This is a genomic window from Methanosarcina sp. UBA5 (assembly GCF_002505485.1).
GTDB lineage: Archaea > Halobacteriota > Methanosarcinia > Methanosarcinales > Methanosarcinaceae > Methanosarcina.
Genome location: NZ_DAVG01000121.1, coordinates 1 through 57,671, shown reverse-complemented (window position 1 = coordinate 57,671; position 57,671 = coordinate 1). Strand labels below are relative to the sequence as shown.

The 57,671-nt window shown below is 41.7% G+C and carries 56 protein-coding genes and 1 riboswitch (1 of these 57 running past the window's edge); of the genes, 30 read left to right on the top strand and 26 right to left on the bottom strand.

Annotated features, from left to right (window positions below; genetic code table 11):
- From BP621_RS15320 to BP621_RS15310, 3 genes are all read left to right on the top strand, one after another.
- A protein-coding gene (locus BP621_RS15320) for a hypothetical protein (RefSeq protein WP_292391452.1) crosses the window boundary here: on the top strand, positions 1–228 show its 3' portion. The gene continues 429 nt to the left of window position 1, outside the view; 228 of the gene's 657 nt are visible here — the last part of the coding sequence; the start codon falls outside the window, past its left edge; its stop codon occupies positions 226–228.
- Positions 229–336: 108 nt separating this feature from the next.
- A complete protein-coding gene (locus tag BP621_RS15315; RefSeq protein WP_292391450.1) occupies positions 337–819 on the top strand; it encodes a hydrolase in 483 nt (160 codons plus the stop codon).
- A gap of 290 nt (positions 820–1,109) precedes the next feature.
- A complete protein-coding gene (locus BP621_RS15310) occupies positions 1,110–2,150 on the top strand; it encodes a class I SAM-dependent methyltransferase (RefSeq protein WP_292391448.1) in 1,041 nt (346 codons plus the stop codon).
- Positions 2,151–2,340: 190 nt separating this feature from the next.
- Here the strand turns inward: BP621_RS15310 and alaS are convergent, their stop codons facing one another.
- Both alaS and BP621_RS15300 read right to left on the bottom strand, forming a co-directional pair.
- Positions 2,341–5,124, bottom strand: a complete 2,784-nt coding sequence (gene alaS, locus BP621_RS15305; RefSeq protein ID WP_292391446.1) for an alanine--tRNA ligase — start codon at positions 5,122–5,124, stop codon at positions 2,341–2,343.
- A 469-nt stretch (positions 5,125–5,593) separates the two neighbouring features.
- A complete protein-coding gene (locus BP621_RS15300; RefSeq protein ID WP_292391445.1) occupies positions 5,594–5,854 on the bottom strand; it encodes a YhbY family RNA-binding protein in 261 nt (86 codons plus the stop codon).
- 690 nt (positions 5,855–6,544) lie between these two features.
- On the opposite strand from BP621_RS15300, the gene BP621_RS15295 reads away from it, so the two are divergent.
- On the top strand, positions 6,545–7,333 hold the full coding sequence (locus BP621_RS15295; RefSeq protein ID WP_292391443.1) for a helix-turn-helix transcriptional regulator: 789 nt from the start codon (positions 6,545–6,547) through the stop codon (positions 7,331–7,333).
- A gap of 315 nt (positions 7,334–7,648) precedes the next feature.
- Here BP621_RS15295 and BP621_RS15290 read toward each other — a convergent pair whose 3' ends face one another.
- The gene (locus BP621_RS15290) at positions 7,649–8,188 is read right to left on the bottom strand and encodes a cupin domain-containing protein (protein ID WP_292391442.1); all 540 of its coding nucleotides are present in this window, start codon (positions 8,186–8,188) and stop codon (positions 7,649–7,651) included.
- A 667-nt stretch (positions 8,189–8,855) separates the two neighbouring features.
- Here BP621_RS15290 and feoB point away from each other — a divergent pair.
- Genes feoB through BP621_RS15275 form a run of 3 tightly spaced genes read left to right on the top strand, consistent with a single transcriptional unit; the run spans position 8,856 to position 11,478 of the window.
- Entirely contained in the window at positions 8,856–11,069 is a 2,214-nt protein-coding gene (gene feoB / locus BP621_RS15285) for a ferrous iron transport protein B (protein ID WP_292391441.1), read from the top strand.
- A complete protein-coding gene (locus BP621_RS15280; protein WP_292391440.1) occupies positions 11,066–11,233 on the top strand; it encodes a hypothetical protein in 168 nt (55 codons plus the stop codon). Before feoB ends, BP621_RS15280 begins: the two co-directional genes overlap by 4 nt.
- Entirely contained in the window at positions 11,227–11,478 is a 252-nt protein-coding gene (locus tag BP621_RS15275) for a FeoA family protein (RefSeq protein ID WP_292391439.1), read from the top strand. The genes BP621_RS15280 and BP621_RS15275 overlap by 7 nt, the downstream gene beginning before the upstream one ends.
- Before the next feature lie 97 nt (positions 11,479–11,575).
- Here the strand turns inward: BP621_RS15275 and BP621_RS15270 are convergent, their stop codons facing one another.
- Both BP621_RS15270 and BP621_RS15265 read right to left on the bottom strand, forming a co-directional pair.
- The gene (locus tag BP621_RS15270; RefSeq protein ID WP_292391438.1) at positions 11,576–12,130 is read right to left on the bottom strand and encodes a DUF3795 domain-containing protein; all 555 of its coding nucleotides are present in this window, start codon (positions 12,128–12,130) and stop codon (positions 11,576–11,578) included.
- Positions 12,131–12,132: 2 nt separating this feature from the next.
- The gene (locus BP621_RS15265) at positions 12,133–12,672 is read right to left on the bottom strand and encodes a MogA/MoaB family molybdenum cofactor biosynthesis protein (protein WP_292391502.1); all 540 of its coding nucleotides are present in this window, start codon (positions 12,670–12,672) and stop codon (positions 12,133–12,135) included.
- A gap of 127 nt (positions 12,673–12,799) precedes the next feature.
- On the opposite strand from BP621_RS15265, the gene BP621_RS15260 reads away from it, so the two are divergent.
- The 9 genes from BP621_RS15260 to BP621_RS15220 all read left to right on the top strand — a co-directional run bounded on the left by BP621_RS15260 (position 12,800) and on the right by BP621_RS15220 (position 23,142).
- Positions 12,800–13,921 carry a DUF1786 domain-containing protein gene (locus BP621_RS15260; protein WP_292391437.1) on the top strand — a complete coding sequence of 374 codons (1,122 nt, stop codon included), beginning with the start codon at positions 12,800–12,802 and terminating at the stop codon, positions 13,919–13,921.
- A 427-nt stretch (positions 13,922–14,348) separates the two neighbouring features.
- Positions 14,349–14,870: a 50S ribosomal protein L16 gene (locus BP621_RS15255; protein WP_292391436.1), complete on the top strand. Its 522-nt coding sequence runs from the start codon at positions 14,349–14,351 to the stop codon at positions 14,868–14,870.
- 34 nt (positions 14,871–14,904) lie between these two features.
- Complete coding sequence (locus BP621_RS15250) at positions 14,905–15,516, top strand: translation initiation factor IF-2 subunit beta (protein WP_292391435.1); 612 nt, start codon at positions 14,905–14,907, stop codon at positions 15,514–15,516.
- 342 nt (positions 15,517–15,858) lie between these two features.
- The gene (locus BP621_RS15245) at positions 15,859–17,085 is read left to right on the top strand and encodes a radical SAM protein (RefSeq protein WP_292391434.1); all 1,227 of its coding nucleotides are present in this window, start codon (positions 15,859–15,861) and stop codon (positions 17,083–17,085) included.
- Positions 17,086–17,391: 306 nt separating this feature from the next.
- Positions 17,392–18,867: a tryptophan--tRNA ligase gene (locus BP621_RS15240; RefSeq protein WP_292391433.1), complete on the top strand. Its 1,476-nt coding sequence runs from the start codon at positions 17,392–17,394 to the stop codon at positions 18,865–18,867.
- A 95-nt stretch (positions 18,868–18,962) separates the two neighbouring features.
- The gene (locus BP621_RS15235; protein ID WP_292391432.1) at positions 18,963–20,441 is read left to right on the top strand and encodes a phenylalanine--tRNA ligase subunit alpha; all 1,479 of its coding nucleotides are present in this window, start codon (positions 18,963–18,965) and stop codon (positions 20,439–20,441) included.
- 235 nt (positions 20,442–20,676) lie between these two features.
- The gene (locus BP621_RS15230; RefSeq protein WP_292391431.1) at positions 20,677–21,018 is read left to right on the top strand and encodes a hypothetical protein; all 342 of its coding nucleotides are present in this window, start codon (positions 20,677–20,679) and stop codon (positions 21,016–21,018) included.
- 338 nt (positions 21,019–21,356) lie between these two features.
- Positions 21,357–21,707 (top strand): hypothetical protein, encoded by a 351-nt coding sequence (locus BP621_RS15225; RefSeq protein ID WP_292391430.1) that lies wholly within the window; start codon positions 21,357–21,359, stop codon positions 21,705–21,707.
- 94 nt (positions 21,708–21,801) lie between these two features.
- Entirely contained in the window at positions 21,802–23,142 is a 1,341-nt protein-coding gene (locus tag BP621_RS15220) for an MFS transporter (protein ID WP_292391429.1), read from the top strand.
- 372 nt (positions 23,143–23,514) lie between these two features.
- On the opposite strand, the gene BP621_RS15215 is transcribed toward BP621_RS15220, so the two are convergent.
- Positions 23,515–25,812, bottom strand: coding sequence for a heavy metal translocating P-type ATPase (locus tag BP621_RS15215; RefSeq protein WP_292391428.1), 2,298 nt, complete (start codon positions 25,810–25,812; stop codon positions 23,515–23,517).
- Between the two features lie 357 nt (positions 25,813–26,169).
- Between BP621_RS15215 and BP621_RS15210 the strand changes: the two genes are divergently transcribed.
- Positions 26,170–26,355, top strand: coding sequence for a hypothetical protein (locus BP621_RS15210; RefSeq protein ID WP_292391427.1), 186 nt, complete (start codon positions 26,170–26,172; stop codon positions 26,353–26,355).
- A 298-nt stretch (positions 26,356–26,653) separates the two neighbouring features.
- On the opposite strand, the gene BP621_RS15205 is transcribed toward BP621_RS15210, so the two are convergent.
- Both BP621_RS15205 and crcB read right to left on the bottom strand, forming a co-directional pair.
- Positions 26,654–27,034, bottom strand: coding sequence for a DUF190 domain-containing protein (locus BP621_RS15205; protein ID WP_292391425.1), 381 nt, complete (start codon positions 27,032–27,034; stop codon positions 26,654–26,656).
- Positions 27,035–27,039: 5 nt separating this feature from the next.
- The gene (crcB, locus tag BP621_RS15200; protein WP_292391424.1) at positions 27,040–27,429 is read right to left on the bottom strand and encodes a fluoride efflux transporter CrcB; all 390 of its coding nucleotides are present in this window, start codon (positions 27,427–27,429) and stop codon (positions 27,040–27,042) included.
- 15 nt (positions 27,430–27,444) lie between these two features.
- Positions 27,445–27,516: riboswitch (Fluoride riboswitch) on the bottom strand.
- A 128-nt stretch (positions 27,517–27,644) separates the two neighbouring features.
- Here crcB and BP621_RS15195 point away from each other — a divergent pair.
- A complete protein-coding gene (locus tag BP621_RS15195) occupies positions 27,645–28,361 on the top strand; it encodes a sulfite exporter TauE/SafE family protein (RefSeq protein WP_292391423.1) in 717 nt (238 codons plus the stop codon).
- Between the two features lie 1,093 nt (positions 28,362–29,454).
- On the opposite strand, the gene BP621_RS15190 is transcribed toward BP621_RS15195, so the two are convergent.
- Positions 29,455–29,589 (bottom strand): hypothetical protein, encoded by a 135-nt coding sequence (locus BP621_RS15190; protein WP_292391421.1) that lies wholly within the window; start codon positions 29,587–29,589, stop codon positions 29,455–29,457.
- 163 nt (positions 29,590–29,752) lie between these two features.
- Here BP621_RS15190 and BP621_RS15185 point away from each other — a divergent pair, with 163 nt between their 5' ends.
- A complete protein-coding gene (locus BP621_RS15185; protein ID WP_292391420.1) occupies positions 29,753–30,895 on the top strand; it encodes a B12-binding domain-containing radical SAM protein in 1,143 nt (380 codons plus the stop codon).
- A 101-nt stretch (positions 30,896–30,996) separates the two neighbouring features.
- Here BP621_RS15185 and BP621_RS15180 read toward each other — a convergent pair whose 3' ends face one another.
- The 3 genes from BP621_RS15180 to BP621_RS15170 are packed head-to-tail and all read right to left on the bottom strand — an operon-like array spanning position 30,997 to position 31,643.
- Positions 30,997–31,068 carry a hypothetical protein gene (locus tag BP621_RS15180; protein WP_292391501.1) on the bottom strand — a complete coding sequence of 24 codons (72 nt, stop codon included), beginning with the start codon at positions 31,066–31,068 and terminating at the stop codon, positions 30,997–30,999.
- Positions 31,053–31,268, bottom strand: a complete 216-nt coding sequence (locus BP621_RS15175) for a hypothetical protein (RefSeq protein WP_292391504.1) — start codon at positions 31,266–31,268, stop codon at positions 31,053–31,055. The genes BP621_RS15180 and BP621_RS15175 overlap by 16 nt, the downstream gene beginning before the upstream one ends.
- A 42-nt stretch (positions 31,269–31,310) precedes the next feature.
- Positions 31,311–31,643, bottom strand: coding sequence for a hypothetical protein (locus BP621_RS15170; RefSeq protein WP_292391419.1), 333 nt, complete (start codon positions 31,641–31,643; stop codon positions 31,311–31,313).
- Positions 31,644–32,041: 398 nt separating this feature from the next.
- Here BP621_RS15170 and BP621_RS15165 point away from each other — a divergent pair, with 398 nt between their 5' ends.
- Positions 32,042–33,661 (top strand): PQQ-binding-like beta-propeller repeat protein, encoded by a 1,620-nt coding sequence (locus BP621_RS15165; protein WP_292391418.1) that lies wholly within the window; start codon positions 32,042–32,044, stop codon positions 33,659–33,661.
- 1,089 nt (positions 33,662–34,750) lie between these two features.
- Complete coding sequence (locus BP621_RS15160; protein ID WP_292391416.1) at positions 34,751–35,548, top strand: AIM24 family protein; 798 nt, start codon at positions 34,751–34,753, stop codon at positions 35,546–35,548.
- A 104-nt stretch (positions 35,549–35,652) separates the two neighbouring features.
- Here BP621_RS15160 and BP621_RS15155 read toward each other — a convergent pair whose 3' ends face one another.
- Positions 35,653–35,931 (bottom strand): YgaP family membrane protein, encoded by a 279-nt coding sequence (locus BP621_RS15155; protein WP_292391414.1) that lies wholly within the window; start codon positions 35,929–35,931, stop codon positions 35,653–35,655.
- A gap of 289 nt (positions 35,932–36,220) precedes the next feature.
- Between BP621_RS15155 and BP621_RS15150 the strand changes: the two genes are divergently transcribed.
- Positions 36,221–37,495, top strand: coding sequence for a YcaO-related McrA-glycine thioamidation protein (locus BP621_RS15150; protein WP_292391413.1), 1,275 nt, complete (start codon positions 36,221–36,223; stop codon positions 37,493–37,495).
- Positions 37,492–38,151, top strand: a complete 660-nt coding sequence (locus BP621_RS15145) for a TfuA-related McrA-glycine thioamidation protein (RefSeq protein ID WP_394339318.1) — start codon at positions 37,492–37,494, stop codon at positions 38,149–38,151. The genes BP621_RS15150 and BP621_RS15145 overlap by 4 nt, the downstream gene beginning before the upstream one ends.
- An 89-nt stretch (positions 38,152–38,240) precedes the next feature.
- Here BP621_RS15145 and BP621_RS15140 read toward each other — a convergent pair whose 3' ends face one another.
- Positions 38,241–38,498, bottom strand: a complete 258-nt coding sequence (locus BP621_RS15140) for a hypothetical protein (RefSeq protein ID WP_292391410.1) — start codon at positions 38,496–38,498, stop codon at positions 38,241–38,243.
- Positions 38,495–39,478, bottom strand: coding sequence for a DUF7490 domain-containing protein (locus tag BP621_RS15135; RefSeq protein WP_292391409.1), 984 nt, complete (start codon positions 39,476–39,478; stop codon positions 38,495–38,497). The genes BP621_RS15140 and BP621_RS15135 overlap by 4 nt, the downstream gene beginning before the upstream one ends.
- Positions 39,479–39,705: 227 nt before the next feature.
- On the opposite strand from BP621_RS15135, the gene BP621_RS15130 reads away from it, so the two are divergent.
- The 5 genes from BP621_RS15130 (at position 39,706) to BP621_RS15110 (ending at position 43,338) form a co-directional block, all read left to right on the top strand.
- Complete coding sequence (locus tag BP621_RS15130; RefSeq protein WP_292391407.1) at positions 39,706–40,287, top strand: universal stress protein; 582 nt, start codon at positions 39,706–39,708, stop codon at positions 40,285–40,287.
- A gap of 135 nt (positions 40,288–40,422) precedes the next feature.
- Positions 40,423–40,875 (top strand): universal stress protein, encoded by a 453-nt coding sequence (locus BP621_RS15125; protein WP_292391406.1) that lies wholly within the window; start codon positions 40,423–40,425, stop codon positions 40,873–40,875.
- 375 nt (positions 40,876–41,250) lie between these two features.
- Complete coding sequence (locus BP621_RS15120; RefSeq protein ID WP_292391405.1) at positions 41,251–41,793, top strand: universal stress protein; 543 nt, start codon at positions 41,251–41,253, stop codon at positions 41,791–41,793.
- A gap of 180 nt (positions 41,794–41,973) precedes the next feature.
- Positions 41,974–42,465, top strand: coding sequence for a ferritin (locus BP621_RS15115; protein WP_292391404.1), 492 nt, complete (start codon positions 41,974–41,976; stop codon positions 42,463–42,465).
- Between the two features lie 153 nt (positions 42,466–42,618).
- Positions 42,619–43,338 (top strand): prenyltransferase/squalene oxidase repeat-containing protein, encoded by a 720-nt coding sequence (locus BP621_RS15110; RefSeq protein ID WP_292391403.1) that lies wholly within the window; start codon positions 42,619–42,621, stop codon positions 43,336–43,338.
- Between the two features lie 85 nt (positions 43,339–43,423).
- Here BP621_RS15110 and BP621_RS15105 read toward each other — a convergent pair whose 3' ends face one another.
- The 10 genes from BP621_RS15105 to BP621_RS15060 all read right to left on the bottom strand — a co-directional run bounded on the left by BP621_RS15105 (position 43,424) and on the right by BP621_RS15060 (position 54,482).
- Positions 43,424–44,323 carry a DUF1638 domain-containing protein gene (locus BP621_RS15105; RefSeq protein ID WP_292391402.1) on the bottom strand — a complete coding sequence of 300 codons (900 nt, stop codon included), beginning with the start codon at positions 44,321–44,323 and terminating at the stop codon, positions 43,424–43,426.
- A gap of 37 nt (positions 44,324–44,360) precedes the next feature.
- Positions 44,361–45,158 carry a DUF1638 domain-containing protein gene (locus BP621_RS15100; RefSeq protein WP_292391401.1) on the bottom strand — a complete coding sequence of 266 codons (798 nt, stop codon included), beginning with the start codon at positions 45,156–45,158 and terminating at the stop codon, positions 44,361–44,363.
- Between the two features lie 128 nt (positions 45,159–45,286).
- Positions 45,287–45,913, bottom strand: a complete 627-nt coding sequence (locus BP621_RS15095) for a TetR/AcrR family transcriptional regulator (protein WP_292391399.1) — start codon at positions 45,911–45,913, stop codon at positions 45,287–45,289.
- A 385-nt stretch (positions 45,914–46,298) separates the two neighbouring features.
- Positions 46,299–47,090: a 3-methylornithyl-N6-L-lysine dehydrogenase PylD gene (gene pylD, locus BP621_RS15090; protein ID WP_292391397.1), complete on the bottom strand. Its 792-nt coding sequence runs from the start codon at positions 47,088–47,090 to the stop codon at positions 46,299–46,301.
- A gap of 186 nt (positions 47,091–47,276) precedes the next feature.
- Positions 47,277–47,633 carry a hypothetical protein gene (locus BP621_RS15085; protein ID WP_292391396.1) on the bottom strand — a complete coding sequence of 119 codons (357 nt, stop codon included), beginning with the start codon at positions 47,631–47,633 and terminating at the stop codon, positions 47,277–47,279.
- 81 nt (positions 47,634–47,714) lie between these two features.
- Entirely contained in the window at positions 47,715–48,806 is a 1,092-nt protein-coding gene (pylC, locus tag BP621_RS15080) for a 3-methylornithine--L-lysine ligase PylC (protein WP_292391395.1), read from the bottom strand.
- 1 nt (position 48,807) lies between these two features.
- On the bottom strand, positions 48,808–49,860 hold the full coding sequence (gene pylB / locus BP621_RS15075) for a methylornithine synthase PylB (RefSeq protein WP_292391394.1): 1,053 nt from the start codon (positions 49,858–49,860) through the stop codon (positions 48,808–48,810).
- A 334-nt stretch (positions 49,861–50,194) separates the two neighbouring features.
- A complete protein-coding gene (gene pylS / locus BP621_RS15070; RefSeq protein WP_292391393.1) occupies positions 50,195–51,454 on the bottom strand; it encodes a pyrrolysine--tRNA(Pyl) ligase in 1,260 nt (419 codons plus the stop codon).
- Positions 51,455–52,015: 561 nt separating this feature from the next.
- Positions 52,016–53,638, bottom strand: coding sequence for a methylamine methyltransferase corrinoid protein reductive activase (locus BP621_RS15065; RefSeq protein WP_292391392.1), 1,623 nt, complete (start codon positions 53,636–53,638; stop codon positions 52,016–52,018).
- A 301-nt stretch (positions 53,639–53,939) separates the two neighbouring features.
- Positions 53,940–54,482 carry a class I SAM-dependent methyltransferase gene (locus tag BP621_RS15060; protein ID WP_422656676.1) on the bottom strand — a complete coding sequence of 181 codons (543 nt, stop codon included), beginning with the start codon at positions 54,480–54,482 and terminating at the stop codon, positions 53,940–53,942.
- A 522-nt stretch (positions 54,483–55,004) separates the two neighbouring features.
- Here BP621_RS15060 and BP621_RS17275 point away from each other — a divergent pair.
- A complete protein-coding gene (locus tag BP621_RS17275) occupies positions 55,005–55,121 on the top strand; it encodes a hypothetical protein (RefSeq protein WP_394339317.1) in 117 nt (38 codons plus the stop codon).
- A gap of 85 nt (positions 55,122–55,206) precedes the next feature.
- On the opposite strand, the gene BP621_RS15055 is transcribed toward BP621_RS17275, so the two are convergent.
- Positions 55,207–55,425: a hypothetical protein gene (locus BP621_RS15055; protein WP_292391389.1), complete on the bottom strand. Its 219-nt coding sequence runs from the start codon at positions 55,423–55,425 to the stop codon at positions 55,207–55,209.
- Positions 55,426–55,601: 176 nt separating this feature from the next.
- Between BP621_RS15055 and mtbA the strand changes: the two genes are divergently transcribed.
- A complete protein-coding gene (mtbA, locus tag BP621_RS15050) occupies positions 55,602–56,621 on the top strand; it encodes a methylcobamide:CoM methyltransferase MtbA (protein ID WP_292391388.1) in 1,020 nt (339 codons plus the stop codon).
- Positions 56,622–57,671: the final 1,050 nt, after the last annotated feature.

Below are 57,671 nucleotides of genomic sequence, written 5' to 3'. Positions count from 1 at the left end.
GAAAACGACCAGCTCTGCTGGAAAGAACAACAAATGCTGTATAGAGACATGCCAGCGGACAACGATAGATATCGTCCGGTTGCTTTTGATGCAAAAGTAAGGTTTTATCTCGAAAATGGCAAATTGCGGTTTGAGTACATCCCCGAGTATTATGATTTCGAGCCTGACAAGCTTGAAAAAACCCTTTCCAAAGATTATTATCCTCCTTTTGTAACAAAAGAGCAATAAAATTGTGCATTTTCTTATTTGTTATCGAGAAGCAGCTTCCACAGAAAAAGATTAAAATCGCAACCCTCAAATAATAAATAAAGTCATTATTTAACAGGGTGAAAAATTATGACCAGCAACTTCGAAATTCAAGAATGTTGTCCTCGATTTGACCCCGCCCCCTGGGACGGAAAAGTGTTTGAATGGAACAATAAAAGGTTCATCAAAGATTCGGTTACCACGCAGTTTTACATGCCTCTGAATTTTGGAGAGGTAATAATGCGGATGAACGAGAAAGTCGCCAGGGTAGGCGCAGAAATGCCGGACTGGCTCTGTTTATCGGACCATACCTCAGAAAGCAACATGGATCTTTACCTGGCTGTTGATAAAGAAGTGGACGGCGCCGAAAATGTGACACTGAGCGGAAAATTTTTGAGCAAAGTCTATGAGGGAAACTTCGAAAATACAGCAGAATGGTGCCAGGATTTTGAAGCCTGCGCAAAAAGCCAGGGCCTGGAAATTAAGAAATGGTATATGTGGTATACTACCTGTCCAGCCTGTGCCGAAAAATACGGGAAAAACTACGTCGTGATTATTTCCGAAGTGGAATAAAAGTAAGATAATGATACCAGCGCTTGTTAGCCAGCCCTATCTTAATACGCAAACTTTTTCACAAGCTTTTTTAAAAAGGCCTGATCGAAAACGACGTAATGGCGTGATCACAACCCTTTTTAAAAAAGGTTTGACCGAAAATGGTGCAATGAAAACCTTACCCCGAGAAGCGGCGTGATTAAACGGCGCAACCTTTGTGATCAAGCAAGCGAGCGCTTGCAGTGAAATTCAACTATCCTCCCTTTCAGTTGCCTTTAAATCCCATAAACTATTTACTACTCCTGATCGACGTGGCACGGAGAAAACAATTTGAGAAGCCCCTGCATGGGGACAAGGAAAGCCTGCGCTTTGCGACCCCTGAGCCCATTGCCCGCTATAGGGCGCAGCGTTTGAGATGTAAGGTTCTGGCTGACATTAGCTGCGGAATAGGGGGGCAGACCGTCTTTTTTGCACAGCAATGTGAGTTCGTGTATGCAGTGGAAATCGACCCCAAAAAAATCGAGTATGCAAAACAGAACTGCGCGATGTACGGGCTTGACAACGTGAGATTCATTTGCGGAGATGCCCTTGACCCGAAAGTTATAGAACAGATCCCGGCCGTTGATGTGATATTTTCGGATCCATTCCGCCCGGCCGAAGAAAATGAGAGAAAGGTCTCAAGCCTTGAGCCGGGAATTCCGAATGTGCTGGCTGCTTACGGCGAAAAGACCAGAAATTTTGCTTTTGAAGCTCCTCCCCAGATGCCGCCTGAAAGGATTCCTTTTGATTGCGAAAAAGAATACATCTCACTGGACGGACAGCTCAACCGCCTTACCCTTTACGTCGGAGGGCTGAAGCAGCATGACCGCATGGCTGTGGCTCTGCCTGCAGGCGAAGGACTAGTTTCACAACATGGGCTGCTCCCTCAGATAAGGGAAACTGAGAAAATGAAACTCTGCGCTTATGAGCCTGAGCCATCGGTGGTTGCAGCCGGGCTGCTGCCTGAACTTGTGGAATCCATGATGCAGATGGCAGGACCTCTTATGGGAGGTTTCGAGCTTTTCAGAGTTGACAAAAAAAGGCTTTTGTTGACTTCGGATGCTTTGATAAAGCAGTCCATGATCAAAAATCATTATCTGGTGCTGAAAGTCTGCCCTTTTGAACCAAAAGAGATCAATAAATTCTTGAAAGACCAGAATATCGGAAGCGTTGTGCTCAGGGCAGGCGTGAAGCCCGAAGAATACTGGGAAGTCAGAAACGAGGTTGAAAAAGGCCTAGAAGGAAATAAAACCGTGCATCTCTTTGTAAAAGACGGGACTGCAATCCTTTGCGAAATTATATTTAACGATTAAAGGGGGCAGTGACTGGAAAAGTTTGAAAGAAACATAGATCTGGTCAAAAGTTTGAAAAGATCAAAAAGGACAAATAAAAGAGAAAAGAGAAAAATAAAAACGAAATGCTGGGCATTAAATACCCAGTGCCTTCAGACTTACCTGTAGACTTCCTTTTTCCAGGCTTACTGTAGTCTTCCTTTTTTCAGACTCACTTGCATACTTCTTTGCAGGCTTCTTTTACGAGTTCAAGCCCACGAGCAAGAGCATCCTGAATCCTTGAAGGGTTAGTTCCACCACCCATAGCAAGGGCAGGCTTTCCACCTCCGCCTCCGCTTACAAGCTTCGACATCTCGCGGACAAGGCTGCCGGCGTTGATTCCACAGCTTAAGGCTTTTTGCCCGGCAGATGCCACGAGCTTAACTCCTTCGGCATCGCTTGCGAGAAGAGTTACCACGTCTTCACGTTTCAGGAATTCGGTAGCGATTTTTTGAAGTTCAAGAGAATCAGCCCCCGGAACGAATTCAGCAATAACCTTGAGGCCTGCAACCTCAGAAGCCTCACCCAGCAGCCTGTAAACCCTGGCTCGGGCAAGCTCTTCCTTGAGTTTTTCGTTTTCTTTTTTGAGGTCTTTCCATTCCCCGAAGAAACGCTCAGCACTTGCCGGAAGCTGTTCTGGAGGCACACTAAGAGTCTTTGCGGAATCTGCCAAGAGCGAATCGATCTTTTGCATAGCGCGTACAGCTGCAACTCCTGCTGCAAACTCAACTCTCTCCACTCCATCCTGAATCCTCTCTGTCCTCAGGATTTTGATCGGGCCGATAACTCCTGTACTGACACAGTGCGTACCTGCACAGGCCTCAACATCGTCTCCGACCTTTACAATCCGGATTTTTTCTCCTGGAGGCACTCCACCCTGATAGAGCCCAAAGCCGTATTCCTGTTCGGCTTCAGTTCTTGGCATCCATTCCGTAATCACACGTTTGTTTTCCATAACCGTGCGGTTTGCCAGAAGCTCTATCTGCTTCAGTTCATCAGGGGAGATATGCTTATAATGTGAGAGGTCAAGCCTTGAATGGTCTTCAAACTTCTGGGCACCAGCTTGCCAGATGTGTTTCCCAAGAACTTTCCTTGCTGCATCATTTACTATATGGGTTGCCGTGTGGTGCCTGGCAAGGGTCATTCTGCGAGTTTCATCCACTTTACCATTGACAATGTCACCCTTGCGGATATCAAGAGTCCCATCAGGATTCTCTACAGTGTGTACTATTACTCCGTTGTAGATCTGGACGTCCACTACTCTGTATACCACGTACCCGGTAGTGATTGTTCCCAGATCTGCAGGCTGCCCTCCACCTTCAGCATAGAAAAAGGTGTTATCCAGCACTATGTTGTTGTCAAAGATATCCAGTACAACAGCCTCAAATTCCAGACGTGTGGGCTCGTCGTAGAAGCTGCGCTTCGTCTTCGGGAGGTGTTTAAGCCGGTCTGCAAACGGAACTACTTCTTCTTCCTTTTCCTCAGCCTTGTTATGTAGTTCACCAATAATGGAATAGAAGTTGTCAGGGAACTCTACGTCTACTCCGATTTCGGCTGCTACTTCTTTTGCCATCTCGGGAGGGATTCCGTGGGAATCATAAAGTTCAGTTAACTGGGATAAAGGAATCTTTTCCCCAGTTTTCTTGAAATGAGATGCCGATTTCTGAATGATCCTTCGGCCTCTCTCCATTGTACTGCGGAACTTTTCTTCTTCAGATTCCAAGATATCCTGTATGACCGGGAAGTTTTCCCTGAACTCGGGATACTCCGGCATATCTTTTATATGCATATCCATAATCTCGGAAAGCGGGGTGCGGATGTCAAGGTCACCCATCATGCGTAAAGTCCGCCTGATGACAAGCCTTGCAAGATACCCTGCCTTGACATTCGAGGGAATAATCCCGTCTCCAAGCATGAAAGTCAGACAGCGCGTATGGTCAGTAATTGCATAGACCTTTTCTACGGGTTCCATTATAGCCGAGAGTTTATCCACGGTCATTCCAATGCTTGAAGCAACCTTTTTCCTGAGTTCCAGAAGGTTTGCCTGTTCACTGACATCCATAAACCCTGCAAGCCGCGCATTCTGGGCCAGGATATTTGCATACTCAGAGTTATCCAGCTCATGCTCAAGCCCTGCAAGCCCCATGAGTTCGTTTACTATGCCAGGGAAAAGTGCGTCATAGATTGTAGGGGAACCCTTCGACGCCCAGACAAAACGTTCGAGCCCATACCCTGTATCTACGATGTAGTTATCCATCTTCGAATAGGTCTCACCTTTGATGAGAATGTCACCTTTTTTATCGGCTTTCAGATCCATGAAGACAAGGGTAGCAAGCTCGAGCCCGTTCACAAGAACCTCGACACAGGGCCCGGCATTTCCTCCGCCTGCCCAGGGTTCTTCCTTATAACTTACAGCAAGGGGATCTAAATTAAGTGAATTAAGGAGTTCATCACAGAGTTCCAGGGTGTGTTCCTTCCAGTAGATTTCGTGATCCCTTTTATTGAAGGCGTGATGTGCCATCATCTCAAAGGTTGTAAGATGGCGTCCGCTCCTGCCCACAGAGTCCAGGTCGTTCAGGCGAATGCAGGGTTGGGAAATCGTGAGGGGATTTGCAGGTGGGGGAACCTGCCCTGAGGTTACGAAAGGCTGGAAGTCTGCAATGGATGCAATGGTAAGATAAAGGTCATCCCTCCAGCGGGCAACTACAGGATAACGATTGACCCTTGTATGTCCCCTCTCTTCAAAGAAGGAGAGATAATACTCACGCATCTGGGAGATATCAAATTCCCTGGAAAAGACCGGGTTACCTATAAAGGTATAAGGATCGCAGGGCGCATCTCCGCATGTCTTTCGATCAAGGTCACGTGTCCAGAAGAACTTGCCACATGACTGGCACTGCTTCCGGACGAACCCGTTATTTTTGAAAAATTCAAGTTGATATTCATCTTCAAGCATAACAATCTCTCCGGAGGGTTGGGTTTTGCCCTAGTTTATCTGAGAACAAAAGAAGGAATACCCCAACTCAACCGTTTCAAGGAACTTCCAGGCACTTCAAGTGCACATACTATGGAATTTTGAATTTCTATACAGTAATTCAATTTATTCATCCGTTAACTTTTATATAAATTATAGGGGGACTAATCTGAAATAATGAAACATCCGTAAATCATGTGCGAATAATTTGCAACTCGATGTTGCTTTTGCAGAATAAATAACTTACCAACATAACGAAGTAGATAATAAGTTTATATTAAAGCAACTGCGTACTCAAAGACTTTAGCCTATTACAGAGATTCTACAGAAAAACCTTATTCTTCATTTTAAAAGGCAGGAAGTTATTCTAATTAAAATAAAAGGCAGTCTTTGTATTCGAAGACTTGCCAAAACTCTGAATCAAGAAAGGATAATTCCTGCACCTTAATTCTTACCTGTACAGAACCACGGTCCTTCCACGTACCTCTATCACAGTGGATCTCGTAGCGGTAGCAATTTCTTCCGCGATATCCTTCAAGTCTTTTCCTTCTTCAGCGCTTTTGAGTACCCTTACCTTCACAAGCCTGTTAGCTTTTATCTGCTTATTGAGTTCCTCAACAAGAGTGTCCGTTACCCCGTTCTTTCCGACATTAAGAATAGGGGAAAGCTGATTTGCTTCAGCTTTTAACCTGTATAACTTTTCTTTCTCCATTGACCTTCCTCACATTAATTGTAAAACTCATTCTGCCAATTATGAAACATTCATCTCAGTATAATTTATATATTATTATAATTTATACGAAAAATTATACAATCAATAAAAAGATTATTTACTTCTGAAAACTGTTTGTCACTTACTCGGAGCTGTTTGCTACTTACTCGTAACTATTTACCATTCATCCAGGTTTCTCTCTTTTCTCATCAGCTTATATATCAACGTTTCCTAGCAAACTGAAAAGCAGTCAGGTGAACTTCCAGATTTATAGTAGGAATGGATCAAGCTTCTGAGTCTAACACTGGCAGTAAGTTAAGTTTCAGATCGGTGTCGACAATAAGTTAAGTTTCAGACAGACCTAGAAGTAGGTTAAACTTTAGACATATAAGCAATAAGTTAAGTTTGTTCATTCTGCGTTTGTTTTTTCACTTAATTGAGCTTATCGGTTTATTCTGGACTCACATGAAGTAGATAAAAAGAAAATAAGGATTGTGAGAGAATCTTTGTCCGTAAATTCGCTAAATTATGGCTATTTTCCCAATATGGTAAGAAACAGGGCGAAGTTTTCAAATAATTTCGACACCTTTATTAGCAGTTTGGCACTCATTAGGGATTTGAAAAACGAACCATAAAGACGAAACCGGCGAACAAAACCTTTTTTCATAAGTTCAGGATGGAGACTATAAAATGACTCTCGGCTTGCTTGATCTTATCCTGTTTTCAGAGAAAAGAAAAGATTTTCTTCTGCTCCTGAAAGAAGGCCCTAAGGATATTGAAGAGACCCTTGAGAAGCTTCAAGTACCCAGGACAGCCCTTCTTCCGCAAATAAAGAAGCTGAGAGAAGAGGATCTGGTAATCCGTGAAGAAGGTATGTACCGGCTCAGCACGATAGGGGAAATTGTTGTAGAAAAAATGCAGCCCCTGCTTGATACTCTGTCGGTGTTTGAAAAAAATGAAGAATTTTGGGCCAATAGAAAGCTTGCTCCTATTCCGCCCCACCTTATAAGAAGGATTAGTGAGCTTGGAGACTATCGCCTTATAGAACCGGACCTCAGTCATACTTTTGATTTAAACCAGGAATTTGTAAGAAATCTTTATAACTCGACCCGTATTCAAATGTTTTATTCTTATTTTCATCCTCAATTTCCGGCTCTTTTTCTTGACCTCGCAAGGAAAGGCATTGAACTTTCTCTTGTTTTGAGTGAAGCCGTATACTTGCGGCTTGTAGAAGATTTCAAAGAAAAGGGAAAAGAATTCCTCAAGATGGAAAACTCAAGCCTTTATATTCTGGAAAAAGAAGTGGAAATCCCTGCACTTGTTGCTACCTCTAACAGGATAATGAGTCTGGGATTATTTAATGAAAGTGGGAGGTTTGACCGCCAGTATGTGATAAGTTTCGAACCGCAAGCAATAAAATGGGGAGAGGATCTGTTTAAATACTACAGGGGCATGAGCAGGGAAGTAAGAATCAAATAAGCAGCAACGTATGATCCGCAGGTCACTGAGTCATAGGATTGAACCTGAATTATTGAATCGTAGATATAAAGCCTATCTAAAAAATAAAAATTTGACTTTTGAATCTCTTGTACAAATTCTCTAAAAAATAGATCAAATCATTGGAATAAAAAACTGACCGCAACCATTACTGTTGCGAACGAGCGATTTTAAAGGAATTCCTACCTTTATTTCAAAATATAAAGAGAAAAACGCTTTGTTTTCACAAAGCGTTAATTCCTACTTTTTATGTCTCCTACTTTTTATGTCTCCTACTTTTTATGTCTTATCCTTATTTCATTCCGTAGTCACGCCGTTAAACTCCGCAGGATTAGCTTCGGCTTCTGCCTTCGTGGCGCGCACGATTTGATCCTTGTGAACAGGCGGCGAATAGATCGTATAAAGTTTCAAAGAACCTGTTTTCAAGGTGTTGATGATATTGTGCTGAGCTCCAGCTGGTACTATTACCGCAGATCCTTTGCCGACTTTATATTCGTTACCGTTAATTATGCACTTTCCCTGTCCTTCTTCAAAGCGGAAAAACTGGTCGTCATTCTCGTGCACTTCCATTCCGATATCTTCTCCGGGCTTGAGGCTCATAAGCACCAGTTGGCTATGCTTTGCAGTATAGAGTACCTTGCGGAAATAATTATTTTCCAAAGTGGCTTTTTCGATGTTGATTGAAAATCCTTTCACTTTATTTTTTGTTTTTTCTACTGTCTTATGTGTCTCCTTTCCAGCCATACTGGGCAGTTCTTTAGCACTTACTGCCGCTGCTGTAAATGACAGTAAAAAACAAACTGCCAGCAAAATACCCAGTGTCTTTTTTAGACTCATTTTGTTGACTCCCCTAATCTGTTTCAACTTAATGAATTTTGCAAATGTTAGTTTTTCAATTCACCCACGTTGGCAGAAGTGTTCATTTTCAATAAATCGTTCAGTGTATTTTGATGTGGATACTAACAATGTAAATTCTACTCCCCATTTTATGTCATGTGATTTGCCAACAAAGACGATTTAAAATACGTGCAATATATCAATGGTATTTCTAAATTATAATATTAGTAGAAATATAAATATTGGATAGATTAAAATAAAAATCACAAACTTGGCGTTATTAAGTTATAATTATATAAAAAAGTCTAAATAATTATATATTTTAGGATTTTTTTCATAAAATGTATCTAGTTTTCATTGGGTCGCTAAGTTTGGAACCTAAGCTCATGTATATTTGTTAACCGAGAAAAATCGAGTTTCTGATCCTCAAAAATAATCTTGAAAATCTGAATGAGGGAGACTGAAAATTGGGTTTGGGATAAGCTCACAAATTGAAATTTAAATTGGAGATTCAGGTTAAGGTTTTTTGATTTAAAACTTTTTAAATCCTATTTTTGGACAATAAATTTGGGAGAATTTTGCCACTTGCAGTAACCTTAAATATTAGGTATGCCTAAATGCGGATAAAATTAAAAATTAGGTTTGCCTAAAAAATAAGAGTAAAAGTATGAAATTGCCAGTTATCTGTCCTGAAAAAGAGTGTTGCTGCGGAAAAAAGGGATGCACTCCAGGAGAAGGGCTTCCTAAAATAATACTTATAGGAAATCCTAACGTGGGAAAAAGCAGTCTTTTTAATGCACTCTCCGGAAGTTATACCCTGGTTTCCAATTATCCGGGAACTTCAGTTGAAATCGCCCATGGAAAAGCAAGGATTGGAGAAAGGGAATATGAAATCATTGACACGCCCGGAATGTATTCCCTACTCCCTGTGAGTGAGGAAGAAAGGGTATCTCAGCTTCTGCTTTTTGAGGAAAAGCCTTTAGTTTACCTCCATGTAGTAGATGCCCGAAACCTCAGGCGCATGCTTTCTTTTACCTTGCAGCTCCTTGAAGCCGGGCTTCCCCTCATTCTTGTGCTGAATATGATGGACGAGGCTGAAGAAAGGAGAATTGAAATCGATATATCTGAACTCAGCCAGTCCCTGGGAATCCCGGTTGTTGGAACAGTTTCAAGCGAAGAAAAAGGGATAGATGAACTTAAAGCTGCAATTTCGGAGTATACCTCTCGAAACAATACGCAAAAATTCAGGCAAAAACTCGACTACGGCACAGAAATTGAGCCATACATTGAAACAATTGAAAGTCTGCTAGGTCCTGCAAAAGAAGTTGGAATTTCAAAAAGAGCGATCTCACTCCTGCTGCTCCAGGAAGATCAGACTGCCCTTGAATACCTGTGCAAAGCTGAAAAAAAACCAGAATGTGGGAGAGAAGACCTGGAAAAAAGTTCCGAAGAAATCCGGAAACTTGCAGAAGCCGCCTCAAAGAAATCTGAAGTTCCTCTTTCCTACCTGCTCACCCTGAAACGCCAGGAGTGCGTAAATGGAATAGTGGGACAGGTAATGACGATGCCTGAGGGAACCGAGAAAAACAGTGGGAAAGCCGGGAAAATAGGAACAGAAGCAGAGAAAGGCACAGAAAAGGAAGAAAACTATACCTGCGCTGCGCAGGAGAAAACGAAATCTGGCCCAGCAAAAAACCGAGCAGGGAAAATAGAAGAGAGAAAAAAGCAAAAGGGAAATATTGATCTTTCCGAAAAAATAGACAATATTCTCATTCATCCTGTGCTTGGAATACCTGTGTTATTTCTAGTCCTGTATTTCGGACTTTATCTGTTCGTAGGCGTGTTTGCAGCTGGGACAGTTGTTGATTTTCTGGAAAATACAGTCTTTGGAGGATATGTAAATCCCCTTGTAACTGCAAAGTTCATGTCGCTTGTACCCTACCCGGCTTTGCAGGACCTTTTCGTGGGAGAATACGGGATTTTTACTCAGGCCGTAACATACGCAATTGCCCTTATCCTTCCAATAGTGGGAGCCTTTTTCCTTGTGTTTTCAATTATTGAAGATACTGGATATCTTCCAAGGCTGAGTCTGCTCCTAGATGGCATGTTCAAGAAAATAGGGCTCAGCGGAAGGGCAGTTATTCCAATGGTACTCGGGTTTGGCTGCTCTACAATGGCTACAGTTGTTACTAGAACCCTTGAAACAAAGCGGGAAAGGATTATTGCAAATATCCTGCTGGCTCTTGCAATTCCTTGCTCGGCACAGTTGGGCATTATTCTTTCAATTCTCTCGGGAAACCCTGAGAGCCTGCTTATCTGGTCTATAGTAATAATACTGGAATTTATCCTGATAGGTTTCCTGGCTTCCAGAGTCCTGCCAGGAGAAGCTCCTACCTTCATACTTGAAATGCCCCCTCTCAGGAAACCGAAACTTTCGAACATACTGGTGAAAACTTACTCCAGAATGCACTGGTATTTCCTTGAAGTACTTCCTCTATTCGTACTGGCAAGTGTTTTGATCTGGATAGGCAAGCTAACAGGCCTTTTTGCCCTTGCCCTGAAAATCATAGAATACCCAACAGTCTGGATAGGCCTGCCTCCTGATGCAGCTGATGTCTTCCTTTTTGGCTTCTTCAGGAGAGATTTCGGGGCAGCTGGACTTTATGGAATGCATGATTCCGGATTACTGACAGGTGTGCAACTCTTAGTTGCAGCCATTACTCTTACTCTTTTCATGCCCTGTATAGCTCAGTTCATGATGACGATAAAAGAAAGAGGTTTTAAAACAGCACTTGCAATTTCGGGCTTTATTTTCCCGTTTGCATTCTTTACGGGCTTTATCGTAAATAACCTGTTAAAACTGCTGGGGGTTAATTTGTGAAATGCCCACTCTGCGGAAACGAATTTGAGAAAGCTGACGAAACGAAATGTACAGGCTGCGGGAAACTCCATAGCTGTAATAAGCAGTGCTGCCCGAACTGCGGTTATGAACTTGTACAAGAAGCAAAGATAATTCAATCCATAAGGAGGTTTTTCAAATGGTAAATAAAAACTCACGTCTTGCCCTGAAAACTATAACTCTCTGCGCAATGGAACCCAAAAAAACTGGAAAAATTGACCACCTTGAGACCAAAAATCCGGGAATTCTACAGAAGTTAATAGCTATGGGTATCCTCCCAGGAATGCCTATTACTCTGCTTAGACGGTCCCCTTCATATCTTTTTGAGGTTGACCAGACTAGGTATGCTGTTGATAGGGAAATAGCAAATCATATTTATGTTAGCTATTGATTCACCTGTGACGGAAAGGCGAGAAACAAATTATAGGAGAACTAAAGATCTTAAATACCCAAAATTATTTTTGGATACCACAAGATACAGCACATATTTATTTTCTTAATTTTAAGTAATATTTTTTCTTTAAAGCGATGCTGTCTAAAATCGAATGAAGAATCTTTGATTTCTCTTTGATATTAAGTCCATCAGATTCTTTTTTTGCTTGATTCAGCGCTCTCTTAAGTTCTTCAAGTTCCAAAACAGTTGCAGCAATGCAATAATAGCTTTTTGAACGACCTTCGTTAAAGTCTTTTAACATCTCTTTAAGTAAATACTCTCTTTGTTTTTGTATTTTTTCAAATTCATCAACACCATTCTTACATATAAATGAAATATCCTCTTCAAGAGTTTGATAACATTTGAAGGAATCAAATTTTTTACCGACTTCTCTATGTTTCTTCCATTTCTCACAAGTGTTGCTTTCTTCACACTCCCAGCAAAATTCAATTCCTTTTCTTTTTAATGCACAGGTGATAAATGGGCAACCAACAGCCATTCTGGTAGGACTCTTGCATCCTAAGCATTTGCTCTTTGCTTCAGTATTATACATAGGGCAAAGCCTGCAAGAAAGTCCACAGACTCCTATTTCAAGATAGTTGATATGCATACTTATTCCCTTACATGCCTGACAATATGCCCGGCTTCAGGAATTATAATCTCCGAAAGCGCCAGTTTCACAGCATTTGGCGAACCCGGAAGGCAAAATACCGCTTTTCCTTTAATTACGCCTGCCGCAGCTCTGGTAAGGATTACCGATGTTCCTATGTCTTCAAGGCTTTTGTACCTGAAAAGTTCCCCAAAGCCTGAGATTTCCTTTTCAAAAAGTGGAGTTACAGACTCGATTGTAATGTCTTTTGGTGCAAGCCCTGTGCCTCCACTTGTAATAATAATATCTGCGGAGCTGTCAAGTGCATCAAGAACTGCATCGGTAATTGAAGTTTTTTCGTCGGAAACAAGCCTGTAAAAGGAAATTTTATGGCCAGCCGCTTCGAGAAGATCCTTCATGGCTTTTCCTGAAAGGTCTTCAGCTTCCTCAGGCGAAGCGGAATTTCCGTATTTTTCATACCTTGAGCTAGAAATTGTGATTAAGGCAAAAGAAAAGGATTTTTTTGCTTCTTTTTTGTGAATTTCCGGTGTGGACTCTTTCATGAAAGTCACATCCTCCATTTTGTATTCATTTGATTCAAATTTCATTCTCGAAATTCCTGTTATCCAGTTTCTGTTCACTTTTATTTGCTTGCCTATGTTTTAATATTTTATTAACCAATGCACAGGTATGCTGATACTTGCAGTGGATGTAGGAACGGGTACACAGGACATTCTGCTCTTCAATTCGGAAAAAGAGGTGGAAAACAGCTTGCTGATGGTCATGCCTGCTCCTACCCAGATAATTGCGAAAAAGGTACGGAAAGCAACCAAAAAGGGAAAGACAATAGTGTTTACCGGAAATATAATGGGAGGAGGCCCTTTAACGTTTGCTATCAGGGCTCATCTAAAGGCAGGTCTTCCAGTGTATGCTACTGAACAGGCTGCTTTGACTATCAATGATAACATTGAAAAAGTAAAGGCTTTCGGGATTCAAATCGTCTCCGAAGCAGAAGCAAAAAAACTTGCATCTGAAGAGAATGCACAGGAAATTGTTATGCGGGATTTCGATCCTGAATCAACCTCAGCTGCACTTTCGGCCTTTGAGGTTCAGATGCCTACAAATTATGCCGTGGCAGTACAGGACCACGGAAATGCCCCTGATAAGAGCAACAGGATTTACCGCTTTGAACTTCTTCGAGAACTCATTGAAAAGGGAGGAGAACTTGAAAACTTCGTCTACAGACCCGAGGAAATTCCTGAGGCTTTTACCCGAATGAAGGCCCAGGCAGATTCCCTTCTCAAAGCTGCAGGGAACCGGAAAACTAGAGCAATTTTCATGGATACCGGGCCTGCTGCTATCTTTGGAGCGCTTACTGATCCTGCGGCGGTACAGCCGTCTGTTGTGGTTAATATTGGAAATGGGCATACTCTGGGAGCGCTTGTGAATGAAAACAGGATCACGGCGGTTTTTGAGCACCACACTTCCCTCATGAATCCTGAAAAACTCCAGGACTATATAATAAGACTTGCCGACGGAAAGCTTGGTTTTGAAGAGGTTTTCGAAGACGGGGGGCACGGTGCATACATAAAGGAAGCTTTAGAATTTGAGCAGGTTAGATCTATATTAGTTACGGGTCCAAAAAGAGAAATGCTTGAAAAGCTTTTGGAGTCCGAAATCAGGAAGGAGATATCAAATAAACTGCATTTTGCCGCGCCTTTCGGGAGCATGATGCTTTCAGGCTGTTTTGGGCTTCTTGCAGGGTTTCTGGAGAAGTACCCTGAACCAGCAATAAACCTTATAAACCACTAAGTAGTAGGGAGTAAGTCGCTTAAGCCCAGAATATACAAATTTTCAGGGGTTACAAAATTCAATTCCGAATCCCCATCAGGGAACCGGAAAAATGCAGGAGCTGCCTGCGGAAGTCCACCAGGGCAGGTTTACAGATAAATGTAAATACAGGCAGGTATCTCTATATGCACATATCTCATACTGAATCGTTTGCTAGATGGTTTTTTACGAACTTACTGCAAACATTTATATGCGGAAAGGAACCGGAAAGGAGTCCGTTACAACAAATTTTAGCAAAATTAAATTAAGCTAATCAGGCTAAATTAAGTGATACTAAGCTAATTAAGTTAAATTAAGCTGAGCTAAGTTAAGCTAAGTTAAGTAAAGCTAAATTAAACTAAGCTAAGAAGTTAAGTTAAACTCATTATCTTTCAGGAGAATCAAGCTTATGGTACGAAAGCCAGGAAGTATGTATAGAAACGTGAGGCAGCGCTCATTTACCAGAAGAAAATACATGGGCGGTGTTCCAGGCAGCCAGATTATTCATTATGACATGGGAGACAAAGCAAACACCTCTTTCCCGATTAAAATCTCTCTGCTTGTAGAAGAAAAATGCCAGATAAGGCACACTGCTCTTGAAGCAGCCCGTATTACAGCAAACAGGCACCTAACTGAAGATACAGGGAAGATGGGCTATTACATGAAGCTCCGTGTCTATCCCCACGAAGTCCTCAGGGAAAACAAGCAGGCAACTGGTGCGGGTGCTGACCGTGTATCCAGTGGAATGCGCAGGGCTTTTGGGAAGAATGTAGGTACTGCAGCCAGGGTAAACCCATTACAGAAGATCTTCACAGTGGCTGTTGAAAAGCAGAACTTTGCAGCCGCAAAGAAAGCTCTCTGGCATGCAGGACAGAAACTGCCAACTCCCTGTAGAGTCGTTATCGATGAAGGAGCAGAACTGGTACGGTAATCAGTTAAGCTGTTAACATCAAAAGGAGCATAACATGTACGATTACGAAGAGCTTTTGAACCGTGCAATGGCAAAAATGCCTGACACCGAGACTACGGATGCTCGATTCGTAATCCCTGAGCCCAGAATATTTTCCGAAGGCAAGACTACAATTCTTGAGAACTTCGGAAATATTGCAGATATCCTTAACCGAGATCCTGACCACCTGATGAAATATCTCACAAGGGAACTGGGGACTGCAGGGAAAATAGAAGGCACACGTGCAGTCTTCCAGGGAAGGTTTACGAGAGCCCAGATCTCTGATAACATTCAGGCTTATGTGGACGAATACGTTATGTGTTCGGAATGCGGACGCCCGGACACCCAGCTTGTTCGAGTGGACAGGGTACTTATCCTGAGATGTTCTGCTTGCGGAGCTCACAGACCTGTCAAAAAGAGAAAGGTAAGCAATGTGGTTGTCAGGGATGCTATCGAAGAAGGCGGAACTTACGAACTCCGGATCGATGCAGTAGGATCCAAAGGTGATGGGATAGCAAAGATAGACAAGTATACGGTTTTCGTGCCCGGCGCCGGAAAAGGCGACGTGGTCAAAGTAAAGATAAAGAAAATCAGCGGAAACCTCGCCTTCTCAGAGAGAGCAGCCTGAGATTTAAGCTTTCATATAAATATTTTAAGGTGGCTCAGGTCGATTACTTCATTTTTCGCGCCCGAGCAGCTTAAAAATTCAACCGTTAAGCTGCAAGCGTTACGTCGCTTGACCACGCCGGATAGAGTTTGGGAATAAGGCCCTCAAACTCAAACATTGTCATGTTCTCGGTCAAAGCCTATTTTGAAAGGCTTCGCTGCTTAGGGCCTTTGGTCAAGCTTTCCACCGGAAAGGCTTTGATCAAAACTTTTCTCAAAAGGCTTGCGCCATTTTCTGTTTTTGGTCAAATTTTTTAAAAGTTCTTGGTCAAGCCTTTTTTAAAAAGCATGTTGTGAGGAAAAAATGACTTCTGAAAAAAAGGATACACCGGAAGTTTCATTGAGAAAGATCCCAGCGAAGGAACAAAATATAGAAGTCCTCTCAATACCTGGGCTGTCAGTAAATCTTCGGCAGGCAGGAGATATCCTAGAGCTTACAGCAAACGGAGCCCTTAGAGCAGCCTGCAACCCTATATTGAAAATGATTAACTCCCGCTTAAGGGAGGAAAAGCTAGCCCTCGTAGAGGAGAATAGGGTAATTGCGTCGGCCTGGCTCCCGCCGATACCTAGCCCTGCTTTCAAACGCCTTATTTTTGCGGAAATACAGATAGCTCTCGGAAAATACATTCCTGAAACCGTATCCATTGAACTTACCCGCCAAAGCAATTCGAGGTGCCAACCTGGGACGGTTGCAGATGAGCTGGATACCAGTACTGTAAAAAGAATTATTGACGAAGCCCTTGAATTTGGTACTTTAATTATCTCATTTACTGAAAATGATCCTCTACTGAGAGAAGAGGTTTTTGAACTAATCAAGTATGTGGACAAGAAGCGCGCTATAGTAAACTGTTCCACATGGGGAACGGATTTTTCAAGAGAAACTGCTTCCCGTTTAAAAGAAGCGGGGCTTCACTCCCTGATGATAGGAATTTATTCAACTGATCCTGGAAAACATGATGCTGTCCGAAAGTCCGAGGGAGCATATGAACGAGCTGTTTCTGCCATAAAACTGGCACTTGAAGCCGGGCTCATGGTTGTAATGACAACACATGCATCCCCCTCAAATATACATGAACTGCCTGCACTCTATAACCTTGCATCAGAACTTGGAGTCCATGAATTTTCAGTCTGGGAAGCAATGCCCAAAACCAGAAATGAGCCTGTGCTCACTGGTAAAAATAGGAGAGACATCCTTGAAATGTACCACAGGATAAATGCCAGCCCGGACGGCCCACGGATGTTTGCAAATACTTATTTTGAAGGTCAGATGCTTGGCGCAATGGAAGGTAGGCGCTGGATGCATATTACGGCCGACGGAGATGTAAAAGCCGGGCCTTATCCGCCTTTCAGTTTTGGGAACATAAAAGAGGAATCCTTAAAAGACGCTTGGCAAAAAATCAGGAGCTATACTTACTTCAAGAAGCAGAAAAGCCTGGCCCCTATGCACGATCCGGAGTTTATGGAGTTTGTAGACAGAATTCCAGTAGGAGCAAAGCTGCCTTATCCTTTTGAAAAGGTTTGTGACAAGTAAAAAGGAATAAGTTATAAAGTATCCTTTTACAGTATTTCCCTCTAGCGTTTTTTCTGGCACATTTAAATTCCTTTTAACCTGCTTTTAGTCGGGATATGGCAAGTCAGGAGAGTTAAAAGCCGCATACCTCTGGAAAGCCAGTGTGAGCCTGAAACTCCCTGCCCGAAGATAAACATTTACATATTAGCACGTATTTTTAAAGAGAGATTTGGCTGGAACTGCGTTCATATCTTTAATTATTTTCAGCAAGAAAAAGCTGTCTTCCTGAGGCATTCCCTCAGAAAACAGGCAGCAATGAGGGATTTAATGACTAATAAACTTGACCCGTGGAGTTCAAGCGAGATTAATGACTATTCTAAGTTATTCGAAGAATTTGGGATTTCTCCATTTGACAATGTGCTTCCTGAAATTCCCTCCCCACATATGTATATGCGGAGAAGAGTTATCTTCGGGCACCGTGATTACGAACAGATTGCAGAAGCCATGAGGACAGGTGCCCCTTTTTCGGTTATGGACGGTTTTATGCCTTCAGGGAAGGTTCACCTCGGGCACAAGATGGTTATGGACCAGATAATCTGGCACCAGCAAATGGGAGCGTCAGCTTTTGTCGGGATTGCAGACAGGGAGGCTTTCTCGGTACGCGGTTTTTCCTGGCAAAAATGCAGGGAAATCGGGGTAGAAGAATACATATTAAGCCTTATCGCTCTCGGTTTTAAGCCCGACGGCCTTATTTACTTCCAGTCAGGCTGTGAAAGCGTTAAAGACCTGGCATTTGAACTCGGGGTCAAGGTTAATTTCTCGGAACTGAGTGCGATTTATGGTTTTTCAGGAGAGACAAACCTTTCTCATATGATTAGTGTGGCAACCCAGGCTGCTGATATCCTCCAGCCACAGCTTGAAGAGTTTGAAGGCCCAAAACCAGTTGTGGTGCCTGTAGGGCCTGACCAGGACCCCCATCTTCGGCTGACGCGAGGGCTTGCAGGCAAGATGAGCATGTTCAGGGTAGAAGAGAGAGAAAACGCAAATGGAGAGAAATACCTGAGCGTGCGCGGCAAGGGAGCCCCGAAAGAAGCCTTACAGGAGCTTAAAAAACGCATTCCAGCGAAGGTGAAACTCTATGAGGAACACATTGATGTGCTCCAGACTCCTGACTATGCATTCCTTGAAAGGATTGGTTTACAGATAAGCCAGCCTGAGAAAAGGGAGTACTTCATGACCCAGATCCAGGAAATCGCTAAATTTGCTAATGAGGCTAAGCCACCTGAATTTTTAGAGTATGAAAAATACTTCGTTTTCAGAAGAATCTGGAAAACCACAAGGAAAATCCTTGAAGAAGTCGTGGCCGAAGTGGCCGCTGAATTCGAAGGCTATGCTTTCATTCCTCCTGCATCTACTTATCATCGTTTTATGAGCGGGCTCCAGGGAGGAAAGATGTCAAGTAGCGTCCCTGACAGTTATATTGCTCTTACTGACAACCCGAAAGAAGGCGCAAAAAAAGTAAAGAGAGCAAAGACCGGCGGCTGTGTGACCATGGAAGAACAGAAAAAACTGGGTGGAAAACCCGATGAATGTTCAGTCTTCGAACTGATGCTCTTCCACCTGCTTGGAGACGATGAGGAATTACTGGAAATCAGGCAGGAATGTGTCTCAGGAACCAGGATGTGCGGGTCATGCAAACAGCTTGCGGCCGAGAAAATGTACGAGTTCCTCAAAGACCATCAGGAGAAGCGGGAGCTTGCAAGGGAACACCTTGACGAATATAATATAATTTATAAGAAGTAACTTAAGAAATTAAGTTATGAATTAAACTTTAAAAAAATAGATCCATTATAATAACGAATTCATAATATTTTCAGGAATTTCAGGACTGATCGTGTATGAGTATTCAGGACAATCTTACAATCAACGAGAAAAAGGTCTTGCTTGCCCTCGAGGAAATAGGATCTGCTGCTCCCGAAAGGCTGGAGGAGAAATCAGGGCTGCAGGTGGATGCGGCAATGCAGGCAGCCTTCATGCTTGAGGAAAAAGGGCTGGTTTCAGTCTCCGAAAAGATGCTCGAACGTTATTCCCTTACAAAGGAAGGGAAAGAGTACACAAAAAACGGGCTTCCGGAGCGCCAGATTATTGACTTCCTGAAAAAACCTACCTCGCTTGAAGAACTAAGGAGCCATTTTTCTCCGCAAATGGTAGGGATTGCAACCGGCTGGCTCGTAAAAAAAGGATGGGCAAAAGTTGAAAACGGGGTAATGGTGCCGTCGGGAAAAGTCTATGCAGGAAAAGACGAAGAAACCCTTGCGGCTTTCACAGGCAAAGCAAAGACCCTTGAAGAGATCGGGTCCGACCAGGGAACAATAAAAGACCTGCTCAAACGTAAACTTATCATAAAACACGAAGAAAAATTCAGAACAGTATCCATAACTGATGCAGGAAATGCGCTTGCAGCCCAGGGGCTTGTTCTTGAAGAAGAAATTGCTCAGCTCACACCCGATTTACTGAAGAGCAGGGCCTGGAAGGGGAAAAAATTCAGGCCTTACCGTCTTGATATTACTCCCAAACCCCTTTACGGAGCCAAGATCCATCCTTACAGGCGCCTTATAGAGCAGATGCGCCAGATTTTCCTGGAAATGGGTTTTACCGAGATTAAAGGCGGGATCATCCAGAGTTCTTTCTGGAATTTCGATGCCCTTTTCCAGCCCCAGGACCACCCTGCAAGGGATATGCAAGATACCTTCCACCTGGACAGCACCTGCAAGCTTCCGGCTGAATACTTTGAAAAAGTTGCTGCAATGCACGAGCACGGAGGAGAAATTGATTCATGCGGCTGGGGCGGAACCTGGGATAAGGAACTTGCAAGACGCAATGTGCTGAGGACCCATACAACATCCGTTACTGTCAAGTATTTGGCTGACCACCCCAAATCGCCTGTAAAAGCTTTCTGCATTGACAGAGCTTACCGCAGGGAAACCATTGACCCTACCCACACCCCAGAATTCGAGCAGCTTGAAGGGGTTGTAATGGACAAAGATATGTCTTTTGCAGACCTGCTTGGCTTACTGGCAGAATTCTATCACAGGATGGGATTCGAAGAAGTCCGCTTCCGTCCCGGATATTTCCCATACACCGAACCAAGCGTGGAACCTGAGGTTTATGTGGACGGCCTGGGCTGGGTTGAACTTGGAGGTGCAGGCGTGTTCAGAAGAGAAGTTAGTGAACCCTTAGGTATTAAAGACCCTGTTCTTGCCTGGGGGCTCGGAGTCAGCCGACTTGCCATGCTGAAGCTCGGGCTTAAAGACCTCAGGCTCCTCTACCAGTCTGATATTGACTGGCTCAGAAAGAGTGAAGTTTGCAGGACCTGAAATCTGAATTGAGGGTTCATAACCTGAAACTCTCAGGTTAAAATTTTTATTTTTAACTTCAAATAAAAAGCTGCGGCCGGCAAGGCCATGAGAATTGGGGAGAGGGAAATATACCTTACGGGATTTTAGTTTCTAAGCATATTTTCTTTAGTAAATATATAATTACATAGTATACTAAATGGTGAAATCAGGCACGAATATATTGCATTAGCAAGTAAACTAAAAGGGGTAAATAATGACAGATATCCCATCAAAGACAGATATCCCATCAGAATCTGTGACTGCCCCTAAAGAATTGCCAAGTGCCCCGGAAGATAAGAAGGCAGTCGAATCACGTGGAGCAGCTACGAAAACTGGCATAGCAATCCAATACTGGCTTGAACTGATACCCTATCCTGCAGGCAGCGCAAGAAGTTTATGGCTCTTTGTTAACGATAATTGGAGACATCTGGACAACCCCGATCTTGGCACTCAGGTTTCTGTGCAGGATGCCTTTTGCAGGTGTTCGGAACGCCTGGAGGTTCTGGTCTGGTACTCCGAAGATGCAATTAAAGGACTTATAGTAAAAACAAAATAAATGAAAAGAAACGAATGAACGAAAAGAATGAAAAGAAATAACTGGGCTTTATCAGAATTTCTTTACTTTTTTGCTGAACAGGCAGTTCAATAAACGGGCTTTCAGGACTAATCTCAACTCGAATCCTTATACTTCAGGTCGCAGGCAACTTTCCTCCTTTTCTAACTTTTACCGTCTCATACCAAATTTTTTAAGGTATTTTACGGCTTAAAAAGATTTTTCCATGCTTTAACCCAAATAGAAAGGGCAAAAATACTGTTAAATAACTGCAAATCCTATTTTCCAGTATAAATTATTCGATAATGGAACACAAAAGAAGCAGAATCGGGGGGTGGGCTATGAACAGAGACAGGTATTGGGAAATCACGCGAAGCGATTGGTACGGAATAGCTCAGGTACTTTTTGCGTTCATAGCAGTAATCATGATATCATCTTTTTTCCTGCTTCCGGACTACTGGTATCTCTGGCTCACAATAATAACCGGGGGGCTTGTCCTGCTTGTAGTATGGCACGCAAAAAATTTTACCTATCTCTGTCCCGGATGCGGCGAAGTGTTCGAGGTTTCAACGCTTGAAGATTTCATCAGCCCCAATGGTGTGAATAAAAAGTACCTCAGGTGCCCGAGGTGTGGGAAACGGGCCTGGGCTGATATTCTGAGAATTAAAGAGGAAACTATCCTTAAGAAATAGCTGTTATCTGAAAGCTGATACACTGGATATATGAAAAGGAGAGGGAAACCTTAAGTCCTGGAAAAAAATTTCCGAAAACGAACTCTGAGGAAAGATGGAAAAGGAAAACAAAGGCCAGAAAAACAATCCAAATCTTCGTAACGGAGGAAATATTTCCCTCCTTCCAATTCTTGCTGTAAATTTCATAGGCACGCTCGGGTTCAGCATTGTACTCCCGTTTCTGGTTTTCCTGGTTAACCGACTTGGAGGGAACGCTTTCATTTACGGGCTGGCAAGTTCGATGTATCCGGCTTTTCAGCTAATAGGAGCCCCTATTCTGGGCAGGTGGTCTGATACTTACGGCCGTAAAAAGATCCTGTTTTTAAGCCAGCTAGGGACTCTGCTCTCATGGATTATCTTCCTTGGGGCTCTGTTTCTTCCGGTAATAAGTCTTTTTAAAATTAATTCCACAGTTTTGGGAACTTTTACCGTTACCCTGCCCCTTGTAGTGCTATTTTTCGCCAGAGCTCTTGACGGGCTGACCGGGGGAAATGTATCGGTAGCTAATGCTTATCTGACCGATATTACTACAGAATGGGATAGGAGCCGGAACTTCGGGAAGATGTCGATTTCCGAGAACCTGGGGTTTATAGCTGGGCCTGCCCTTGCCGGAGTATTGAGCGTAACAGAATATGGGGACGTAGCTCCTGTTCTGGGAGCAATAGTAATCTCAATTATTGGAACATTGCTGATCATATTTTATGTTCCCGAAAGTAAAGAGTGCACCCTTGAAGGGCCTGAAGAAGCTGAGAATATACGGAAAATTTTAGGTTATGAGATCAGGGAATGCATAACCACGACGGAGATAAATAAACCTGACTTCAGGGAGGTCTTGAGACTTCCATATATCCCCTATATGCTGGGCCTGTACTTTCTAATCGATCTTGGTTACAATGTATTCTACACAGCTTTTCCTCTGCACGCAATTTCGACTCTCAACTGGAGCATTGCGGAAATGGGCGTTTATTTTACGGTGTTGAGTGGGCTTTTGATAATCGTACAGAGTACTGTACTTCCCAGGGTTTCAAGAAAATATTCGGATGCAGCCCTTATAATCTTCGGAAGCTTGATGCTCGGTACGAATTTTCTGCTTCTCATCCCTGGAAATCTTTTCCTGACCTACCTTGCAGCAGGATTTTTCGCGCTTGGAGACGGGCTTATGTGGCCTTCCTTTCTCTCCCTTTTATCAAAAGTTGCAGGAAGAAAGTATCAGGGCACGATACAGGGCATTGCAAGCAGTTTCGGAGGCCTTGCCAGCATCACCGGACTTATCCTTGGCGGTCTTTTATACGAAATGCTTGCCGGAACTTCTTTCCTCATTGCATGCCTGGTAATTTACACCGTCTTTTTGCTTAACTTCCGGCTCAGGCATTTTGAGGAACAGATAAAGTACTGAATTGGAAACCCAGCTCAAAGAAGTTCATCACCTAGGTAAAGACTTCTGGAGATAGATTTAAATCACAGATTCTAAACTAAATTTCACATTTTAAATTAAAAGAATAAATTAAATAAAAAAGATAAATGTTTGAACCCGTATTTTACCAGAGTGTTATAAAGAAACTGGAAAGTAAAAGCGACATGCTTCTAGCGGCTCATTTCTTGAGTAAATCCCTTTCCAGCAACTTTCAGTGGGTTTTCGGATTTACAACTTTACATTTATCTTTTCCTTTTCTTTCCCATAAACCTGGAAATAAATCCAATTGCTACAGAAGCCAGTGTAGCTAAAGCAATTATCTTGTTTATACTGTGAAATATTCCTATCATTAAATCACCCCATCTTTAAAGTTTTAGCATTTATTGCTACAATCACGGTACTCAAGCTCATTAACACGGCACCCATAGCAGGGCTCAGTAAGATTCCGTATCCATAGAGTACCCCGGCTGCAAGAGGAATGGCAAAAACGTTGTATCCTGTTGCCCAGAGGAGATTTTGAAACATCTTGGAGTAAGTTTTCTTAGAAAGCCCGATTATATTAACCACATCCCTGGGATCGTTTTTTACCAGGACTATATCAGCGGTCTCGATCGCAACGTCCGTACCTGCTCCTATGGCTATCCCGACATCAGCCTGAGCCAGAGCAGGCGCATCGTTCACTCCGTCTCCAACCATGCCTGTGATGTACTGCGCCTGAACTTCTTTGACCTTCTCGGCTTTCTCATGAGGAAGGACTTCTGCGAAATAGTCGTCAAGCTCCAGTTCTCGGGATACCCAGGCTGCCACATAGCGATTATCTCCTGTAAGCATGAGGCATTTAATTCCCATGCTTTTAAGTTTTGAGATAGCTTCCCTGGACTCCTTCCTGACAATATCAGCAAGTGCAACGGCTCCAAGTACTCTGTCTTCCTCAAGTAGGAATACGACTGTCTTTCCCTGCGCTTCGATTTCTTCAATCTTTTGGTTTTTTAGAACTATTCCGTTCTCTTCAAGGTATCCAGGGCTCACAACAAGGAATTTCTTTCCTTCCACCAGGCCCCGTACCCCCTTTCCTGGAATTGAACTGAATTCTTCCACTAATTGAGTTTGCAGTCCTTTTTCCCGTGCACTTTCCAGGATTCCCATTGCAATGGGATGTTCCGAATTGGCTTCCAGGGAAGCTGCAAGGCTTAAGATTCTTTCATTATCTTTCCTGGGCCTGATTTCCTCGTCTGAAAGAGACACTACATCCGTAACCCCAAACCGTCCTTCAGTAAGTGTACCGGTTTTGTCAAAAATGATAGCCTGAAGATTGCGTGCTCTTTCAAAAGCCTGCCTATCCCTGATGAGAAGCCCGGATTTTGCAGCAATGGATGTTGAAACTGCAACTACCAGAGGAATTGCAAGCCCAAGGGCATGCGGACAGGTAATAACCATTACAGTGACTGCCCTTTCCAGTGCAAAGACAAGCTGGTGGCCGAAAAGAATCCAGAGAGCAAAAGTGAGAGCTCCGACAGTCAGAGCTATGATTGTAAGATACATAGCAGCGCGGTTTGCCAGATCCTGGGTTTTTGATTTGCTTTCCTGGGCAGCCCTGACAAGTTCGACAACCTGGTTGAGATAGGTATCTTTTCCGGTTTTTTCTACCCTGACGACAAAAGCCGCTTCCCCGTTAATTGAGCCGCCAATAACTTCATTTTCCGGTTTTTTCGTGACAGGCTTCGACTCCCCGGTAAGCATGGATTCGTTGACGCTGCTCGTCCCTTCCATAACAGTCCCGTCCACAGGCACCTTTTCTCCGGGCTTGATTAGAACCTTGTCCCCTACTTTTAGTTGATCAACCTCAATATCCACAACTTCACCATTTTTCTTCAGGTGGGCAATCGAAGGCATGATCTTTACCAGCTCCTCAAGGGCTCTTGAAGCTCCCATTACAGAACGCATCTCCAGCCAGTGCCCGAGCAGCATTACATCGATAAGGGTTACAAGCTCCCAGAAAAAAACCTCCCCATGCAGCCCGAAAACCACAGCCGAGCTGTAAAAATAGGCCACGCTGATTGCAATGGCTATAAGGGTCATCATGCCAGGCGACTTTTCAGAAAGCTCTTCTTTAATCCCCTTAAGAAATGGGTACCCACCGTAGAAATAAACGACCGACGAAAGCAAAAAGGTTATATAATCCGCACTTGGAACGCGGAGTTCAAAGTTGAAAAAGTCCTGAATCGTAGGCGAAAGCAGCAAAACCGGGAAAGTTAACACGAAAGAAACAATAAATCTCCTTCTGAAATCTTCAAGCATGCGGGTATGATGATTACCATGCCCTTTTCCACCCGTCGCCTCATGGCCTTCATGTTCCATTCCTTTGTGCTTCATTTCGCCATGCTGTTCATGGTCTTTATGTTCTATTTTTACATGTCTCATTTCTTCATGCTGTTCATATTTTCCCGATTTCTCTGCAATATGCATCGTTTGGCCTTCGGGATGACTCTGATGCACCATATTCTCGGTATATTTACTCCCGCTTTCTTCGTGAGATTTGTGGGAATTTCCTGACATTTTCCTTTTAGAATTATGTTTTTCATCGTGAGGTGAGAGCTCGTTTTCCCGAGTTTTAGAAATACTGGTGTCCACTCCTTTTTCTTCAGCCTTCATGTTTCCCTAATTCCCCTAATTCTAATTTTATTTCCAACTATATTATAATTTCTGATAATTTGAAAATAAAAGAACTAAGTGTCCTGAATCGAGAAAAAATAATGAACCCGAGAAAAAGGAATAAATTATTTTCTAAGACGAGGAGTGATATCGAAGCCTATTAGTATTAATTGTCAGAGTCAGCATGTCAAAAAGTCAAATGTTTTTGTGGGCTTACTCTGGTCTATCGGCTTACTTATCACAGAAAAACTCAAGAACGGAAACCGAAACTAAGCTACTTTAAGCCTTCTAAAGGGAAAATAAAGAAAAAATACGCGTGTGAGAAGATACTTAACGGTTCTGTGCTATCCGAACACTATGACGCACAGAGAGGACCAGAACAAAGAACAAAACAACGCTAAAGATCCCGATAAAAATAGCATCCCTAAAGGCTATGTCCAGAGGAATATAACTAACAGACCCATAATCCGGAGGCAAGAAAGTCATAATTTAATCTATGTATCCAAATATAATAAACTTGCCGAATTGTTTTACACAGGATAAAGAATAAATTAAGGTGATCAGGACTCAAAAACGAAATATAGGATTGTAGAAATCAGTATCAGCATGGCTTATTTCTTATAAGAACGTTCTGACACTGATCTCAATTTTTGTAGTTATCTGCATACGAAGATTGAGAGGGTAGAAAAGCCAAATGAGACATGCGTAGCAACCTATCAGTATTCAAACGCTGACCAGGAGAATATTAGACTAACGTTAATATGTTGCTTGAATATCCGAAATGTGAAAAAGAATTATGGAAATTCCAATAATAGGAGTAGAATTCATTGATAATGGGTACTTATTTATCTTTATCACTGTCATAAAATACAATTTTAACTTTTTCTTCTGTAATCAATCCCTTATTAATGATCTCGTCCAGCTTTGGTCTGACTCTGTCAATATTCTCTTCGAGATCAGCGACTTCAATAACTATTGGCAAATCAGTTGATAAACGTAGTATAGAAGTTGTATGAATGAGGCTTTGTTTTCCAAAACCTGTTATACCCCTGAAAACGGTTGCTCCGGCTATACCTTCTGCCTTTAGCATTTCAACAATATGCATATATAATGGCTTGCCTTTGTACCGGTCAGATTCTCCTATAAATATTCTTAGCAATATGGCTGTAGATTCCCTCTTCATTTGACTCCCCTCAATAATGTCAACTTGATCCGTTTTCATTTGATTCACCTGAATAAATAAGTGCCAAATCTCAGCGCTACAATCTTACCTAAATATACAGCCAACATGGACAATAATACTGTCGATACTACATTAATCGCCATTAATGCAAATTTAGAGTCATCAAGTAATCTGAAGGATTCATAGCCAAATGTTGATAATGTTGTATAGCCGCCTAGTACGCCAATTGTCAAAAATATCCTGGTTTCATCACTAAACAGGTCTTGGTATTCAGATAGATACATTATTAAGCCTATAAAAAAACTGCCAGTAGTGTTTATAAATAGCGTACCTACTGGGAAATTGACAAAACCGTTCTGTATCCATCCACCTAATATATACCTTAAAATAGCACCTATAAAGCCGCCTATACCTACCAATAAAATAGTATACACATTAAAACCTCAATAATTGATGTAGAAGTCATTAGCGTAAGCGGTTTAGACTGAAGAGTCCAGGCGGACTTCATCACCTATAGGATACCTTTTTCCTGCCATTAAATAAATAAATTACGCAAATATAAGAGTGAATACAAAAAAGTCAAGATCTCAGACTATGAACATCACATCACAAAAGAAGATAAGATGAATTTGCAAAAGGAATCTCATTAATGGAAATGTATGCAATTTTAATATTATCAAGCTTTACTGCCGCATTAATTTCGGGTGCTGCCGGCTTTGGCGGCGCGCTTTTGCTTCTGCCTGTGCTAACTTTGTACGCAGGTGCAGAGCTTGCGGTTCCGGTACTTACCATTGCGCAATTGATCGGCAACCTGTCAAGGATGGCATTTGGGTTAAACCAGATTGAATGGAAGAAAGTTTTCTTATTTTCTATAACGGCGGTTCCATTATCCGCACTTGGGGCTTTCGGATTTTCAATTAGCTCAAAAAACACGGTAACAAGGGTAATAGGTGCTGCTTTAATCTTATTTGTAATTTTAAGATATTTTAGGATATTAAAATTCAACCCGAATGATAAAACGCTTGTTCTCGGCGGGGCAGTAACCGGCTTTCTGTCCGGGCTTGCAGGAAGTGCCGGGCCGATTGGAGCTGCAATATTTCTTTCCTTTGGCTTGCCCCCGATAGCTTATATAGCAAGTGAAGCTGCAACCGCAACCGTAATGCACATAACTAAAATCCTCGTGTATGGCAAACTTGTGAATCTACCTCCAAACACTATTAATCTTGGATTCTTAATGGGGCTTGCCATGATATTTGGAACTTATGCAGCAAACCGCTTTATCAAGAAAATGAAAAAAGAAGTTTTTCAAAAATATGTGGCTATTCTCCTTTGCGTGGTTGGGGTTTATATGCTATTTAACCCATAACCTGAACTATAAATATATCAGATTAATTCTTGCCCGGAAAACTAAATCCGTTTCATGGCTTTTTACCGTTATTAAATAATGTTAATGCCTCATTTCGACAATTAGTGCTTTGAGACTGAATTAAAATCAGAAGAATATGTCACCAACCGCACAAAATTTGTTTTTGTATTTCTTTGCGATATATTTCTCTTTGATAATAGCTCGCTCCCATGAAACATATCAGCCGTGGGACACATACAGCGCCTGGAAGAGAAAGTCTCACAATATTAAACGCTTATTAGCAGGATGGATTATTTTATTCATTATACCGTTGTTACACTTCGCAATTTTATTTATTCTCCTTGGGTCAGTTGACATCCGGCTTGATATGACAATTAGCGGCATTTTAAACGTTGCCTTAATCAGTATTGGTTCATTTTTTGAATTCGGCTACTTCAGAATTTATGAAGCTTTTCTGCACAAATATTCTGACTCTTTTTTCGCTGATGAGGAGAGTATACAAAGAGAACTCTCAATTCGTTCGGATTTTTGGGCTCATTTTATACCTGGAACTTTATACGTGATAGTATCTACTTTGATGGTGATGATAGCGATCTATCGTTGAATCTGTCTCAAAATTCATTTATACTTAAACTTTTATGTTTGATTATCTTTTGAATGTTCATAACATCTAGTGTTTTCTTCTGAGTTCCTGTTTTCCTATATAAGATACCTAAAGGGATCTGTCAATTCTATGACGGAAGGACGATTACTGATTTTCAACTAGAAAATTTATCCTAGACTTGACAAAAACACTTTTGATTTTTGAAACAAAAATCAAAAATTCTAAATATAGAAACATGGTCATAAGTGTATATAATTCAGGAAGTTGCATTTATTAATTTTTTCCACTTTTAAATTATCACTTGGAGAGGTATGCGTATATTACTCTTTGAGATGATGGTTTTTATGAAGCAATCAGTGATTTCAGAAATCGAAACATATAAAAAATAATGCTTTATCCCACTTTGGATTTCGCGATAAAAAAAGGTGGCTTTAGAATGCAGGGCAAAAAAATCGTTCTGACAAGCGATCCCACCATGATGAGCACATATCACGGGGGAGCGATTCTTGGGTTTACAGCGACACTGCCAAAGTCGGTGCTGCCTGATTTTGCCTTCCGAAAGCTCTTCTGCCCTCCTATGGCTGCATCCTCGGACGGATCAGCCCTGCTCGCGCCCTGCGGCATGAGAAAAGTGGAGGCAGCCCTCTTGGAGGCCGGTTTTGATCGGTCCGAGGTGATGGTGGCCCATCCCGATTACCTTGATAAGGCCATCGGCCCAGAAACTGAGATAGTGGGAATAACCCACGACGATCCCCTCGGAAAAATCGCCTTACGCGAGATCGAGGAGATGATCGGGCGGGGTGAACCTCATAACAGGTCCAAGTTCCTGGCCCTGATAAACCATCCACTGATCAAAGAGCATAAGCCAAGGTTGGTGGTCGGCGGTATGGGAGCCTGGGAGCTGGTGGGCGAAGATGTACCAGTGGACCATGTTTTCCTGGGTGAGGGAGAGGGCGATTTTCCTAAAATCTGCCGATCTATTATTAACGGCGATGAGGTCCCAAAGGTAATCCGAGGAACAGCTGTGGCAGGAGGGAACATACCTGTGAACAGAGGCCCAACCATTGCCGGGATTGTGGAAGTCGGCAGGGGATGTTGGCGGGGATGTTCCTTCTGTTCTCCGAGCATGCGCACTCTCCGTTATAGACCCTTGGATAAAATCCTCGATGATGTAACGGTGAATCTAAAAGCAGGTCAAAGAGACATTGTTCTTCATTCCGAAGACGTCTTCACCTATGGCTCATCAGGCGCCAAGCTCGATGGAGAAAAGGTCAAGAAATTGTTCAGAGAGGTTAAGAGGCTGGGTCCGAGGACGGTGGATATATCCCATGTCAGTCTCGCCACGGTTTATCATAATCAAGATCTTCTTCGGGAAGTGTCCAAGATTGTAGGAATTGGCAGAGACCAGAAGTACATGTCTGCCTGGGTAGGGATAGAAACCGGAAGCTGCAGAATTCTTCAAATGCATATGCCAAGAAAAGCTGCGCCGGAAAATCCAGAGAACTGGCTCGAGATAGTCAGAGATTGCTATCGGCTTTTCGGAGAAGAGTCCTGGCTTCCTGTAGCCAGCCTTGTGCTTGGTCTCCCTGGCGAGACTGCCGATGATGTGCTCCAGACCATTGAACTCGTGGAGTCGCTGAAGGATTACACAGGGCTACTGATGCCGCTATTCTTTAGCTCCATGTCTGAAACGAGGCTTGGCGGCACGACCAGCTTTGGAAAGGATCGGGCTTTTCCTGAGCACTGGGAGCTGGTGGGACTTTGCTTGGAGTACAACCTTCGTCACCTGAAGGCTCTGCACCGGTTTTATAGTGAGAGGATGACCGCAGGGCCTGGAGTCCATGCAGTTCATAAAGGAATTACCCTTATTGCGGACGTGGCAATGAACAAGTATTTGAAGAGGATGAAAAGAGGAGAGCCCCCGAATTGATTGAAAAACAGAATAACGTTTGCTTAAAACCGGATTAATAGTTATTCAGAACGGACTCTCCCACATTCTTGTGATCGTCCTTGAGGGAGTATATATTGTGATTATATATTATGATCGCCCGGGAAGTTATTTATGCTAAGGATGCCCAGGCGGGTGTTTATGAGCCCCACCATTGCAGAGACACCCTATATCTGACCTCGAAGCTCTCTTTGCCCAGGAAGGTGAAGACGTCCTCGGTTGTGTAAGATCCATTACTTTTAAGAGGCTTGATTGATTCTAGAATCATACTTTTATCTGAAGCATTTTCTGAATGCGCATTCATGAAAAAAGGCATCCCGTGTTGATTAACAATCAGGCTAAGCCAAACGAACATGAAATTCTTCGAAAAACAGGCGCAAACAAATGAAAGTACTGTTCACTTTAACTTCAACGATGGTAAGGTTATGTCATTCTTTTTGTAAAAAGAGTAAACGCCTGTCATGCGGTTTTTGATTATTAGAGGCTCTAAATCTTGATTTTGCAGATGTTCTTTAAAGTCTATCAAATGACGCTTCAACTTGCTCTGCCTGGGTAGAACTTTTTCTTTGATGTTTTTCTCAACCTCAAATAAGAGCTCTTCGGGCGTCACGTTTAAAAATTCAGTGTAATATTGCATTGCAAAAGCGTATAGGCGTCGTGTTTCCGACTTTCGGTTTACCGAAGCGAGCCAGTCTTTGATCACAAGATCATTCCCAAGTTCTTTATACAACACTTTGTTCCCTACTAAGGGGATTTATGTGATTATTATATAAGTAACTCTAAGATTTCTTTTAATCACTTTAATCCTCAGTACTTCTGTAGTTGAATTAAAAATATCAATTTGAGATTTCAAAAATTCTTAATAATAATTTTCATATCAGACCATTTTTAAGAATGTTTTGTTTTTAAGTGAAAGGAGTAAATATATAGAAGGGAATAAAATATTCTTTATATTTTTCAGCTAGGGGAAAATAATCGAGCCTTTACTTGGTATAGAAGATGTGAATTGTCGGAATAGGACATGTCTGACATTAAGATAGGGGATAAAAATCCTTACAAAATGAGGTTTCTCTGGTATAAGTTAGGCTCATTAAATTCCTAACATGGTGATTTTTTAGAGGGGGAGGTATGGTGAAACAACATGTGTCGCTAATTTTAGCGTCAGTTTTCGTAATTATGACAGCCTGCTCAGCTATTGCGGTGGGCCAGAACTGGACTATGGTTAACTATGATGATTCCATGTCTAGACATAGTAATCAGACACAGATAGGAAAAGATAATGTAAATCAGCTAGAAGTCAAGTGGATTCTCAACACAGGATCTGTAATTGAGGATTCGCCTTTGATTATAGGAAAGACTGGATACGTTCAGAATAATAAGTACCAGGTAATTGCTTTCGATATTAACACTGGCCTGAACAAGTGGAAGTATGACCCAGAGGTAAAATCTCCTTCGCAGTCACATGGCATAGCCTACGACAATGAAGTAATTTATGCTCCAACTGGACCTAACGGGACTGTAATAGCCCTGAATGCCGAGAACGGCAGAAAGATCTGGGAATCGTCTGCTTTGCAACCTCTAGGAGGATCATTCGTTCTTACCTCACCTCCGCTTGTATGGAAAGATTGCATAATTCTTGGGTCCGCATTTGGAGATGTAGTTCTCCAAGGTGCTCCTGCTACAAAGGGGACAGTAACCGCCCTCAATAAAAAAACAGGCAAAATAGTATGGCAGATCAACACCACAGCAGGTGACTGGGTTAAAGGAAAGAATGCCAGTACTAATGGCGGTGCCACAGTATGGTCGGGTGGAGCAATAGATACTCAAAAAGGAATAGTCTATCTGCCCTGTGGCAACCCAGCACCTGACTTCGACGCATCCAGCAGACCTGGTGAGAATCTATATTCAAACAATGTAATTGCCGTTAACATTACTACTGGGAAGATTCTCTGGGCTACGCCCTTCGTAGCAGCAGGTACAGTGATAAATACCACTATTCCCGATACCCATGACTGGGATACTTGTTGGGGAACCAATCTGGCTACTATTAACTCTAGCAAGGGCCCCGAAAAGATAGTCATTGGCCACAATAAGAGAGGAGATATCATGGCAATGGATTCATCCACAGGAAAGCCGATCTGGTGGACAAATGTGGCTTATCTTTACCGCACAGACGTTCCAGCCATGCCAAACGGTAGCGGGGCGGTCTGGCCAAGTCCAAGCGGGGGAGTCATGGCATATTCAGCCTTTGACGAGAATACTGTCTATGTGGCTGTAACCAATCAGGGAATGAACTTCTTCAGCAGGCCTGGGGAAGGTCATGTTGAGCCTGCATTTGATTCCATGACAAATGGCATAGGAAATGGCTCTATCACTGCCCTTGACCTGAAGACCGGAGAGGTCAAGTGGAATCATAAAACGGATTTACCAACCTGGGTGTCTCCTCTAGTCACCAATGGAGTGGTATTCTCAGGTACCATCACGGCTGTAGGAAATGAAGTAACGGGTGTAACCTACCCCTTTGGCGACTATGGAGCCCCAACTGAAACATCACTAATAACATCGGGAATTCTCAGGGCGTATGATGCCGAAACTGGAAAAGAACTATGGAAATTCAATGTCGGAGCTCCGATTGGTATAGGCGGACCATCTATAGGAAATGGTATACTACTGGTTCCCACAGGAAATATTGCGGAAGTAGCCAACTCAGGAGGTTATATTGTTGCCTTCGAGCTTCCAGAAGAATAAATGAATATACAACTTGAGCGGCAGAAAATGAGCCGCTCAACGTTCTTTGTATATTAAGAAAGAAGTATTAAACCAAGAATAATTTTAACTTAATTTTATTTTTCTCGGCAATAATTAAAAATCTCCTGAAAAAGAAATCATAGCTTTGAATAAACAATTAAATCAGCTTCAAGAGGCTGAAAATGGAGAAGTAAAAATATATCAGGAAATTTATTCCAAGTTGACATAAGTTTAACATGTATTCTTTAAAAATTAGCATAATTTAGAGCCGCTAACCATACTCTGAACAGTTACATAAATTATATTTAAGAGAATCTTTGCAAAATTAGAAGATAATTTAGATGTTACATTAAAAATCATATAAGTATCTCGTTTCTTTGATGACTTTACCAGTACTATCTTTTTCTACGAATCTCATGATTTCTTTGTCATGGGTAACCATTGTGTTGCAGTAAGGGCATAACTCTGTATTTTTATACATTACAGAGTGCAGAAATGACTCTTCATCTTCAAACTGAAGAAGTTGTGAGCTGAACCACCTTTTACATTTTGTACATCTGACTTCGCAGTCTTTTTTGTTGTTCATTTTTTGTCATCTTCACATATGCTTTTAGTATTAATAAAATATTATCGAACTTATATATAATCAACGTGGCTGAAATTAGTTACACCGTAGTATTTGAAAAATAGGCTTACTCTAGCCTTTTCCATAGAGTTTTAAAACAAAGATCTTTACAGATTATAGGCAAGTTATAAAGAAAAACAAACGCCAAGTAAAAGACAAATATCGGATAAAATTCTAAAAAATTAGTTGGCTTAAAACTTAATTTTTTAGATAATTCTATATAGAAAGGAACATAATACAGTATAAAAAGGTGTACTTTAAATTTACAGCGTTTACAGTATTATTACGGTTCCGAAGTATGTTCACAAAACTTGACTTCTCACTAAATAGGGAATTTATTCTGGAATCGAAGCATTAGTTCCTGTAAATCTTCTCTGATTTAAGCATAGAATCACAAATTATCTTCAAATCAATTGAAAGGTAGTGAGCTCATAATAGAACAAAATTTTTATGATAATATCAATGTGCTAGAATGCATTGAGAGAGACGGGATAAAAATTGAGATCCTTCAATATAAAAATCTGCGAGGGCTTAGGGACGCTCGCCTTGCAAAAGATCTGTATAATCTTGAGAAAGTAGGAATGAGCCTCAAGCAGGTAAAAATTACTCTTCAAAACAGCTCGATAACTACCGAACCGGGAGCTCTTTACTTTCACAAAGGGAATATTTGTGTAGAGTGCCAGATAGGAGGAGTTGGAGGACTTGCGAAGAAATTAATTAAGAATTCACTGACCGAGGAAGCTGCCTTCACTCCTACTTATTCAGGTACTGGAGAGATTTTCCTTGAGCCAAGTTTCGGCCATTTTATATTGATGGAACTGGATAATGATCCGATTATTGTAGATAAGGGAATTTTCTACTGCTGTGAAAGCGGAGTCAGTGTAGAAGTTTCGTCCCAGAAGAACCTATCATCAGGGTTATTTGGAGGAGAAGGCTGGTTTCAGACCAAACTCAGTGGAAAGGGCCTATGTGTTCTTGCAATCCCAGTGCCTCTAAGTGAGGTTTTGAAATATGAGCTCAATAATGAAAGACTGAAAGTCGATGGAAACTTCGTATTCCTAAGATCATCTTCTATCAAATTTACGGTTGAGAGATCTGCAAAGAAATTGGTTGGAAATCTGACCAGTGGAGAAGGAGCCCTCCATACCTATGAAGGCACTGGAAAAGTCTGGATGGCTCCCACGCAGTCCGTGTATAAAACACTTGTACAGTCTAACTATTCATCTACTGCAAATCGTATTGGAGACAGTAATGAAGGCTGATTTTAATTATCTTGTACTTACGGGATCCTGAGAGATTAAGAATGGCTCAAAAATAGGAGAAGATAAAAACTTAAAGGTGAATTCATCAAAAAAAGATTGGAGAATTAATATCTCCTGAAGTATTGTCTATTAAAATAAATTTCCTGCACAGGAGTTTTCTTTTTCTTTGTGGTATTTATCCCGAGAATGGCATAAGGAGTGCAGTGTCTCAGGATTGAGCTAACGAGTCCCATAAAAGCTATTGCCGCAACAATCCACTTCCAGTGAGATCTTTTTACAAGGCCTGTTGACAGTGCAAGAGTTGCAAGTACTCCATATATGGTTCGGAACAGGAGATCAAAGCCTCCTACATTTTCTTCCAGAAACAGTTTTTTGAGATTCATCGGACAAAAACCCCTTATAAGCCCTCTTACATACTTATAGGTCCTTCAATATATAGTATTATTCTGTTTGTATTCCCTTAGTGTTATGTTCACAGATGTTCGCAGTATGTTCGTACTATACTTACAATATATTTGTGTTAGATTTGTGTTAGATTTGCAGTATCTTTGCAATGTGCTTTTATTATGATTATATGCCCAAAAAGTCTGAAGAGAAATTATGTAAACCCCCGAAAAGGTTGATACCCGAAAAATCACAAAATATATAACAAGAGATGGAAGGTTTCTAATTATGCCTGAAATAAAACTTGACAGATCGATCTCATATCTCGAAGGCACACAGAGAGTATATGACGAAGCCACAACCCTGGAAAACACTAAAAACGAGATAAAAAAGATAGGCGTTACCCGAATTGCAGATATTACAAACCTTGACAGGCTTGGAATCCCTATTTTCTCGGCAATCCGCCCCAGTGCCGCGAAGGGAGCGATCAGTATTTACTCAGGCAAGGGCTCGACCGAGCAGAGGGCCCGGATTTCGGCGATAATGGAGAGCTTTGAGCGCTGCCTGGCAGAAAGGCCTAGCCTGAACGCAAATATTAAAGGTGAGATTTCCGCCCCGGTTCTTGTGGAATCCTATATCAGAGCCACAGAAAGCTGTACAGTGCTCGACCCGGCAACGCTGCTTCTGCCCCAGCCTTATCTTCCCCAATCTTTGCTCGAATGGGTTGGAGCATACGATTTGATGAACAAAGAAGAAGTGTTTGTAAGCTCCAATTCGGTTTACCATCCCTACGACTCGCCTGGACAGTGCCAGAAACTTTTCCTGAGCAATACCAATGGGCTGGCGTCCGGAAACGTGATTGAGGAAGCTATTCTCCACGGGATGCTCGAGGTTATAGAAAGGGACGCAATCAGCATAGCACAGTTTTCCCGCAATCTCGGGAAAGAAATCGTGCTGACTGAAGAAGATGGGTACCTGTACGAGCTTGCCAGCAAATTCAAAGATGCAGGAATAGAACTCAAAGTCTGGCTGGTTCCGAGCGATACCGGCATTCCGACAGTAATTGCGGCAACTGACGACTTAAAACTCAAAGATCCGGCACTTCTTGTCATGGGGGCAGGTTCCCACCTGAAACCCGAAATTGCGGTTGCGAGAGCTATAACCGAAGCTGCCCAGTCACGAGTAGTCCAGATCCAGGGAGCCAGAGAAGATACGGATAGAGAAGGTTTTATCCGAAGTGTGGGATATGACCGCATGAAACGTTTGAACCGATTCTGGTTCGAAGAAGGAGAAAAAATTTCCCTTTCAGAAGTACAGGACCTGTCCAGGAAAAGCCCTGCAGAAAATATCGATGTGATATTCGAAAAACTTAAGGGTCTTGCCGAAAGGGTTCTGGTAGTAGACCTCTCAAGAGAAGAAGTTAAAGTGCCAGTTGTCCGAGTAATAATTCCCGGATTTGAACTTTTCACTATTGACAGGGACCGGAAAGGAAAAAGAATCGGGTCCCAAAGGAAGAAAGAATTCTCCAGAAACAAAAATGAGAAGCCGTGGAAGAGACGATGAAAGCAAGGGCGGTAATCTTTACAGGCAACAGCATCAGCCATGAGGACGCAAGAAAAATCCTCAAGGCAAATTACCAGCCTCCTGTACGCAGGTTCCAGCTTGAAAAATTCGTCCAGAAAGGGTATAAGGTCATAGGAATAATAGACGGGATCTTTTTTGACAGGGCTGCTGTAGGGCACAGAGAGATTCTATCTGCTCTTGATGCAGGCGTAAAGGTAGTAGGAGGCGCCAGCATGGGAGCTCTCCGAGCTTCGGAACTGGATACCCACGGGATGATAGGAGTAGGAAAGGTTTACGAATGGTACAGGGATGGTGTAATTGAATCCGACGATGAAGTCGCAGTAAGCACAAATCCTGATACTTTCGAACCTATTTCCGTGCCCCTTGTCAATATAAGGGAAACGCTGGAAGCTGCATTCGCCTCAGGACTTGTGAGCGAAGAAGAGCATGAAGGTCTCCTGAAGCTTGCAATTGACACCTATTACCCTGACCGGAGCTATTTCGGGCTTGTAAAAGAAGGGGCTAAAAGAGGACTGATCCCGGAAGAGAAGAAAAAATCCGTTCTGGATTTTTGTATAGGCAATGAGGTTGACGTAAAAAGGGAAGATGCAGTCCTTGTGCTTGAAACCGTAAAAAAGCTGATCGAAGAAGCTTGAAACTTCAAACTTCTCTTTTCAGACCTCTCCCGATCAGCAGTTTCTAATTTTCAGACTTTTTTCAGCGTTTTCTTTTTCCGGCGTTTTTTTCAGCGCCTTACAATGTAAAGCCTGATGATGTACAGACTTGCAATCAAGACAAGGAAGTTGTAAACAGCCCTGAAAATTGGTATATATTGATACTCAAACCAGATTTCAATTACCTGCTCTATGGAGAAATAGAGCTGGAAAGTGGCTACAAGCAGAAGCAGCATTGAAATAAAGAAGATTCCTTTTTTGAAATTCTCCCGCAGGTCTGACACTTTTTCCGCTTTTGGCTCTGGTCTCATGTCTAAGGTTTCACTCACAAAAAACGCCTCCTGAGAATTGCTGCCGAACATAGCAGGACTGCAGATAAAGATAGACTGAACCCTGGCGAACTTTCTTTTTTAGCCGTAGATTCCTCCTCAGGAACCATTTCGGGTTCCACCGCATTTTCGAATTTACTTGTCTGGATTTCCCGAGCCTGAGTAGTATTTCTGTCTTTGACCTCAATTATGGGGCTGAGCTGAATATAACCTTCTCCACGCTCGACTATTGTGTCATTGTTCCAGATCAGAACTTCGACAATGTAATTGTACTGGTCAGGCATTGTCAGATTGACAGTCTGGATAGCTGTGGCTTCGGGTCTAATTTCTCCTGTGTGTGTCCAGACTTTATCCGCAAGGAGTCCGGCATCCATTTCGCGGACCTTAACGAGCATACGAAAATCCTTGCTGGTTTCCCTGCCTTCATTTGTCAGATAGATATCATTTTCAACAAGGACTTTCCCGCCTTCCACTTTTTTCACCCTGAAATCCATTTCGGGAATTCCAAGCCCTGTTTCCTGTACATCAGCAGGCAGAGCATCCAGATTGTAAACCTTGATTTCGCCATTGCCTTTCTGCATATTTTCCTCAAAAATAACACTCTGGAGATCGTATCCTCCGGTTTTCGGAAGGGTTAGAATCTGACTCACTGATTTCGTATCACCTTTCTTTAGCACTCCAAGTTCTATCTTCTTTTGTATTTCAAGCAGCCCACTTTCCTGGCTATAGGCTTTAAGGAGGAGCGAGGTATTCTTCGCACTGTCGCCCTGAGTTTTTTCGATATATGTTGTGACGTTCAGGTCTATGAAAGCCGCTCCTGTACGTTCTGCTGAGATGTCCATATCCTTAACATTGTAGTAGCTATCTTCTTCAAAACTCTTGACACAGCCACTTCCGAAGGTGAAAGCAATAATGAAGAATATTAAGAAAAAACTTTCCAAAAATAAGACTTGAGCCGACCTGGTTCCCAATTTTCTCAAACTCTGCCCTCCTCTTTAATAATTATATTTTAAAGTATATACTTTTTGCCTTCGTAGACACACCTCAATTTCTTTGGAAAATAATTGGATGAAAATTATTAATATGAATACATCAATATTCAAATAGGGAGTAATATGAGGTGGTCAGAGCATAGACCGTAAGCTTGAAAGATTCCAATTGTGATCTGTAGCTCTGTTACTGGAAAAATTTCAAAACTGTAAAAAGGATGAAAAGCCGAAATACTGGAATAGAATCCAGAAGTAAAATCCAGAAATATAATCCAGAAATACAAATCGAGAACATTAGGAGGAATATGGAAGAAAATATTGATATGAAATCTAGAGCACGAAGACGCATACTGATTGCTACCGATGGTTCAGAGACCGCAAATGAAGCCGCAGATTTTGGGATTGAAATGATCGGGTGTAGTGGTGCAAAAATCTATGCTGTTTACGTGATCGATACGTCGCCTTATCGCTCAATTCCACTGGACGAAATATGGTCAAAAGAGACGCTTGACGAATTTGAGAGAGCAGGATATGAAGCAACCTCATATATAGAGAAGATTGGAAAAGCTGCAGGAGCGGAAGTTGAATCTAGAGTACTTAAAGGACATCCGGCTGAAAAGATTTTGAACTTCGCAGAAGACAATAATATCGATATGATTATAGTAGGGTCGCTTGGAAAAAGCGGATACGAGCGCGTTTTAGTTGGAAGCGTATCTGAAAAAATCATAAGGCATGCAAAAATTCCGGTGCTGGTTGTCCGAGAAAGGCATAAGAAAGAGAAAAAGTTGATACAGGTATAATCCAGTTACATCCATAATCTGATCCTGAGCAAATAAATGAGACAACTTGATCCTTTTTAGAAACAATTTGTTTTAGAGCCGGGTCGCTAAATTAAAGAATCAGCTTAAAGCTGGGCAGATGGGGAGTAAAAGGACATGGAGAGAGATATTTACAAAAATATCCTGATTGCTACTGACGGTTCGCAGAATAGTGTGCAGGCAATAGACGCCGGAATGGAGATAGCAAGGCTAAGCAATGGGAAAGCATATGCTTTGCATGTTACTGATAAAAGCATATATATTTCAGGAAGAGAAGATCCGAAATGGATCAGGTTAATGGAAGAAAAGTTTAAGACTTTCGGACTTGAGATAACCGCTACAGTTGAAGAGGCCGCAAAAGCAGCAGGGGTTGAAGTGGAGTTCGTAATCCTTGAAGGGCATCCGGCTGAAAAGATCCTCGATTTTGCAGAAAAAAATGCCGTTGATATGATTGTGGTTGGCTCGCTAGGTAAAACCGATGTTGAACGCTTCCTTCTTGGAAGCGTATCCGAAAAAGTCGTCAGGAATGCAAAGGTTCCGGTACTTGTCGTGCACGGAAAAAGATCGTGAAAAGTACGGAAATCCAGAGTATTTAGCGAGCTAATACCAAAATTCGAAACTTTTACTTTGGAGCTTATTTTTTGAGTAATTAGTCAAGTTTCCGATTATCAGAGCAGTTATAAAAATAAAAATCGGTTAATAATAAGATTGATTCTAGTATTGCGATTCCGAAATAGGTTCATAAAACTTGATTCTTTAATAGATCCAAAGATCACGGATTTTTTCAGGAAATAAGGAATCTATTTTGGAATCGAAGCACTAGTATTAACTCAATTTTGGTATTGGCTCAATAGTAGGGCCAGAATCTGAGGGGAGTAAGTATAGAAGAGAGTAAGTATAGAAGAGAGTAAGTATGGAGGGGAGTAAGTATGGAGGGGAGTAAGTATGGAGGGGAGCAGTGAACTTAGACCCAAACCACAAAGACGAATTTTAATCGCTACTGACGGCTCAAAAGCCGCTGAAAGCGTAGTGGATTTTGGGATAGAAATTGCTAGGTGCAGTGGGGCAAAGGTCTATGCCGTATACGTCATCGATATAAGTTTTTTTGATTCAGTTCTGATGGATGAATCGTGGGTAAAAAATGCCTATGAGCAGTTTGAGAGAGTTGGCCGTGATGCAATCTGCTGCGTAGAAGGAAATGCAAAAGCTGTCGGAGTAGAAGCTACACCCATATTGCTTAAAGGAAATACGGCTGAAAAAATCCTGGATTTTTCAGAGAATCAGAAAGTTGACATGATTGTCATAGGCTCTACTGGAAAAAGCGGGGCTGAACGTTTCATGCTTGGAAGCGTATCCGAAAAAGTCGTGAGGAACTCAAAAATCCCGGTACTTGTCGTACGTGAGAGGTTTAAACCTGAAAGTTTTGTCCGTTGTGGTCAAGAAGATAAAAAAGTCTCAGCTAATATCGCATCTGAAGAGATGCAGTGAAAGCCGGAATCCAAAATCAAGACAGTTGTGTAAGGCAACCTTTTTGAGACAATCTTTTTCAAACAACCTTTTTGAAAAAAAGCTTGACCAAAAAGAAAAGGCTATGTGTGGATATGACTCCAAAAAGAAAAATTGTAGAAAGAATCTTCAGGATATACTCAGGAATGGGAGGGAAAATCAATGCTAAGTGAAAAGATGGAAGAAGCACTGAATGAGCAAATCAATAAAGAAATGTACTCGTCTTATCTGTACCTTGCTATGTCAGCGTACAGTTCGTCAGTTGGGCTTCCGGGCTTTGCCCACTGGTTTAGAATCCAGGTTGAAGAAGAAAATATTCATGCGATGAAGCTCTTTGATTACATAAACAATCAGGGTGGGAGAGTAAAGCTTAAGGAGATCAAAGAGCCACCTCTGGAGTTCGGGACAGCTATGGAAATGTTTCAGCAGACTCTGAAGCATGAACAATTTATCACCCGCTCAATTAATGAACTGGTAGAGCTTGCCAATGCTGAAAAAGACGAAGCTACAGCTTCTTTTCTGCAGTGGTATGTTGAAGAGCAGGTAGAAGAGGAAGAAAACGACAACGAAATAATTGCCAAACTGAGAGGTGTCGATAAGAATGAATATGTAATTCCCTCAGTTGATCAAGAGCTGGCAAAAAGGCTTCCTTAACCTGTCCAAGAAAAATGAAAAAAAACCGATTTAGGGAAAAGCTGTTAAAAAGACATCATGGAAGCCGTTAAAAAAGACGTTACAGAAGAAGACAACCTTTCAGTAAGGTGTTCGGTCAGGTATTAATATATGAAGCCTAAAAAGCACAATAAAATGTCAAGCAACCTGGAATTCGATATTGTGAAAAAAAGTTTTGAATGGCTCTCTGCCCAGCAAATTCAGTCCGTAAAGGAACTTTCAAGTACCTTATCCGCACATGCCCACTGGGCACTTCCGAACCCTTACATAACCCGCCTGATTGTTGAACAGGAAAACGATGGTTCCTGGAACTCTTCAATCAGGGACACTGCAAGGGCCTGCTCAGCCCTTTCAACAGAAGGAATTGTATTCATGGCTTCAGCAAGATGGCTGCTTGCCAGAAAAAGTGAAAATTCCTGGAACAGGGACGTTTATGATACAGCCTATGCCCTTGCAGCTCTTGCAGATATGGGAACTCAAGACAAAGGCGGATGCAGCTGGCTATCCGAGAACTATTGCCCTGCCTGGGAACAGGTTGGCACAACATCCCTTATAATTACAGCTCTCAAAAAGCAGGATAATCTGGCAAAGACCAAAACCTTTGAAACTTTTATCCAGGAAAAAGCCAGATGGATCCTTTCAAAAAAAGGGCCAGACGGCAGCTGGAAACATATTTCCACAAGCAACTTGGCAATTCAGGCCCTACTTCTTGCAGGCTTTAAAGATGAGGTTGAAGATTCAGTCCACTGGCTCCTTGAAAATATCCGCGAAAGTGGAGGCTGGGGAAATAAGGATGACGATATAAACGCTACTGCACTGACACTGAGTACATTGGGGCTTTATAAGAAGACTTGAAAAGAGGAAAGTTTGTCTTCGTTATTTTGCCTTCGTTATTTTATTTTTCCTTCTTTTATTTTCAGCGCACCCACACAACTGTTTTTTAATTTGATACTGCTTTTTTGCAAACATCGTTTTTGGCATTTAGATAGGACTTACTTGCTATTTCCATACTGCCTTCCATTTCAGCAATACTCATATTGAAAGTCCGGGCATAATTTAAGACGTTATTATCAAACTCGCTTCCTATAGAAATTTCATTACTGATTTTGACAACCTTCCGGTAATGCTTTCTCAAGAAGTTTTCATTGAAGTCAGAAGTGTCGTTAGATTCCGTTCTCATTTGTTTCCAACTGGAGGCCCACATAGGAGTCAGGTATATCATACCTGTACCGTTCCCACTCTGCATAACTTCGGCATAATTATCGTTGCCCCCAAGAGCTACACTGATACAATCATCCACAATCTCTCCTTTTTTATCTTTGAGAAAATAAAGAGAGCAAGGGAGATCTTTAAAGTCCTCTTCGGTGTTCCTTAGAGAGTGCCCACAGTTTCCATAAAAAATGAGAATACCATCTGAAAAAGCCGCCATTTTTCTAATATTCTGGTAGATTTCAGACCTTAAGAGTTGACAATCTGCATGCAGACCAAGCTTCAGAATATTTACAACTACAATAGTCTTTTCTTTGTTTTTTTCTTTATTCTTTTCTAGTATGTTATGAGGTGTTTTCTTAAAAAACGGAAATTTCAATAAAAATTTTAGAGGGTTCACAGATACAGAATTATTTGTCTCTTTTAAAAAAGTAGGTATACTGTCCAAAGGAAAAAGTCTGGACTGGCAATTTCTGGATTTAAGCTTTCGAACAAACCTGAAACTTTGCCTGTTTTCAACTACAATCAATTGATTTAAGTCATGGTCTTCTGAGAGGACATATGCCAGTTCGTCTTCAAGCATTTCGCAGGCAATTATGCTAAGTACAGGCGGCATCTGCTCACCATTCATTTACAAATACAAAATTTTTTCAACATTTTAATTTTTCCTAAATCTCCATTTTGAGTTCGTCATAGCAATCTTTAAAAATTTCCTGATTACCATCATCGAATTCCAAAATTTCGAAATCAAACAAATCTGCAAATTCCCTAATAGAAGCATCGAAATTTTCAGTGTATTTAAGGCCAGTATTAATCTTAGCAACTCTTTTGTAACCAATTATTTCGTGGGTCTTTTTCATTAATTTCAATGCTTTGGCAGGGTCTTTATTTAGCTTATTCAGGTCAAGTAATTCCTTCCAACCCTTGCTGTACATGGGAGTAAAGAGGTATGTTCCGGCATCACTAACACTTTTAAGTATCCTTAGATAGTTCTTGACTCCTCCCACAGTAGCCCCTATACAGTCATCTACAATTCTGTGATCTTTATCCTTAAGAATATGAACTGGACATGAGATAGAGCTACGTTCAAAATCTTTTTCAACATCTCCCAGTACGTTCCCACATAAACCATAAAAGAGCAAAATCCCCGACGAGAAAGGAGTAAGAGTCCTTATGGTCTCATATACCTTAATTTTCAACTCTTTAGGACTTCTATGAAGGCCCAGTTCCATCAGATGGATTAGAACCGTATATTTCTTACATTCACTTTTGATTTCGGAAAGCGAAGAAATCTCTTCTAGAGAAAGCATTCTATACTGAAGGTTTACTTTATCCAATTTTTCTACGAATTCCCGGATATTTCCATTGTCAACTACAATGATCTCATCAATGGAAGAGTCTTTTTCAAGAATCCAAATGATTTCATCCTGCATTATCTTGCATGAAATAATACTCATAGTGGGCATTGAAGTCTCTCCTCAGAAGTTATGCCAGAAAACCTAATTTTTTAGCAATAGATTGATTAAGCAATAGATTGATCGTAGTAATAGAATATACTTACTTACATATAAGTAAGTAGCGGCCAGGAAAAAAATCAGTCCTTCCACCCAAGGTCGGATTTAATTAGAAAAATGGATCTAACAAGCGTTTTTCTTCCTTTAATACTAGATAATTGTCTGGCACCCATTAAGGCTTCAACTACTAATTCTGCACGTTCTTCTACAGAACCAGAGAAATTAAACTCCCCTTGTTCCAGACCTATTTTAAGAACTCTGGAAATCCAGGTCAAGATATCATCCAACAGCAGCAGATTTTGCTTTTTAACTTTCTCTGGAAGTTCTTCAAAATCGAGAATTACCGAGCCTGGAGGGCAGATACTTTTGCCTTCATCAAACTCCTTCAATGCGTAATCAAAGTAGTATTCAAGCTGGTCACGGGCTGAGCCCCCAGATTCCACTATTTGAGCAATATTTGCAGCTAAATTCTTTCTGCTGTCTTCGAGCAAAGCTGCAACTAAATCTTCTTTTTTGGGATAATAGTTATGAATTGCTGCATTTTTTATTCCCAGTTTCTGAGAAATATCTTTGTAACTAAATCCATTATAACCTCTACATTGCAAAAAATTCCTTGCGTAATAGAGTATTTGTTGGTTAGTCTGGTTTATATCCTTCATAACAACACTTGTACTCATTAATGAGTTAATTGAATAGTGCTCATTCATATATAACTTGATTCCTTAATTTGTTGAAAGAAGGAGTCTGTCGTTTGTTTTTAAATATATTAACTAGAGATATATTTGATACTTTATGCTAAACTACTTTTATTCAATTAAATAATCCCTTCATTAATGTGTTTTTACAGATCCAAAAAGAGCTTCAAATTTCGCTCAAGGATATTAAAATTGCTGGGATTTTCACTTTCAACCTGTTACCATAGAGTACTTACTTATATATAAGTAAGCATTGGTTAAAGTAATTAATCACGAAATTAAATCTTGGGCAGAGCGATAAGAGCTCCGTCCTACCGAGATGGAACTCTGGGAGTAAAAAGGGCAGCATGCTCTCGAAGTACAAGTTGAGCCGCCCTCTCGAAGCGTCATTTGAGAGTTAGAGTACAGAATACAGCATTGATACCGTTCCTATTCCCAGGGGCTCAGCTACAAGCTGCACATGGTATTTTTTCCGAAGTTCGTCAGAGATTGCGCAGGGAATTCCCGGGGTGGAAAGCACGCAATTTTCCGAAAGTACGACTTCAGGAATCGTATTTGCACATGGGGTCGCCTCGAAAATAATGGAAAACTTTCTCGGATTTTCAGGGTCAAAAGAAATAATCCCGAGGTTTGAAACGGTTTTCTTAAGGAGGGTTTCGTCAGGATCATATCCGTAAACCCTGAAGCCTTTGTGCACTAAATGCGCTGCTCCGGGAAAACCTACTTTTCCGAGCCCCACAACAAGTACGTCCTTTGAATCGGCTTTCAGGTATCTCGAAGCTATCTCAGCATAGATCATACCTGTGCAGGGTTGATTGTTGGCTATTTTTCCGTTTTTGAGGTTATGCGCAAGGAAAGTATGGTCGTCTGCCATAAGGATGATTTCAGCTCCATTACGCACAGCTTCGTAATAGCCGCTAACATCCGGCATATCCGTAACAAAGCTATCAAATCCAAAATACTGCGTAATTGCATGTAGGGAAGACGAAAAGTTTCCTATTATCCCGTTTCCTGAAGTTACAGGCACGATGCCTACTTTTTCAGAGCCCGGAGAAGTACTGTAGAGAGCTTTACAGATGCCTTTTATGTCAAGCCCTGTTACTCTTTGTACAGCAGAGTCGGCTTCCTGAAGTTGCTTATTAATATTTATCAAGTCATGTGGGGTTAAAAGTGCCATTTTTATCGCCATTTCCTGTTTTGGGAAATTTAAACCTTGGATTCTTGAATCTGGGTTTTTTGAATCTCAATTTTTTTAAATTTAAGTTCTATGAATTTTAATCTCTTTTAAAACTCAGATTCTTTAAATCTGAGTTTCTTTAAATCTGAGTTTCTTCAATCCTTTTCAATTTCCTTTCTAGTCCTCGAATTTATTCCTTCACTCAACCGCTTCGACATGCTCCTTGAGAACCGAAAGTCCTTTACATTTTTTTGCCTCAGCTTCTTCCTTATCCTTACCCCAGGAAATCAGGGTAAATACCGGGTCATCTCCTCTGTAAAGTAAAATCTCAATGCCGGGTTCTTCATAAAATTTTTCGCAGTCACTACCCTTGGAAAGAACCTGTCCTCCCACAGGAACAAGAATCCCGTTTTTTCCGAGCATGAAGTGCTCGTAAATGCAGTATTTTTCGCAGATTCCTTTTATGTCAGGCCCCGTTACACTTCTGACAGCAGAATCAGCTTCATGAAGCTGATTGTTGGTATTTGTCAAATCATCTGGAGTTAAGAGTGTCATATTATCTCCATTTCCTGTTTTAGGTAATTCGAGTTTCTTTAATCCTTTTTAACTCCTTTTCCGGCTCTCTTATTTATTCCTTTATACAACCGCTCCAAAACGCTCCTTGAGAACCGAAAGTCCTTTGCATTTTTTTGCTTCAGCTTCTTCCTTGTCCTTGCCCCAGAAAATCAGGGTAAATACCGGGTTTTCTCCTTTGCAAAGAAAAATCTCAATGCCGGGTTCCTCATAGAATTTCCCGTAATCGCTGCCCATGGAAAGTACCTGTTCTCCCACAGGAACAAGAATTCCATTTTCTCCAAGCATAAGATGTTCATAAATGCAATATTTGTTTTCAGGAAAAGCCTTGATTTCCTCAATACCGTCAGTAAAGGCGTAGAAAAGGAGTTCTATCAGGTTGATCCCCGAAGAATAGTAAACGGCTGTCGGGGTCTGGCTTGGAAAACGGGCATCGATTTCGATTACCCTGAGCCCTTTTGGGCTGGAAATTGCTTCCACATCCATAATCCCTTTCAAGGAAAGATTTGCTGCAAGAGCATATGATATCTGCCTGAAAGAAGGATTAGTAGGAAGTGGAGTTACCATGTGACAGTCATAAGTTTCGTCTATATGAACCAGGGTCTCTTTTACCACGGCAAAATTACTGCCATCCCCTACAACTTCGAGAGAAACAACTTCGCCTTCCACATATTCCTCAACCAGCATGTCAGGCTCAAGGGCTTCAAGCTCTTCGTTATCGTAGATGATCCTGGCTCCCACACTGCTGCTTTCGCAGGGGGGTTTTACAAAATAAGGTGGTTCTGAAGGCCTGTCCTGCGGAGTCGGGACTCCTATGGACTTAAAATAATCTTTTGATCTTTTCTTATCCCTGCTTATCCGATAAGCTTCAAAATCGAAAAGTACCGGGCAAGAGAGTTTTTCTTTTATGGAACTCAGAAACTCAATGCAGGCGAGGTTTTCGTTTACAGGAAGCAGAGCATCAACACTTCTTGAGAGTTCAAGAAGCTTTTCAGGTTCATTTATTACATCAAAACAGTGAAATTCATCCGCGTAATTACGGATGAGGGCCTGCGGATCTTTATCTACCAGAACTACTTTCATTCCGGCTTTTTTAGATAGATATGCAGCTTCGAAGCCCTGGAGTTTCCCGCCCACAAGACAGATCGTTTTCAAGCTAGCACCCCAGGACTGCCTCAAAGTCAGCCTGCCTGGCAGGTTTCATACCCATGGTTTCAAGTCTTTGGATCACACTTTTTATGTCCCTGTCCCGTTCTTTAAGGCCACGGTCATAGTTTGCAACACCTTCCAGTTGGGAATCGGGAGGAAGGATAGAAGTAACAATGTTTGCCCCTGCGTTTAAGCGGTGAACCATGCCGTCAATGCCTTCAAGGTCAAGGGAGGCGGGGATGAGACGTTTAGGAAACATTAACCTGAGAACCGAGATTATTTTCAGTTCGGAGAGATTTGATTTATCCCTGAAACCTTCAAGCGGGGTCCCTTCCTGGGGCAGGAAGGTCATAACTCTGACCATATCAGGATCGTTTGTGCTCATTCCCCTTAAAGACAGAATAGTAGATTCGATATCGTTTCCAACGCCTGTGAGGATTCCATCTTCTACACAGTATCCCTGCTTTTTAGCAAAACGGCGTGCATTGACACGCCCATCGAACGACTGCCCAACTCTGAGTTTCCTGTAGAGTTCAGTGTCATATGTTTCCTGGTAAAGGGCAAGGAAATTTGCTCCTTTTTCCCTGGCTTTGAGAAGGGTAGCGTTGTTCATCAAGCCTGGAGAAATCATTATGGGAAGCCCAAGTTCCTCTTTTACTATCCGGACAAGCTCAACGAACCGGTTCGGATCTTCATAATAATAGGGATCTTCTCCCATGGTCAGGTCAACCATATGAAATCCTGCTCCTTTCAGGGTTTTGCAGGTTTCTTTTATTTCTTCTGTAGTCAGACGATAGCGGTTGATCTCATTTCCACAATTATAGTAGCAAAAGGAGCATTGATTTTTACAGTAAGTGGAGAAATAGATGAAACAATTAAGAAATACCCTGTTGCCAAAATAATAATCTCTTACTTTTCGCGCTGCAGAATAAAGTCTTTCCAGATCTTCTTCGGATTCAAGGGAGAGAAGAAACCTCAGGTCGTCGTCAGATAATTGATACCCTGCAATGATCTTTTCCCCTAAACTATCAAATTCACCAAGTGCCATTTTTTGGATCAAAATTTCACCCTCTCAGAGATTTTCAGATATTTACCGGCCCTACCGAGGCCGATTGCCAATTCAATCTCGCCGTTTAGCCTATTTTGTCATATTGAGTTTTTACCATCCCGTTTTTTGATTCAATATTGCCATTCTATTTTTGCCATTCGACGTTGCCATTGATACTGCCATTCGATGTTGCCATTCGATGTTGCCATTCAATATTGCAATTCTATTTTTGCTATTCGACGTTACCATTCAATACTGCAATTCAGTTTTTGCCATTCGCTGTGATATTTTAATATCTCTAATCTGTTTTTAGCTGCTCCAAGTCACTTAAAAAGGGTTTTCCAGCTTACAGGCTGGTAGAAATTCCATTATAGTAAGATTCGGATCGTGATGTCCTCTTAATGTTTTTGAAGCCGTGCATAACCTTGAGCAAGCGCTCAAGCCCGAAGCCTGCGCCGATCCAGGGTTTGTCAATGCCCCATTCCCGGTCAAGAGGAACTGGCCCGACGACTGCCGACGAAAGCTCCAGATCCCCATGCATTACATCAAGGGTATCCCCATAGACCATACAGGAATCTCCTACGATTTCGAAGTCGATTTCCAGATAGTCCAGAAACTCTTTGATAAGGGCTTCTAGATTTTCCCGGGTACAGCCTGAACCCATCTGACAGAAATTCACCATGGTAAACTCTTCCAGGTGCTCTTTGCCGTCAGACTCCTTCCGGTAACAGGGTCCGATTTCAAAAATCTTTATCGGATCTGGCAAAATCCTATCGAGTTTTCGCAGATAGTTGTAAAGAGTTGGAGCAAGCATTGGTCTCAAGCAGAGGTTTTTATCTATTCTAAAGACCTGTTTTGAAAGTTCAGTATCGCTGTTAATACCCATTCTCTCCACATATTCTGCCGGAATAACGATAGGAGACTTGATCTCCAGAAAACCCCGGTCCACGAAAAATTTCGTGATATCACGTTCGAGTTTTCCGAGATAGTCTTCCCTGTCATTGGCATAGAGCTGTTGAAAATCGTCTTTTCTTTTTGTCACCAGTTCGGACTCAAGTTCACTGAAAGACTTCCCCAAATTTAGAGAAGATTTATCCATTGGACTTAAGAGAGCCTCAACCCTATCAAGCTGGCTTCGTGTAAGTGCAGGAGCAGATGCTGATGCAGGAACAGACGAATTTGGAACTTCTTTTGCAGGTAAGGGTACAGACCCGGATGCGCTCGTTGATGCCTGTGCAGGCACAGGACTTTCCAGAGGTTTTGGAGCCCTTGAAACTGATTTCGGCATGGCTTTTTTGACCTTTGGAGTAGAAACTACCTTAACTTTTACACTGGTTTTGCTCTCGGTCGATTTTGTAAGGAAATTAGTGATATCCTCGTCCGAAACCTTACAGTATTTGCAGGTTTTCCTGTATTTGTGATGCCTGAATGCTCTGGCTGTTCTACAGCTCCTGGAATTGTTCACAACAAGATGGTCTCCGCACGCCATTTCAATATATATTTTCCTTCTTGAGACCTCGTGGTGCTTGATTTTGTGGAGCGTACCAGTCCTGGACATCCAGAGCCCGGTTGCAGATATTAAAACATCTAATGGTTTTTTGTCCATGGTGTCACCTCTGGTGTATTAAAAGCCCGGATGATTTCCAAGAAATAGTATTTCAGAATCCCAGCTTACTGAATATAAGCACGGAGCCAGCAATTTGCTGACAGCTACCCGGAAAATAGAAGCGATCCACACAACAGAAACTATATAGTCTGGAAAAAAAGTCTCCAGCTCTTATAAAAAAATTTCTGTGGAATGTTATGAATGTTATTGTATTGCCATTCCGGGATTCAGAAATATGGCGGAAACCCCGGGAATCTAACCCGGCTGAACGGATTTAGAGTCCATTCGATCTACATGATCAGGTTTCCTCCTAGGCAAAATAGATTGAACAAAGCGTTTTGCTTCCTGTGTGGTAATCTTAATTAGTAATATAAAATAATATTATTTAATATATATATTTGTTGGTGAAAATCTAAGAAAAATAGGTTCTTATTTATAAATTTATTGCCCGAGTCCCGTCTCGCCCGAATTTCGCTTCGGGAGCACGAAGCCCTTTTCGCTTCGCTCAAGAAGGCTGATAAAAGTGAGAAAATGAGGTGGGAATCCAGTTCCCACTATAGGTTATTTCGCTGTGACTTTCAGTTTCGTTATATCGATGGCGTTTTCGGGGCAGATGCCGACACAGCGGCGGCAGCTTGTTCCAAGGCATTTCTGGCTGTCGTATTTTGCGATTCTTTGGCCATCGGTTTCTACGATTTCAAGAGCGGTTTCCGGGCATTCTTTTACGCATTTTTTGCAGTAGACACACTTTTCCACCGGGACTTCGAGGATTATTCCTATTTCTTTGAGGATGGAAAGCCCGCCTGACCCGACCTCTTCTATGTCTTTGCGGACTCGCTTTTCGATGCTTATGCGCTCAAGAATTTTCGGGAGAGGAGGTAGGCCGTAGAGCTCAAGCATCTGGTCGTATGTCTCAAGGGGCATGCCCTGGGTCCAATAGGAAAGCTCGCAGAGGTAGAAATTATTGAAAGTCTCGCTGGTTGCCATCATAAGGTGGTCGGCAGTAATTTTCTTTGCAATCGCAATTACGTCATCAAGCCTTGATTTTTCCAGTACAAGTTTCCGGGCAAGCGCAAGCGAGGTATTTCCGAACTGGACAATTTTTTTTGCATACCCCGGCGCGGCTCCGAGCCTGCGGGCATCTTCAGCGTCCACATAGGCTCCGGAGGCTCCTGACATATACGCGTATTCCAGGTCTTCGTATTTGATTCCCGATTCGACGATCAGGGTCATATGGGCAGCCCGAATTGCCCCAATAGCTTTTCCGGCTTCTTCCACATCCGTCTCAGTGATCTCAATTCCAGGGCCCAGAATCAGCTTTCCGTTCGGAAGTTCAGGAGATTTCTCAATCAGCCCGCTTCTCAGTGCAAGGGCAAAAGCCGAAATAACTCCTGTGCCTGTGATCCCAACAGCCTCGCATCCATAGGACTCCTTTATCTCCCCCGTAACCGGATCGATAAGGTAAGCATTCTGTTTTTCCATTTCCCTGTCAAGAACCATAATTCTCCAGTACTGTCCTTCCGGTTTTACATCACAGATCGCGCCCGGGCTTGCGAGCATGCCTGAACTTATACCTTGACCTTCAATTGCAGGCCCTGCTGCCGCGCTTGCAGTGATAATTCTATCCCCGATTTTCAGAGCCATTTCGGCGTTTGTCCCGTAATCTGTGACAAGTGAGGGTTCGGGTTGGATAAGGAAATCGGTTTCAAGCATCATAGCCAGGGCATCGGCTCCAATCTCGTGCTTGATTGCAGGGGGCACGAGAATTTCACAGTTATGCAGGTATTTTTCCCCGAAAATCTCCGACGCAGGAAACACCCTGGCGTCTCTTTTTACATTCTGGACTCCAAGCATTTTCTGCTTATTTTCTCCTGCATAGGCCAAGTCTCTTATTTCAGAATTCTGGAAAAGGGAAAGCTGGATAGGGTTTCCACAGACTGCCAGTCGTCCCACCCTGGAAAGGTCAACATCGAACCGCAGGAACATTCTCCTAATGGTCTCGAGAATTACCGCATGAGCCACATCTTCACCTGTTGTGATTGCAAAGTCCAGGTGATCCATGACATTTCCCCCGGGAAGAGGATGACCCATGGTTATAACTGTCTTTAAGGTTTCCTTCGTTTCAAGATCAATAAGCTGGGCTCTAAAACCGCTGGTACCCAGATCAAGTGCTATTCCATACATTTTTCAGGTCCTCCAGGAGCGTATAATGTTTTTGAGGCGTCCGGCAGCATGGACTGCCCCATAAGAGGATGGGATATGATGATTTTAATTTTAGAATTCCTAATTTGACCGTAATAGGGATAAGACTATAATAATTTTAGAATTTATTAATTATATAGTTATAATTAAGGATTATATAAACTATTATTAATTACTATATAAACTATTGTTAATTGCTCGCTATAAAGTGTTAATAACTTGCTATCAAGCTACTGTTATTCTTTAAATCAGTTATTTTTCAAATCTGTTCTCTTCAAGCATATTATTTTTTACAAAGATAACCTACTGTAAACCCATCACATTTAACAGATTCAATACAAAACCCAGCGTTTTTTAGAAGCCCCTCCATAATCCAATCCAGTGTTGAAAATTCTTCCCTTATGTGGATTTCTGTCTCTTCAGCAAGTTTGTCCCCTGCAGATTTCCTAAGGTCATCTATAATTTTATTAAAGTAGCTGTCATAATCCAAAATCAGTGAAGAGAAAACAACATCACGCAAGTAGAATTTTCCGTCTTCCTTCAACATCCCGTAGATTCTTCTCAGAGCAATCATTTTCCAGTAGTCTGGAAGGTGATGTAAAGCTAGTTGAGTGACAATAACATCAAAAGGTTCATCGTAGTTCTCATATGTTAAAAACCCGGCATTATAAAATTCTATATTTGTTTTTTTCTGGCTTTCAGCCTTCNNNNTGAGTGCCAGTTCCCCTGTTCCCGTTCCGATTTCAAGAATTAAATCTGTGCCCTGAATTTTGATAAGTTCTCGAATACTATTGAATTCACTTTCAACGTTTCTCAATTTTTGCATACGTAGATCATAAGCCTGTACTTCTTCTAAATCTGCGTAATCTACGCCGATTTGTTTGAATTCATCATAATACCATTGAGGATGCTGGCTCATATTGGTTCCTTCCTTTAATACAGCCGATTACTTCAGTTCTTTGATATTCCAACTACCTCAATTTATACCCATGGTGAAAAGAATATAGCGTATGGTATTTTGCACAGGTCATAACTGTATGCAAACATTACACATGTAGATTTACAAGCATTTTTACAAGAAAATTAGGTATTTTTGAATAAACAAATGGAGAAATCGAAATGAGTGCAAGTTTAAAGAGTTCAGTTTCAGAAAACCAAATGTTGAAAAAGTCACTCCCGATAGATATAATAGTTCATTTGGAAAGTATCGGAGATCAATTCTTCCATGAAGGATAATTTGTAGGGACGTGTGGTCAATCTCGACGCTTAGAAGAGTTTCAACTTTCTTTCCATCCTCCACAGGATATAACTTGAATTCCCTTCTTTGAAAGATTTAAGCATTGAATACATGGCACATCTGCAAGACACGGGAGATACTCAATGGATGTCAGAAGGACAATTTGTAGGCACACGCGGTCAGAGTAGACATGTTGAAGGAATCTGTGTTAAAGTACTTAGAAAATAATCAAGTTGTTATAAAAACAAGACTAACTCTTTTTTTTCCATGCATAGGTTTAAACCTATGTATTAGTAAAAATGATAAATCCTTTTTATGGTGAAGCTAAAGTATAGAGCAATTTCGAATTTACAGAACTTTCAGCACAAGACCTGTCAAACTTCAGGAACAATAAAAATGCTCCTATTTGTGTTCCTAACTTCCAGGCCACAATCCGTATAAATCTGTGCAAATTTTTATAGTTTTTAATAATATAGTTTCTAACAATTGTCAACGCCGCAAATCCCCCGGCTATTTTAAGTTTTTCGTCCACCGCGTGTGAATAAAACAAATTTACTTGTTTTTAAGGATTTTTCAGCTTATTCCGGCTGTTCAATTGATAAGTTTTTATAACATAATTTTTAATTAAAGGATATAAATACATATTTATTAAATAGTATGTATTTTTAAGAATCCTATGCACCTATAAAAATAAGAGAGGGATTATAAATGGCAGAATATACCCCAAAAGAAAGATTGTACCGTGCATTAAGGAAACAGCAGGTGGACAGGATGCCAGCTGTCTGTTTCACTCAGACTGCAACTGTCGAACAAATGGAGGCTTGTGGGGCCTACTGGCCAGAAGCCCATGCCGACGCAGAGAAAATGGCGACTCTCGCGGAAGCGGCACACACTGTAGTAGGTTTTGAGGCTGTAAGAGTTCCCTTTGACATTACAGCTGAAGCCGAATTTTTTGGCTGCGGAATAAAGGCCGGCGACCTGAAGCAGCAGCCATCAGTAATTAAACCCAGTGTTAAGAACCTGGAAGATCTGGATAAAATAAGGAATTATAACCTGAAAGAAGGCAGAATTGCAGTAGTCCTTGAAGCCGTCAAGATCCTCTCCGAAAAGTATGGAAAAGAGCTTCCGATTATAGGATCCATGATAGGTCCTTTCTCTCTCGCCCAGCATATTAACGGAGACGCCTGGTTTGGAAACCTTTTCACAGGAGAAGAGATTGTCCCCTCACTTCTGGATTTCTGCTCGGATTTCAACGTAGCATATGCACAAGCAATGGTTGAAAACGGTGCAGATACCATAGCCATCATTGACCCGACAGCAAGCTATGAGCTTATTGGTGGAGAGTTCTACGAGAAGTATGCCCTTCCTTACCAGAAGAAAATTGCTGATGCGATGAAGGAACTCGACGTGGCGACAGTTCTTCACATTTGTGGAAATACAACTAACGGCCTTGGAATTATGGACAAGACCGGCGTAAATGGGATAAGTGTAGACCAGAGGGTAGACATAAAGACCGCAATTGGTAGTGTGAAAAATGCAATTATGGTTGGAAACCTTGACCCTGTAGCCGTGCTCTGGAACGGAACTCCTGAGAATATCGCAGAAGCCTCAAAGAAAGCACTTGACGCAGACGTCGGGCTGCTCACAGCTGGCTGTGGAATTGTCAGCATGACTCCTACTGCCAACCTTCAGAAAATGATTAGCTGCGCAAAAGGCCACAAGTACTGAAGATATTACTGAACATATCAGACACTGAGAGTGTACTGCGTTAAGGAAAACAGATAGCCGGTCTTAAAGCCGGCTTTATTTTTAAAGAATTATTAAGAAAACGATTTGTCCCAGGCTTATTTTTGTCCGTCTACCTGCATTTCAGGAGAAATTGAATATTCTGCCTGCTAATCTCAAAATTTTAATTAAAATATCTGTTTTAAAAGGAGTTGAAGCATAGAGTTTTGAGGGAGAAGATTGGATATATAAAAGAGATTGCAGTAGCTCAAAATTCACATATTTATACTTTTTGCTTTCATGCCCAATATTATTAAAGATCGTTATAAAAGAGATTTGCGGCACGCGGTTTTGAAGTTGTAGATTGTATATATAAAAGAGATTGCAGTGGCTCAAAATTCTAGTATTTATATTTTTTGCTTTCATATATATATCTTGAATTTTAAGAGAAAAATAGTGGGAAAAAACCTTAATTACGGCATTAGAAATTCCAAATAACCTCTATTTAAAATTTTTACGATTTTAGATTATAACAAATATAGTATTCGTTTATATAGTATAATTTTAATCTTTATTTAGGGATTAAGTCTGAATATTCAGAACAATCCCAGGCAGTTCCAACAGGTATACTGTTGGAAAATTTGGGATATAAAGCTAATTTGACTGGGAAATAAATTTGCAGTTTCCGGCAAGTAAATTCCCGGTAACAATGTCACGAGAAAGGAAATTATTCACAAAAGACCCGGACCTATTCGGGTAAAATGGCAAATGGCAGTGAATAATTTCGATTGTAGACAATTCGCATTCGTAAAGGCATTTCCTCGCGCCTAATGGCTGAAAAATAGAAGGCAGCAGGGATCTGAATCTAAAATGAGAACCCCATGCAAATGTTCTTTTTCTAGCTAGCGGAGCTTAGGTTTGTGTTTAATCATAAAGCCTTGCGAGAAAATGTCTCAGGAGACATTGTACCACCCAACGACACTGCGCAAAACTGCGAATCTCAGTGGAGGTTTACAAAAATGGCAAACCAAGAAATCTTTGATAAGTTACGCG

What these genes read in the sequence shown, in the direction of transcription:
- BP621_RS15265 (WP_292391502.1), bottom strand. Translation starts at nt 12,672, where the DNA reads ATGAAAGAGTCCACACCGGAAATTCACAAAAAAGAAGCAAAAAAATCC.
- BP621_RS15275 (WP_292391439.1), top strand. Translation starts at nt 11,227, where the DNA reads ATGGTAAATAAAAACTCACGTCTTGCCCTGAAAACTATAACTCTCTGC.
- BP621_RS15225 (WP_292391430.1), top strand. Translation starts at nt 21,357, where the DNA reads ATGAACAGAGACAGGTATTGGGAAATCACGCGAAGCGATTGGTACGGA.
- BP621_RS15245 (WP_292391434.1), top strand. Translation starts at nt 15,859, where the DNA reads ATGACTTCTGAAAAAAAGGATACACCGGAAGTTTCATTGAGAAAGATC.
- BP621_RS15145 (WP_394339318.1), top strand. Translation starts at nt 37,492, where the DNA reads ATGAAAGCAAGGGCGGTAATCTTTACAGGCAACAGCATCAGCCATGAG.
- BP621_RS15230 (WP_292391431.1), top strand. Translation starts at nt 20,677, where the DNA reads ATGACAGATATCCCATCAAAGACAGATATCCCATCAGAATCTGTGACT.
- BP621_RS15215 (WP_292391428.1), bottom strand. Translation starts at nt 25,812, where the DNA reads ATGAAGGCTGAAGAAAAAGGAGTGGACACCAGTATTTCTAAAACTCGG.
- BP621_RS15155 (WP_292391414.1), bottom strand. Translation starts at nt 35,931, where the DNA reads ATGAATCTCAAAAAACTGTTTCTGGAAGAAAATGTAGGAGGCTTTGAT.
- BP621_RS15190 (WP_292391421.1), bottom strand. Translation starts at nt 29,589, where the DNA reads ATGCCGCAGGGCGCGAGCAGGGCTGATCCGTCCGAGGATGCAGCCATA.
- feoB (WP_292391441.1), top strand. Translation starts at nt 8,856, where the DNA reads ATGAAATTGCCAGTTATCTGTCCTGAAAAAGAGTGTTGCTGCGGAAAA.
- BP621_RS15290 (WP_292391442.1), bottom strand. Translation starts at nt 8,188, where the DNA reads ATGAGTCTAAAAAAGACACTGGGTATTTTGCTGGCAGTTTGTTTTTTA.
- BP621_RS15195 (WP_292391423.1), top strand. Translation starts at nt 27,645, where the DNA reads ATGGAAATGTATGCAATTTTAATATTATCAAGCTTTACTGCCGCATTA.
- BP621_RS15065 (WP_292391392.1), bottom strand. Translation starts at nt 53,638, where the DNA reads ATGTATGGAATAGCACTTGATCTGGGTACCAGCGGTTTTAGAGCCCAG.
- BP621_RS15110 (WP_292391403.1), top strand. Translation starts at nt 42,619, where the DNA reads ATGTCAAGCAACCTGGAATTCGATATTGTGAAAAAAAGTTTTGAATGG.
- BP621_RS15130 (WP_292391407.1), top strand. Translation starts at nt 39,706, where the DNA reads ATGAAAAGCCGAAATACTGGAATAGAATCCAGAAGTAAAATCCAGAAA.
- pylD (WP_292391397.1), bottom strand. Translation starts at nt 47,090, where the DNA reads ATGGCGATAAAAATGGCACTTTTAACCCCACATGACTTGATAAATATT.
- BP621_RS15185 (WP_292391420.1), top strand. Translation starts at nt 29,753, where the DNA reads ATGATCGGGCGGGGTGAACCTCATAACAGGTCCAAGTTCCTGGCCCTG.
- BP621_RS15105 (WP_292391402.1), bottom strand. Translation starts at nt 44,323, where the DNA reads ATGAATGGTGAGCAGATGCCGCCTGTACTTAGCATAATTGCCTGCGAA.
- BP621_RS17275 (WP_394339317.1), top strand. Translation starts at nt 55,005, where the DNA reads ATGGCACATCTGCAAGACACGGGAGATACTCAATGGATGTCAGAAGGA.
- BP621_RS15165 (WP_292391418.1), top strand. Translation starts at nt 32,042, where the DNA reads ATGGTGAAACAACATGTGTCGCTAATTTTAGCGTCAGTTTTCGTAATT.
- BP621_RS15100 (WP_292391401.1), bottom strand. Translation starts at nt 45,158, where the DNA reads ATGCCCACTATGAGTATTATTTCATGCAAGATAATGCAGGATGAAATC.
- BP621_RS15270 (WP_292391438.1), bottom strand. Translation starts at nt 12,130, where the DNA reads ATGCATATCAACTATCTTGAAATAGGAGTCTGTGGACTTTCTTGCAGG.
- BP621_RS15260 (WP_292391437.1), top strand. Translation starts at nt 12,800, where the DNA reads ATGCTGATACTTGCAGTGGATGTAGGAACGGGTACACAGGACATTCTG.
- BP621_RS15125 (WP_292391406.1), top strand. Translation starts at nt 40,423, where the DNA reads ATGGAGAGAGATATTTACAAAAATATCCTGATTGCTACTGACGGTTCG.
- BP621_RS15255 (WP_292391436.1), top strand. Translation starts at nt 14,349, where the DNA reads ATGGTACGAAAGCCAGGAAGTATGTATAGAAACGTGAGGCAGCGCTCA.
- BP621_RS15220 (WP_292391429.1), top strand. Translation starts at nt 21,802, where the DNA reads ATGGAAAAGGAAAACAAAGGCCAGAAAAACAATCCAAATCTTCGTAAC.
- BP621_RS15300 (WP_292391445.1), bottom strand. Translation starts at nt 5,854, where the DNA reads ATGGAGAAAGAAAAGTTATACAGGTTAAAAGCTGAAGCAAATCAGCTT.
- BP621_RS15295 (WP_292391443.1), top strand. Translation starts at nt 6,545, where the DNA reads ATGACTCTCGGCTTGCTTGATCTTATCCTGTTTTCAGAGAAAAGAAAA.
- BP621_RS15235 (WP_292391432.1), top strand. Translation starts at nt 18,963, where the DNA reads ATGAGTATTCAGGACAATCTTACAATCAACGAGAAAAAGGTCTTGCTT.
- BP621_RS15150 (WP_292391413.1), top strand. Translation starts at nt 36,221, where the DNA reads ATGCCTGAAATAAAACTTGACAGATCGATCTCATATCTCGAAGGCACA.
- mtbA (WP_292391388.1), top strand. Translation starts at nt 55,602, where the DNA reads ATGGCAGAATATACCCCAAAAGAAAGATTGTACCGTGCATTAAGGAAA.
- BP621_RS15250 (WP_292391435.1), top strand. Translation starts at nt 14,905, where the DNA reads ATGTACGATTACGAAGAGCTTTTGAACCGTGCAATGGCAAAAATGCCT.
- BP621_RS15120 (WP_292391405.1), top strand. Translation starts at nt 41,251, where the DNA reads ATGGAGGGGAGCAGTGAACTTAGACCCAAACCACAAAGACGAATTTTA.
- BP621_RS15085 (WP_292391396.1), bottom strand. Translation starts at nt 47,633, where the DNA reads ATGACACTCTTAACTCCAGATGATTTGACAAATACCAACAATCAGCTT.
- BP621_RS15115 (WP_292391404.1), top strand. Translation starts at nt 41,974, where the DNA reads ATGCTAAGTGAAAAGATGGAAGAAGCACTGAATGAGCAAATCAATAAA.
- BP621_RS15315 (WP_292391450.1), top strand. Translation starts at nt 337, where the DNA reads ATGACCAGCAACTTCGAAATTCAAGAATGTTGTCCTCGATTTGACCCC.
- BP621_RS15205 (WP_292391425.1), bottom strand. Translation starts at nt 27,034, where the DNA reads ATGAAAACGGATCAAGTTGACATTATTGAGGGGAGTCAAATGAAGAGG.
- BP621_RS15095 (WP_292391399.1), bottom strand. Translation starts at nt 45,913, where the DNA reads ATGAATGAGCACTATTCAATTAACTCATTAATGAGTACAAGTGTTGTT.
- BP621_RS15210 (WP_292391427.1), top strand. Translation starts at nt 26,170, where the DNA reads ATGACGCACAGAGAGGACCAGAACAAAGAACAAAACAACGCTAAAGAT.
- BP621_RS15175 (WP_292391504.1), bottom strand. Translation starts at nt 31,268, where the DNA reads ATGTTCGTTTGGCTTAGCCTGATTGTTAATCAACACGGGATGCCTTTT.
- alaS (WP_292391446.1), bottom strand. Translation starts at nt 5,124, where the DNA reads ATGCTTGAAGATGAATATCAACTTGAATTTTTCAAAAATAACGGGTTC.
- pylS (WP_292391393.1), bottom strand. Translation starts at nt 51,454, where the DNA reads ATGGACAAAAAACCATTAGATGTTTTAATATCTGCAACCGGGCTCTGG.
- BP621_RS15240 (WP_292391433.1), top strand. Translation starts at nt 17,392, where the DNA reads ATGACTAATAAACTTGACCCGTGGAGTTCAAGCGAGATTAATGACTAT.